Source organism: Comamonas testosteroni (assembly GCF_000761245.1).
Taxonomy (GTDB): domain Bacteria; phylum Pseudomonadota; class Gammaproteobacteria; order Burkholderiales; family Burkholderiaceae_C; genus Comamonas; species Comamonas testosteroni_C.
Genome location: NZ_AWOR01000002.1, coordinates 1 through 45185, shown reverse-complemented (window position 1 = coordinate 45185; position 45185 = coordinate 1). Strand labels below are relative to the sequence as shown.

The following is a 45185-nucleotide window of genomic DNA, read 5'->3' as shown; positions in this document are numbered from 1 at the left end:
AAATCTGGTGGAAGCGATTGGCGTGTTTCGATAGCCGACGAGTCGCAGAAGGCTGAGACGGCATCGCCGCTATCGCTGCAATGAGCGGCCGGCCGTCCTTCCTGGTGAGCGAGATGTGGGCAAGCCGATCATGGCCGGCGCCTCAGCCCCAGAGCGCTGGTTTGTTGACCATCAAATAGTAGGTGCCGGCCATGGCCACAAAAGCGGGGTAGCCCAGAGCTTCCCAGCGCAACTGATAATGCCGGAAAAGTGGTGGCAAGGCCTGGCTTTGGCTGTGGGCCTGAGTCGCGAGGGCCGCCATGCGCATCTGCAACCAGACTACAGGCAGCCAGCAGATGCCGGCCAGCGCATACAGCCCCAGAGAAAGTGCGAGCCAGGGCGTGGTGAGCGGCCAGCCTGCCAGATGGGCCATGGCAATGCCCGTGATCGGTTGAATGAAGACGCAGGGAGTAGTGAACCACCAGTCAGCCCGTACCACCAGGCGGCTGACCACGGCCTGGGCGGCGACCGAGCCGCTGCGGTTTGCGAAGAACATATAGAAGGCCGAGCCGAGGCCGGTGCCGACAAGCAGCACGCTGGAGAGGATATGCAGTGTCTTGAGCAACAGATAGGTATTCATGATTCAAGCCTGTTGGAGGAGCTGTCTGTTTGCAGCAAGAACCACAGCATGGCGGCGATGGGCAGGTTCTTGAGCAGCGGCCCCAGAGGGTGCAGCCACAGCGTGGGCTGAAGAGCCGTGCCGATCACGGTCATGGCCGTCATCAGCAGCAGGGCGCTCAGGTAGATGGCGCGGCCGGGGCGCAGCAGCAAGGCCAGACCCAGAGCCAAATCGGCCAGCAGGCCGGACCAGATGAGCAGTGCCTGCCAGCGTGCATCGTCAATGCCGCCCTGGTCCAGCAAGCGGGCACCTTCGTGGTTGAGGCCCGAGAGTCCGAGATAGTCCAGCGCGCTGACCACAGCCGTGCCCAGCCAGACGACGACCAGACTGGCGTGCATGAATCTGGCAGCTTGCTTGTGCGGGTTGGCTCTGCTGCCGTTTTGCAACTCAGGCATGGCGGCGGCCTTCCTTGGGCAAGGTGGCCAGCATGGCATCCGGAGCCACGGGCGCGCGCCCCAGCAGCGAGGCCAGGGTCTGGGGATCGGTGACGTTGTCGTTTTCCAGCAAGGCCATGGTTTCACTGCACCAGGGCAGGGCTGGTATCTGGTCGCCGACTCTGGCACTGCCCTTGCTCATCCAGTCTGGCAGGGCATGCACCGAAGCCGGGCCGTAACCCATCTGGGCGCGCAGGCTGGCGATAAAGGCCTCGGTCGAAAGCGGCTGGGGGCCGCCGATTTCGACGATACCCTCGCAGGTGTCCGAGGTCGCCATATGCGCGAGCACTTCGGCCAGATCGCGCACGGCCACGGGCTGAATCTGGCTGCTTCGCATGAGTTCGGGCAGCAGCAAAACGGGCAGTCTGGCCAGATTCAGAAACAACTGGCTGCTGGCACCGCCCGCGCCAAAGATGATGCTGGGGCGCACGACAACGGGCTTGAGCAGCGCTTGCCTGCCCAGCGCCAGCAGATGTTCGTCGGCCGCGCGCTTGGTGCTTGCGTACTGGGTGCCGCTCTGACCGGCCCCCAGCGCCGAGACCTGAACCACGCGGCGCACGCCGGCCTGGACGCAGGCATCAAACAGCGCGATGGGAGCCAGAGAGTGCAGGGTCTGCAGATCCTGGCCGGGCTTGTCGCGCAGAGCGCCGACGGCGTTGATGACGGCGTCGATGCCCTGCAGATGCTCAAGCCATGCCTCGGCCGTGGTGCAGGCGCCAAAGTCCAGAGGCGGCTGGCTGTGGCGGCTGCGCACCACGGGGTCGTGGTCCAGCAGGGCCAGCGCATTCACGATATGTCGGCCCAGAAAGCCTGTGCCGCCGCAGATCAGAACTCGCATACGCTACTCCTTTGCAATTTTCTGCCTTGGCAGAATTCAGTTCGGCTTCAATCGTTGCCACTCTCTCGGCCGCCATCCTTGCCTCGGACAAAGCGCTGGACGCTGGCGCCAAGGCGCAGGATCTTGTCCAGCGTGGCCGGCGACAGGCGCAGCATTTCGTCGGTCCAGATGCCCAGCGAATCCATGAGGCGCAGCGTCTCGTGCACGCGGTCCTGGGCATCGGGCGTTTCCTTCTCGAATTCGGGCTGGGCGATCAATTCGCGCAGCAGTGCACTGGTGGGGTCGAACTCGCGCTGCTTGCGCTCTCGCACAATGGTGCGCAGCAGCTCCCAGACATCGGCCGAGGTCTCGAAATACTCGCGTCGGTCACCGCTCTTGCGGCTGCTGCGAATCAGGTTCCAGTTCAGCAGCTCCTTGAGGCTGTTGCTGACGTTGGAGCGTGCTGCACCCAGGGTTTCGCAGATTTCGTCGGCATTGAGGGGGCGGCCATGAAAGAAGAGCAGTGCATGAATTTGCGCCACCGTGCGGTTGACGCCCCAGGCGTTGCCCATATCTCCCCAGTGGTGCACAAAGCGTTCAGCGATAGGACTCAGTTGCATGAAACGAAGTGTGGTCTTGCTTGAAATTTCTGTCAATACAGAAATTTCTATTCGTGTGAATGCCCGAGCGGGATCAGCAAGGTGTTTGTGTAGGCTTTGTCCATGGGAGCCGGGACGGTAAGCAATTTTCTTGAAATGAAGAAATTTCACATCGACCTGGTCGCTGCGTCGCTACTCGTAAAATAGCCGCATTACAGGGGCATGGAGCCCCGTCAGGGAAGGGAGAGTTCATGACCGCTGCATCCGTCTTGCGTGTCGCCTCGGTTCTGTCGGCCTGTGCTTGGGCCCAGGTCGCATCGGCTGCCTGCTATTTTGTCTATGCCCCCAATAACGAGCTGATCTATCGCTCCAATGTGGCGCCGGTCGATCTATCCCTGCCTCTGCATCAGACGGTGCCGCAACTCTCCTCCGGAGCGCGCATGTTTTTCTCGCTTGACGAGTACAACTGTGCCACCGAGGTCAACCTGATCGCCGAGCGCGCCCAGATTGCTGCGGCGCGCAACAACCGCGAGCGCCGCCTGCGCGAAGAACAACGCTTCTGATTGCATAGCTGTCAGACAAGCGCCAGCGGCACCTTGAGGCTTGATTTTGCCTTGCACAAGGCCGATCGGCCGGGCGCGTCGCATGGGCGCCCATGCAGTTTTTTGCCGTGGTCGGCTCTCGGGTATGGGGTGGCCTGAGACAATCGGGCACCATGAGTGAATCCCGCGACAACAAAATTCCCGAAAACCTGCCCGAAGTCCCGTCTGATGCCCCGGCGCTGCCCGAGGGCTGGCTGGAAGTGCTGTCCATGGACATGGATGCCCAGGGCGTAGCCCGCAAGCCCGACGGCAAGGTGGTCTTCATCGACGGCGCCTTGACCGGTGAAATCGTCAGCGCCAACACCCATCGCAAGAAGAACAACTGGGAAGCGGCCACGCTGACCGAAATCCACCGCGAGTCCTCGCAGCGCGTGACGCCCGGCTGCCCTAATTTCGGGCTGCACGCCGGCGCCTGCGGTGGCTGCAAGATGCAGCATCTGCATGTGGCGGCCCAGGTCGCCATCAAGCAGCGTGTGCTGGAGGACAACCTCTGGCATCTGGCCAAGGTCAAGCCTGAGACGCTGCTGCGCCCCATCGAAGGCCCGGCCTGGGGCTATCGCTTTCGCTCGCGCCTGTCGGTGCGCTATGTGGCCAAGAAGGGCAAGGTGCTGGTGGGCTTTCACGAGCGCAAGAGCCGCTACATCGCCGACATGGAGGTCTGCAAGATTTTGCCGCCCCATGTGGATGCCATGCTCATGCCCATGCGCGCACTGATCGCCAGCATGGATGCGCGCGAAACCTGCCCGCAGATCGAAGTGGCCTGCGGCGACCATGTCACCGCCCTGGTGCTGCGTCACCTGGAGCCTCTGTCGGAGGCCGACAAGCAGCGCCTGCGCGACTTTGCTGCCGAGCAGAACGTCCAGTGGTGGCTGCAGCCCAAGGGCCCGGATACCGTGCATCTGATGGAAGAAGGCGGCACACAGCTGTCCTACGGTCTGCCGGACTTTGGTATCACCATGCCGTTCAAGCCCACCGACTTCACCCAGGTCAATCCGCATATCAACCGCGTGCTGGTCACGCGCTCCTTGCGCCTGCTGGATGCAAAAAAGGACGAGCGCGTCATCGACTGGTTCTGCGGCCTGGGCAACTTCACGCTGCCCATTGCCACCATGGCGCGCGAGGTGCTGGGCATCGAAGGTTCGGAAACCCTGGTCAAGCGCTCGCACGAGAACTATGCGGGCAACAATGCCACGCGCAGCGAAGACGACAAGCTGGCTCCCACCAGCTTTGTGGCGCGCAATCTGTTCGAGATGACGCCCTCCATGCTGATTGCCGACGGCAACTCCGACAAGTGGCTGGTCGATCCTCCGCGTGAAGGTGCGTTTGCCTTGTCCAAGGCACTGGCCGATATTCACCAGATCCGCATCGGCGCCAAGCAGACCGGTGTGGCCAGCGAAGAGCAGCCCGATTTGCTGCCGCCGCTGCCCGAGGGGCAGGAAAACTGGCAGTTCCCCAAGCGCATTGTCTATGTGAGCTGCAACCCGGCCACGCTGGCGCGCGATGCAGGCTTGCTGGTGCATCAGGCCGGCTATCGCTGCGTGGCCGCCGGTGTGGTGAATATGTTCCCGCATACGGCGCATGTGGAATCCATGGCCGTTTTCGAGCGCGCATAAGCGAGCATGCCCTGAACTGCGCCTGCGCCTGCGCGGCGCAGTTCAGCCGCCAAGGGACGTATCCAGAATCATCATCACCACAAAGCCGAGCATGAGTCCTGTGGTGGCCCAGGCTTCATGGCCCTTGCGGTGGGATTCCGGAATGATTTCGTGGCTGATGACAAACAGCATGGCACCGGCTGCAAAACCCAGACCCCAGGGCAGCAGCACGCTGGAGCTGCTGACCACGATGGCGCCGATCACGGCGCCCAGGGGCTCGATCAAACCTGTCAGAGCACCCAGCACCACCGCAAAACCGCGGGTATAGCCGGCAGCCAGCAAAGAGGCTGCGACGACAAAACCCTCGGGGACATCCTGTATGGCAATGCCCAGCGTGAGAGAGCTGGCGCGCAGCCCTTCGTTGGCGGCGTAGCCCACGCCGATGGCCAGACCTTCCGGAAGATTGTGCAGGGTGATGGCAATGACAAACAGCCAGGTGCGCCGCAACTGCCTGGCATCGGCGCCTTCACGGCCTTTGATGAAGTGCTCGTGCGGCAGCAGGCGTTCCATGGCCAGCAGGGCTGCACCTCCGAGCAAGATGGCTGTGCCGATCAAGGCACCGCTCATCCATTCGCTGCTTGCGGGCGAGGTCGCTGCCTTGGCGGCTTCCAGTCCGGGCAGAATCAATGAAAAGGCACAGGCAGCCAGCATCACGCCTGCGCCAAAGCCAAACAGCGTGTCCTGTGTGCGCTCGGACGGATGTTGGCTCAGCAGCACGGGCAAGGCGCCCAGCGCGGTCGCCAGTGCCGCCATGCTGCCGCCCAGCAGCGCATTCAGTGCTGCGGGATTGGTCTGCAGCTGCTTCCAGACCATGGATGCCAGCACCAGAGCGCCGGCCGCAGAGATCAGCAGCCCGAGCCGGGTTCTGAGCGGCAGGGGCGTCTGGCTGGAAGAGGCGGTCTGCAGTCCGTCCGGGCCCATGGCTCAGCTCCTGACAGCCTGGGCGGCGGCAGCGAAGCGGCGCGCCACTTCATTCCAGTCCACCACGTTGTAGAAGGCGGCGATGTATTCGGGGCGGCGGTTCTGGTATTTCAGGTAATAGGCATGCTCCCAGACGTCCAGGCCCAGAATCGGCGTGTTGCCGCTGCCAATGCCCAGCATCAGAGGGTTGTCCTGATTGGCGCTGCTCTCCACATGCAGCTTGCCGCTGCGGTCCACGCTGAGCCAGGCCCAGCCGCTGCCAAAGCGGCTGATGGCCGCCTTGGTGAACTCGGTCTTGAAGTTCTCGAAGCCGCCCAGGTCCTTGTCAATGGCTGCTGCAAGAGCGCCCTGCGGCAGACCGCCCCCTTTGGGAGACATGACTTGCCAGAACAGGCTGTGATTGGCGTGACCGCCGCCGTTGTTGCGCACGGCCGGGCGCAATGCTTGCGGCAGTGATTCGACCTTGGCGAGCAGGTCGTCCAGCGGCCATTGCGCGTACTCGGTGCCTTCGAGTGCCGCATTGAGATTGTTGACATAGGTCTGATGGTGCCTGGAGTAGTGGATCTCCATGGTTTGTGCATCGATATGCGGCTCCAGCGCCGCGTAGTCGTAGGCCAGTGGGGGCAGGGTGTAGCTCATGAGTAAAAGCCTTGGCAGTGAGAGAGAAGGGAGTCAGTGCAGTAATGCATGCGCGGACTCGAAGCTGGCAAGGCGAGAGTGCCTGTTGCTGGCGGGGTGGGTGAGAAAGGGGGCGGATGTCGAGGCACAGACGCCCGCGACGGCATGGGGGTCTGCTGCACCATGCTCGGCCCGTGCGGCCAGAAGCTGCGGCAGATGGCGGTATATCGCCAGACTCAGGGACTGATTGGTGGAGTCCTGCTGCAGAAATGGCATCAGGGTCTGCTGCGCCTCATGCAGGCATTCAAATGCTGCTCCCGCCCGATCTGCTTCGACGAGAGCATCCGCCAGATTCAGGTGGGCAACGACAAAAGCGGCGATACGGTCATCGTCGGTAATGTCGCCGGACTCCGCGACCAGCAACTGCAAGCCAAGCTGTTGTGCATGTCTATAGTGTTCAAGTGCTGAGAGATGGCGATGCTCCAGCGTTGCGGCCAGCGCCGTGCGGGTTTGCTGCTTCCAGGCGGACAGCAAATCAGCTGCCGAGGTGTTTGTCGTGTTGACTCTCATGAGGCTCCTTCGATGCAGGCTTGGGCTGCCACGACTTTTCCATCCTCTCCCGATGGGTGAATGCGAACCACCCGCAAGGCGGTCGGCTGATCTACCAGCAGGCAGGTCTTGCCGGTGCGCTTGCAGTGATCCTTCACGCGCCAGTAGGCTCCGTCGCTGATGCAACCTGTCTGGCAAATCACCAGGTCGGCGGCGTGCAGACTGTCTTCCAGTAGTTGCTGCTCGGCCAAGGCCTGGCTGTCGGCATCCTCAACCAAAGGCCAGTCGACGCCGGACGCTGTCTGTTCGGCTGTAGGTTGAGGTGCTTCCTGCAGCAGATCCAGTGCCATCGCCTGGGCCAGGGCGTGGCGCTGCTCACGCTCCCAGGCCAGAGCGCTGTCGCGGACAATGACTTTGGCCCTGAGCTGCACAAGCTGCCGCTTGAGTGTTTCCACTTCGCGTGCCAGCGATTGCATCTGTGCCGTGCAGCGGGTCTGCACTTCCATATAGGTCAGCATGAGGGCCTCATGCTCAAGGCGTATTTGGTCGAAGTCATCATCTGGCACGGCAGTCTTGTCCCCATGGTTGAGAGCACAACAGAACTCGTCGCAGGGATGCGTGTATGTGCAGCTAAGAATGGAATCAATAATTCATGAATATAAATGAGAATTGTTTGTATTCAATACACACAAAGAAAATATGACATCCGGGCCCGCATCGGCAGTGCGGTTGCCGGGCATAAAAAAAGCCGCAGCAAAGTTGCTACGGCCTGTGCCTGTCGATGTTGACTGGCAGGGCAGGGAGCACATGCTCCGGGCCCTGCCATCAGCGATTTCAGCTGCGGTTGCGGCTGCTGCCGGCGTCGGGCTCCGCAGTGCCGCGTTTCTCGGCGGCACTCTGACCCAGTACGGAAGGCACGCCTTCGATCTTGTTGGAGCGCATGTATTCATCCATGTCCTTCCAGCCCGCAAACACCAGCGCCTTGGGTGCCTTGGGATTGAGGACGTAGCAATCCTCCAGGCCGCGCATGGCATGCCGGCAGGCGCCGCCAATGGCCTTGGCTTCGGACTCGCGCGCCACGGTGCGTGGGTCTGGACCCAGGCCCGGAATGTCTTCGATCTTGCAGCCTGCCAGTACCAGAGGCAGCAGGGCAATGGCAAGTGCGCGGGGAAGGTGGTTTGGCTTCATCTTGTCTGCTTATCGGCAGCGGCAGTCGGAAATTTAGGTCACGACAGAAATATCCATCGATGCGATGACCGCGCTTGACGTCAAGGTTACTGCAAACAAAAAGGAGTGCACAAGGCACTCCTTCTTGAGTGAGCTTTAGCGAGGCTTAGTCGCGATCGCCGCCCATGATGCCGAGCAGGGCCAGCAGGCTCTGGAACACGTTGAAGAGGTCCAGGTACAGGGCCAGGGTGGCGCTGATGTAGTTGGTCTCGCCGCCGTCGATGATCTGCTTGAGGTCATACAGCATGTAGGCGGAGAAGATGCCGATGGCCAGCATGGAGATGGCCATCATGCCTGCAGTGGAGCCCACGAAGACGTTGATGATGGCGCCGACCATCAGCACCAGGGCGCCCACGAACAGGAACTTGCCCATGCCCGACAGGTCGCGCTTGATCACGGTGGCCAGCATGGCCATCACGAAGAACACACCAGCGGTACCGGCAAAGGCGGTCATGATCAGCTGGGTGCCGTTGGAGAAGCCCAGGATCATGCCGATCAGGCGCGAGAGCATCAGGCCCATGAAGAAGGTGAAGGCCAGCAGCACGGGCACGCCGGCGGCGCTGTGCTTGGTCTTCTCAATCGCGAACATGAAGCCGAAGGCTCCGACCATGAACACGATCAGGCCCACGCCGCCCGTCAGCGCGCGAGTCATGCCAGTGGCTACGCCCAGCCAAGCGCCCAGCACGGTGGGGATCAGGCTGAGTGCCAGCAGCCAGTAGGTATTGCGCAAGACACGGTTGCGCTCTTGCTGCGAGACACCGTAGCCCGCAGAGCCCAGTGTGGTGACTTGTTCGTTCATGTAGCCATTCCTCCTTCAGGAATTGTGGGTTGAAACATTGTCATTCTAGGTGGGGGTCTTGAGAAGCCTTTGCAATACCCCGTTGCAATGCGGCAGTTTTAGGATGGAATGTTTTTCACATCGCATCTACTTTTGCCTGCAAAGTACAGAATATGCTTGCTGCATTGACAATCCAACGGAGCTTTTTATCTTATGAAGACCAAGCACGAACTCGAACTGGCCGATGTGAAAGCCATCGCTGCGGCTGCCGAAGCTGAAGCACTGAAGAACAACTGGCCCGTGACGATCTCCATCGTGGACGACGGCGGCCATCTGCTGCTGTTGCAGCGCATGGATGGTGCTGCTCCCATCTCTTCCCATATCGCCCCCGCCAAGGCACGCTCTGCCGCCGTGGGCCGCAAGGACACCAAGGCTTTCGAAGACATGATCAACAATGGCCGCACCGCTTTCCTGAGCGCTCCGTTTGTGGACGGCCTGCTCGAAGGTGGCGTGGCCATCGTCAAGGACGGCCAGGTGCTGGGCGCTGTGGGTGTCTCCGGTGTGAAGGCCAACGAAGATGCACAGGTTGCCAAGGCCGGCATTGCTGCCCTGGGTCTGTGATCGCTTGATTTCTGCCACTGCGGTGGCAGAGGCCAAAACAAAACCCCTGCCGCTTGATGCGCGCAGGGGTTTTGTTTTGGCGGGTTGGGAATGAGGAAAAAACGCGTGGCTATGTGAGGTGTGAGCACAAGAGAGGGCAGGTGCTCTACAACGACTATGGCTGGCGAATCGACACTTGCGGTGTCGCCCCACGATGAAACGGTTTATTTGGTCAGGATGAGTTTGCCCAGCTTGGTAGCCTGCAGGCGATAGGGGGTGCCGTTGTGCACGATGGTGACCGCCTTCTGGCCATTGAGCAGCAGAGCGCTGTCCAGGCCCAGGCTGGAGCCGGCAGCGGCTGAGGGGTTTGCAGCAGCCATGGAGGAAGAGCTGCGGTTGTTGGGCTGTGAGGTCGCAACAAGCGGTGCAGACATGCCGTGATTCCTTAAGTTCAAAACTGGTGTAATGATAACAATTCTCAATTAAAACGCAAGTGATACTTAGTCTCATTTGCGAAAAAACACTGTTTATTTTTCTGCTGGAATCCGTGCGTCCGTGCGCCAGCCCGGGATTTCTGCCTTGCGATGCTGCGCAAGAGCTGGCCCGGTTGGGCAAGCCAGATGCTGATGCCATTGCTCGTGCCATTCGCGTCATAAAAAAACGGCCCTGGAGGGCCGTTTTTTTATGGGACAAGCACGCGCTTATTGGGTGGGGTCGGTCACAAAACCGATTTTCTTGACGCCGGCACGCTGGGCGGCGGCCATGGCCTGGGCCACGCGTTCGTAGCGCACTTCCTTGTCGCCGCGGATATGCAGATCGGGCTGAGGCTCCTTGACGGCTTCGGCCTGGAGATTGGTCTCCAGCTGCTCGTCGCTGATGTCCTGGCCGTTCCACGAATACTTGCCGTCGGCCGTGATGCCCAGCTGGACGGTGGCAGGCTTGGTGTCCTCGGGCTGGTTGGTGGCGCGGGGCAGATCCACGTTGACCGAGTGTTTCATCACGGGCACGGTGATGATGAAGATGATGAGCAGAACCAGCATGACGTCCACCAGAGGCGTCATATTGATCTCGTTCATCACATCATCGCTGTCCCCATCGTCCATGGTTCCGAATGACATGGCTTAGGCGCCTTTCTTCAGGGGCAGCACATTGCCAGAGACCTGGCCGTCCACGGAAACGCGGGCACCGGTCACGAAGTAGGCGTGCACGTCGTGGGCGAAGCTGTTCAGTGCATTCAGGATGCCCTTGTTGCCGCGCACCAGAGCGTTGTAGCCCAGCACGGCGGGGATGGCGACAGCCAGACCCAGGGCGGTCATGATCAGTGCTTCGCCGATGGGGCCGGCAACCTTGTCGATGGATGACTGGCCGGACATGCCGATGGCCACCAGCGCGTGGTAGATGCCCCAGACGGTGCCGAACAGGCCGATGAAGGGGGCGGTGGAGCCCACGGAGGCCAGAATGGCCAGGCCGGATTGCAGGCGGGCCGTGAATTCGTTGATGCCGTTGCGCAGGCAGCGAGTCACCCAGTCGCTGATGTCCAGCGTGTCATGCAGGTGGACGCTGGTCTTGCGGTGGTGGGCGGAGGCTTCGCGGCCTTCGAGCACCATGAAGCGGAAGGGGTTCTGCTTGTCGTCACCGAGCTTTTCCAGGCCGGTGGCCAGATCGGGGCTGTGCCAGAAGTCCTGTGCCTGAGTGGCGAACTTCTTGAATTTCACAATATCCAGTGCCTTGAGAATGATGACCAGCCAAGAGGCCACCGACATGACCAGCAAGATGATGGCAACGCCTTTGGTCACGAAGTCGCCCTGTGTCCAGACGTGGGCAATGCCGAATTGGGATTCCATGGGTACTCCTGAGAACTGCAGATTTATTTGAGAACAAAGTTGATGGGCACGATGTGCCACATGGGTTCGGCCACGCCGTTGCGCTTGCCGGGGACAAATTTCCACTGGCGCACGGTGTTGACGGCCGCTTCATCCAGACGGTCAAAGCCGCTGGACTGCTTGATTTCGATTTTCTCGGGCTGGCCCTGCTCGTTGATATAGACGCGCAGCAGCACCTTGCCTTGTTCACCCATGCGCTTGCTGACCGAAGGATAAGCGGGAGCGGGGTTGTTCAGATAGGCCGCATTGCTCGATGGCTGCTCGATCTTGGGCGGGGCAGGTGGCGCCGGAGGTGCGGGCGGAGCGGGAGGTGCCGGGGGCGCGGGTGGCGCTGGCGGCGTCTTGTCCGGTTTGCTGTCGTTGCTCTCCAGTGCTCCTTGAGGCGCGGCCGGTGCCGGCGTTGGATCCTTGATTGCCTTGGGCAGCGGAGCCTTCTTGATCTCGGGCTTGGGCTGCTGTTTGGTTTCGGGCTTGGGCGCTGGTGCTGGAGGCTTGGGAGGCGGCGGCGGGGCCGGCGGTGCGGGTTCGGCAGCAGGCGGCGCCACGAACTGTGCAATCACGCTGGCGGGAATCACTATCTCTGGCGGCTTTTGCTGGGCCAGGCCATGCTGCATGGCCCACAGGGCGGCAGCATGCACAACAACCACAGCACCAGCAACTGCCATATTGCGGCTTGGGCCGCTGGCAGGTGCAAATCGATCAGACTGGGACATAAGAGCGAGAAGAGCAACCAGCGCAGGCTGGAATCAGAAAGGAAAAGCGCTGGTCAACCGGCAATAGCTGGCAGAGGAAACAGGGCACGCAGACGGGACCGCATCATTCACGCAGGATCCACCAGGTGCATACCATCACAAGAATCAGGCTGCCGAAGACGGCTGAGAGGACGGAGAGGTGGGCCATGCTTTGCTTTCCAGAATATTGGTGGCAAGCTGAACCGTCTGTACCGACACGCAGGATTGCGCTTCGTTGTGGATGGCCGCGATCGGATGGCTTGCACTGCACTGGGCGACGACATCGCGTGCGCAGCCTTCGCAGCGCCCGCATTGTGTGGCAACACCCAATTCAAACTGGATTTCGTCAAAGCTCATCCCCGCATGCGCGTGGCGTGCTATTTCTCGGTCAGAAACCCGGCGGCATACACAGACGATCATGGCTACAGGCAGTTGTTGCTGGCTATTGATGCAATAGGCGGAGTATAAATGAGAATCCATCGCATTTGCAATGCATGCCACCAAATTACGCACAATCAGCAAGTGGTTAAGAGCCCGGGCCCGATCTGATCGAGGCTGGCGCAGCCTGTCTGGGCCATGGCCAGCTCCAGCTCGGCGCGCAGCAGATACAGCATATGGGCCACGCCCAGCATGCCGGCCACTGCCAGGGCATGCATCTGGGGCCGTCCCAGCAGCACGGCGCTGGCGCCCAGTGCGATGGCTTTGAGCACATCGGTGCCCTGGCGCACGCCGCCATCCATCAGCAGCGGGATATGGGCAGGTGTGACCGTGCGTATGGCTGCGAGCACTTCCAGGGCGCAGACGGCTGTGTCCAGCACGCGCCCGCCATGGTTGGAGACCACGATGGCATCGGCCCCCAGTTCCACGGCTTGCGCGGCGGCGCGGGCCGAGAGCAGACCTTTGACGATCAGCGGCAGCCGGGTTTGCTGACGCAGCCAGATCAGGTCGTCCCAGGTGGGGGCGCTTCGGGCCAGCTCGGAGCCGAACAGAATGTGCTCGCTCATCAGGTCGCCCGTCTGGCGCTGCTGGGGCATGCCGCGCAGATTGACGGCCTCCACGCCTGGCGGCAGCGGGTAGCTGGAGCGTTTGATATGGGCGTCCACCGTCCAGACCAGCGCCTGATAACCGGCGTCTTCGGCGCGTCGGATCAGCTGCAGCGTGTGCTCGCGTGCCGCCTGCTGGTAGAGCTGGAACCAGAGCGGGCCGCTGCGTCCCAGCTCCTGGGCTGCGGCTTGTGCGGCCTGGGCAATGGCCTCCAGGGTGCAGCTGGACAGGGTGCTGACCATCATGCCGGTGCGCATGGCCATGGCCGCGCGTGCCGTGGCGAGCTCGCCTTCGGGATGCGCCAGCTGTTGATAGGCAACAGGTGCCAGCAGCAACGGCCAGTCCAGACTCTGGCCCAGCAGGCTTTGCCGCGTATGGGCACCGGACAGATCGGCCAGCGGCTGCGGGCAGAGCCGAATGCGGTCAAACGCCTGGCGGTTATGAGTCAGCGTCAGCCCCTGATCGGCGCCGCTTTCAATATGCGCCCAGGCGTGGGCTTCCATATGCTCGCGCGCCAGCCGGGCGTAATCCGCCAGGGAGCCCGTCTGCGCGGAAATCTGCGTCAGTGGCGGTTTGACGGGCTGGCCTGCGGCATTCAAACGTTCAACAGTCATAAATCAAGCCGGTTAGATGGGGACGAGGCAGCAGCGCAGGGACGGCGCAGGGGAGTCAGCCAGCAAGGGCCGCTCCTGAAAAGGCTGCCGTCCCCTTCGGGGGGGAGCGGCAAAACCGCTCTCAAGCCGTTCAAGGCCGCTTTTAAGCCGCTCAAGATCCGCTCAGGAGTCTAGCTTTCAGACCACATGCGCAAGAGATTGTGATAGGTGCCCGAGAGGGTGGCGACGCGCGGGTGTTCGGGCTGCTCCTGGGTGAGTTGCTGAATGCTCTGGTCCAGATCGAACAGCAGACGGCGCTGCTCCGCCGACTTGACCAGGCTGTGCGTCCAGAAGAACGAGGCATAGCGAGTGCCGCGCGTGACGGGGTTGACGCGGTGCAGGCTGGTGCCGGGGTAGACGATGGCATCGCCCGCCGCCAGCTTCACGCTTTGCTGGCCGAAGGTGTCTTCCACCATCAGCTCGCCGCCTTCGTATTCGTCGGGATCGCTGAAGAAGACCGTGGTGGAGACATCGGTTCTGACCTTGATGGCGGTACCCGGAATGGTGAAGAACGCATTGTCGATATGGTTGCCATAGGTGCCTCCGCCCTCGTAGCGATTGAAGCGCGGCGGCAGGACCTTGAGCGGCAGGGCCGCCGACATGAACAGCGGGTTGCGGCCCAGCCGATCCAGGATCAGATCACCTATCTGCTGGCCGGTCTTGCTCTCCAGTGGCAGCTGCAGATTGCTCTTGACCTGAGCTGCCACATGGCCGGCCGTGGCCTTGCCGTCCTGCCAACTGGCAGCTTCCAGCGCCTGACGGCAGTGGCGTACTTCATCGGGAGTGAGCAGGGCGGGTATGCGTAGCAGCATGGGTGGGTATCTGGCAGTTGGTGATTCTGGCCTCTCATTAACCATAGCTGCTTGCGCTTTCTGCATATGGATTTCAATATCTTTTCATATTGAAATCATTGAAGGGTAAGCGTAACCAGCTATGGTTTTCAGAACCAAAATCCGACATTCTGAAAAAGTATGCGGGCAGTGTGCACGTAAAAAGCCCCGCTGGCATCCGGGGCCTGCGGGGCTTGGGGTGATGGTTTGCAGCAAGCCTGCGCCAGATCAAGCGCAGGCAGGGCTTGCATCAGTACGTGAACTTGAGCGACGCCACGGCAGAGCGGCCAGCACCGATATTGGCGTAGTGGGGCGAGCGCACGCCGGTGTAGTAAGCCTTGTTGCCCAGGTTGTAGACGTTCAGCTGAAAGCTCAGGTTCTTGTCGATCTGGTAGGCCATCATCGCGTCGTAGCGGGCATAGCCGGAGGCGCCCTTGGTTACGATGCCGCCATCCACGGTGGACACTGCATAAGCTGCATTGACGCTGCTTTGCGCATAGATGCCCAGACCCAGCGTCAGCTTGGACATGGGCTTGTAGCTGGTCCACAGGCTGAAGCTGTGCTTGGGGGTGTTGGTGAAGGGGCGGCCATTGGCCACGTTGCCGACGCCCATGTTCTTTTGCTCGCTATCCATGAAGGTATAGCCGCCGAACACGCTCAGGTTGGACAGGATCTGGCCGGTGAAGCCCAGCTCCAGACCATTGACTTCCTTGTTGCCGCCCATGTAGGTGATGCCGTTTTCCGTAATGCGGACGTTTGTCACCTCATTGCGGAAGATGGCAGCGCTCAGGTTCAGCTTCTTGTCCAGCAGATCCCACTTGGTGCCCAACTCGATGGACTTGGTCTTCTCGGGCTTGAGGTCGGCCAGTGCAACGGTGTTGGCAGCCAGATCTTCATTGCCGTTGCCCAGGGTCGAGCCGCCGGGACGCGAAGAGGTGCCAATGTTGGCGTAGATGCTGCCATTGGCCGCAGGCTTGTAGACCACACCCAACTGGTAGTTGAACAGCGTGTCGCTGCGGCTCAGGTCGTATGCGGGTGCAGGGTTGCGGCCCGTGCTTGCGGGGCCGGATGCGTTGAGCTTGTAGTGGTCTACGCGCAAACCAGCGTTCACCAGCCATTGCTCGTTGAGCTTCAAAGTGTCAAAACCGTACACCGCAATGGTGTCGATCTTGTTGACAGTGGATTGAGTGGGTAGTGCCCAGGCGAAGTTCCAGGGGGCATTTGCGCCGCTGGGGTTGCTCAGGGTGGTGCACCAGGGATCGGAGACCGATGTGCAGGTGCCGCCGCTTTGGATGGCGGCGGAGCGCACATCTGCCTTTTCCTTGGACAGTTCCAGACCGAAGGCATAGGTGTGGCCGATGGAGCCGGTCTGTTCCTTGCCTGTGAACTCGGTCACGTTCTGCAGCGTGGTGGTGTCGGATACGCGTGCGTTACCGCGGCGCCAGACATAGCCATTGAGCACATTGCCCTTGGAGTCGTCAGGCTGAGTCCAGACATAGTCCTGCTTGGTCTTGCTGTAGCGCAGGCTGTTGCGGATCTTGTTGGTGTCGGTGAACTTGTGGGTGACCGAGGCGGTGAACAGATCGCTCTTTTCCTTCTCGAAGTCACGGTTGTTCAGGCCGTACCAGTTGGCGCGGTCATTGCCGTAAGTGGGGCGCACAGTGCTGCCGCCGGGCAGGCCAGCCATGGCAGCATTGCTGTACAGATAAGGCACGCCGCCATCGGGTGTGTTGTCGGTTTGCAGATGCTGCCAGGACAGGGTCACTTCGGTGGGCGTGCCCAGACCGAAAGTCACGGTGGGGGCAATGCCCCAGCGCTTGTTGTCGGGACCGTTGCGGCCAGGAACGTCGGCGCTGTGGCCCATGGCGTTCAGACGGAAAGCCGTGGTGTCGTTGATCTTGCGGTTGATGTCCAGAGTGCCGCGCAGATAGTTGTCGGTGCCCAGACCCACGTCGCCCGAGATGAAGTTCTCGTTCTTGGCTTTCTTGGTGGTGATGTTGATGGAGCCACCTGCGCCGCCGCGACCAGCGTAGGCGGAGTCTGCACCCTTGATGACTTCCACGGCTTCGACGTTGAACACTTCGCGGGTGCCGGCGGCGATGTCGCGCATGCCGTCCACAAAGGTGCTGGACTGGGCGTCCATGCCGCGGATGAAGGGCTGGTCGCCGCTGGGGTTGCCGCCTTCGCCGTTGCCGAAGGTGATGCCGGGGGTGGAGCGCAGAGCATCCTGCAGGCTGGTGGCACCCGTTTGCTTGATGATCTCTTCATTGATCACCTGAACGGTCTTGGGCGTGTCCAGCAGGGGGGCGGTGAACTTGCCCTGAGGGCTGGCTTCGGTCTTGAAGCTGGCCTCGGCAGCGGCTTCCACATTCACGGTGGACAAGGTGGTTTCCTGCTGAGCCATCGCGCTGGCGCCAATCAGGCACAGGCCTGCGGCAATCACGATTTGCTTGAGCTCGCAGCGCAAGCCGTTGGAGTCGGTCGGAGTCAGATAGTTGTTGGACATGCTTTTGATGAAGAGTCGATTTTTGAAAAAGCGTGCGAATTCTAGGTGATATTGATAATAATTCTCGATACCATTCAATAATGGTTGCGGATACCCTACGTTTTGTTGCAGTACGGCAACAGACTGGCTGTCTGGATGGGCGGTGCGGATCCTGCCCATCTATGCAGCCACGAGTTTTCGGGATGGCGTAGGCGCCCTTGCCTTGGGTGGGCGCTTTGTTTACGTCAAGTAAAGTAAATAAAAGTGAGATGCATTTAGAATTTGCGCAACTAGAATGCCGCCTTGCTGTGCAAGCAAGGCCGGGCCTTGTGGCGCGATGTCGCGCAGGCCGGTTCGGCCCGGCGGCGATGCAATCCCAGAAAGTTCTGAATGACCGCGGCTTCCCCCAACGCTCCGCAGCGGGCGTACTGGCTCAAAAAATTACATGAGTGGCACTGGATCAGCTCCGCCATCTGCCTGATCGGCATGCTGCTGTTCGCCGTGACGGGATTTACCTTGAATCACGCCGGGCAGATCGAGTCCAAGCCCAAGGTCGAATCGCGTGATGCGCAACTGCCACCGGATCTGCTCGAAAAACTGCAGCAAGCCCAGAAGCAGGGTGTGGAAGCGGCGGACAAGAATGCCGTGGGCTTGCCTGCCGAGGTGGATGGCTGGCTGGCTCAGCAGATCAAGGTCAGCGCCAAGGGTTTTGCCGTGGAGTGGAGCGAAGACGAGGCCTATGTGGCCATGCCGCGCCCGGGGGGCGACGCCTGGCTGCGCGTGGACTTGAAGGAAGGCTCGGTCGAGTATGAGAAGACCGACCGGGGCTGGATCTCCTACCTCAACGACTTGCACAAGGGGCGCAATACGGGCGGAGCCTGGAGCCTGTTCATAGATGTCTTTGCGATTGGCTGTCTGGTGTTCTGCATCACGGGTCTTCTGATCCTGAAGATGCATGCGCAGCGCCGGCCAATGACCTGGCCGATGGTGGGCCTGGGTCTGGTGCTGCCTGCGCTGCTGGTATTGCTGCTCGTGCACTGAGCCCAAGAATTTTGTGAAGGAAGAGAAAATGGCGAAGCGGATTTTCAAGACCACGGTGGCGCTGAGCGCCGTGGTGGGCCTGCCGGCAATCGCGGGCGGCATGAATGTGGCTGTGACCGTGCCCCAGTTGCAGGTGGCCGAATACCACAAGCCTTATGTTGCCGTTTGGCTGGAAAAGGCCGATGGCGGCGTGGCAGCCAATCTGTCCGTCTGGTACGACGCAAAGATGAAGAATGCCGAGGGCACCAAGTGGCTCAAGGATATGCGCCAGTGGTGGCGTCGTACCGGTCGCGAGCTGAGCTTTCCCATCGACGGCGTGACCCAGCCGACCAAGCCCGTGGGCACCCATGCGCTGTCTTTTGCCGAAGGCAAGAACCCGCTGCCCCAACTGGCTCCCGGTCAATACAAGCTGATGGTGGAAGCTGCGCGTGAAGTCGGCGGCCGCGAGCTGGTGTCCATTCCCTTCGAGTGGCCCGTCAAGCAGGCCACCAGCCTGAGCGCCAATGGCAGCACCGAGCTGGGCGCGATCAAGCTGGAATTGAAGCCTTGATTTTGATTCTCACCCCCTGAGCGGCTTTGCCTAGGTGGCCCCGCCGCTTCCCCCTCTCTCGCTTCGCGGGAGGGGGACGACACCCTCGGTGCGGGGCGGCCCTTCCTTGGTGTCTCTTGCCTGCGTAGCGCCAGTTTAAGGTGTTGCTTAGCCGTCACACCTCTCTCTTTTGATTTGTCACCCTTTCTGTTTTCAAGGACCTGATATGAAGTTCAAAACACGTGCTCTTGCTGCTGCCGCTTTGGCGCTGACCGTACTGGGCGCCCAGGCGCATGATCTGTGGTTCAAGCCCTCCAGCACCGTGCTGTCCAAGTCCGACTGGGTGACGGTGGATGCGGCCGTGTCCAACGATGTGTTCTTCTTCAATCACCGTCCGCTGGGCCTGGAAGCCGTCAAGGTGACCGCGCCCGATGGCTCGGCGGTGGAAATGAAGAATGTCGCCAAGGGCGAGTTGCGCAGCATGTTCGACTTCAAGCCCGAGAAGACCGGTACCTACCGCGTCACCATGCTGATGACCGGCGTGATGGGTGGTTACAAGGATGCCAACGGCCAGCCCAAGCGCCTTCGCGGTTCGGTGGAAGAAGTGCTCAAGCAGATTCCTGCCGATGCCAAGGAAGTGCGCGTGACCGAGAATCTGCGCCGCATGGAAACCTTTGTGTCCCTGGGCAAGCCTTCGGCGCTGGCGCTGACCGGCAAGGGCCTGGAGCTCAAGCCCGTGACCCACCCCAATGATCTGGTGGCCAGCGAAGAGGCGACGTTCGAATTCCATCTTGACGGCAAGCCCGCCGCCGATCTGGAGCTGGAGCTGGTGGCCGACGGCATTCGCTACCGCGACGGTGTGGACGCCATGAAGCTCAAGACCGATGCCAAGGGCCAGGTCAAGATCAAGTTCCCCCGCGCAGGTCTGTTCTGGCTGAACGCCGATGCCACGGACAAGAAGACCAGCATTGCCAAGGCCACGGAGCGTCGCCTGGGCTATATCGCGACTCTGGAAGTCCTGCCTTAAGCGTTAGCGCTTGATGGACTGAATACGCGCCCGATCCGGGCGCGTCGTTGTTTTCGCTGCTGTTTTCGCCTTTGTCTGGATGCCCATGCCCACACCCCCCCGCGTACGCTTTGACGCCAGTCTCTGGCAACTGCCCTCGTCGGCGGCGCAGAGTCAGGCTCGCGCTCGGATGCCGGCGCCGGACTTTGGCGTGCAGCGCTGGAAACCTGCAAGCTTGCAGCACCAGCAGGACGGGCGTATTCATCGCCTCTGCGGCCAGACCATGGGCACGCATTGGTCGCTGTGTCTGGCCAACCCGGATTACCTGCCCATGGAGTCGGTGCAGGCTCTGCTGGAGCAGGTGTTTGACGATGTCATCGCTCAGATGAGCAACTGGGAGGCGGATTCGCTGATCACCCGGTTCAATCGTTCAAGACCCGGTCAAACGCATATAGTGCCGCCGGAGTTCGCCCATGTTCTGGAAGCGGCCTTGCACTGGAGCCGGCTATCCGGCGCGGCCCTGGATCCCGCCATGGGGGCGCTGGTCTCGCTGTGGGGGTTCGGGCCGCGTCAGAATCCGCTGCAGCCGCATTCAGGGCAGGCACCGGCCGGCGATGAGATCGAGCGCTTGCTGAAGACCAGCGGCCATGGCCATCTGCGCTGGAATGCGCAAACCCGGCAGTTGCAGCAGTCCGGAGGTCTGGAGCTGGATTTTTGCGGCATTGCCAAGGGCTTTGCCGTGGATTGGGCTGTGCGCAAGCTGCAGGCCGCAGGCTGGGCTGCGGGCATGTTCGAAATTGGCGGTGAGCTGCGCAGCTGGGGGGCGCGCCCTGATGGGCGGCCCTGGCGGGTGCAGCTGGGCACGGGCGGCTGTGCCGAGGCCGAGTCGCTGGTCGTGGCCTGCAGGGAGGGCGCTTTTGCCACCTCGGGCGATTTCTGGCATCAGTTCACGCAGGCCGGCAGGCGCTATTCGCACACGCTGGATCCGCGCACGGGCTGGCCGGTGACGCATGATCTGGCCAGCGTGACCGTGTTCCATGAGGAATGCATGCACGCCGATGCGCTGGCCACCGTGCTCACGGTGCTGGGTCCGCAGCAAGGCATGGACTTTGCCCGTGAACATGAGATTGCAGCCGTGCTCACGTCGCATCTCGCATCCGATGGCAACGAGGCCCGCAGACAGGTGCTCAAGACACCGGCCTGGATCAACCTATTTGAGGCATGACAGTGGAATGGATTTTGACGCCCGAGCGCATTTATGGGGCTATGGGTTTGGTCGCAGCCTATGCAGGCATGTGCTGGGGTATCGGCACCAAGGTACGAAAGCAGCGCCTGGCCGATGAGGCCGAGAGCAATGTCTCGCAAGGCGATGCTGCTGCGCCTGCCGTCCTGGTCGCCTATGCCAGCCAGACGGGGCAGGCCGAGGCTCTGGCCCGTGCCACGGTCAAGATGCTGGTCGATGGCGGTCTGCAGGTGCGCCTGTTGCCCGTCGAGAAGCTGACGACCGAGCTGCTGCAGCAATATGCACACAGCCTGTGGCTGCTGTCCACCACAGGCGAGGGCGATGCGCCCGACCATGCGCTGGGCTTTGTCCAGCAGCTCATGGCCACGCAGCCTGCGCTGAGCCGGCACCAAAGCCTGGTGCTCGCGCTGGGTGATCGTGAATACCAGGAGTTCTGTGCGTTTGGTGTGCAAGTGCACGAGTGGTTGCAGACCGGCGGCGCGCACAGCGATCTCATCTGTGTCGACAATATGGATGGGCCGAGCTTGCAGAGCTGGCAGGCTCAGGTCGGGCAGATAAGGCAGAGCCTGCTGGGCGAGTCTGCGCCAGCCCAGGAGCTGGATTCGGACTGGTTGCAGGCGCCGGCCAGCATACCTTTTGTGCTCAGTCGGCGCCGTTTGCTCAATCCCGGCAGCCAGGGCGGGGCACTGTACTTGCTGGAGTGGACGCCGCAGTCCGGCGAGCTGCCGCGGTGGGAGTCGGGCGATCTGGTGTCTGTGTGCGTGCCTGCCGACCCTGAGCGTGCGCGCGACTATTCGATCGCCTCGATCACGGCCGACAGCAGTCTGCAGCTGCTGGTGCGCGAGAGCACGCGTGCCGATGGTTCACCGGGCCTTGCGTCGCACTGGCTGTGCTGCGGCATGGCCGAGGGGGATGTACTGCCGCTGACCTTGCGCGAGCACCGAGGCTTCCGGCTCGGTGACAACGCCGGGCGACCGCTGATTCTGATCGGCAATGGCTCGGGCCTTGCGGGTCTGCTCAGCCATATCAAGGCGCGTGTGCAGCAAGAGCTTGGTGATCAATGGCTGTTGTTCGGAGAGCGCAGCCCACAGCATGACGCACTATTTGCTGAACAATTGGACGCATGGCTCAGGCAAGGTCGACTGGTACGGCTGGATCAGGCCTGGTCGCGCAACGGCAAGGATTCGCGCTATGTGCAGGATTTGCTGCGCAGCCATGCACAGGAAGTCCGGCAATGGGTGGAGCGTGGCGCGGCCATCTATGTCTGCGGCAGCCTGAACGGCATGGGTCAAGGCGTGCATCTGACGCTGCAGGCCATTTTGGGCGAGGCCAAGGTGGCCGAGTTGTTGGGCTCGGGCCGCTACCGGCGCGATGTGTATTGACTAAGCCCGAGGCTACCTTTGCCTGTTGCTGTGCAAGGTGGCTTCACGCCGGACTCAATCGCAAGCACTCGGCTTGTCTGGCGGTATCAGCCGCTCGGCCACGAGGTGCTTGTCTCAGAAACGCAAAAAGCTGGCTCAGGCCAGCTTTTTTGTGGTCAGCGCAAGCGCAGTGCTTACTTGACGTGCTTGCCGATCAGGCCGGCCATCTCGAACATGGAGACTTGGGGCTTGCCGAAGACTTCCTTGAGCTTGGCATCAGCGTTGATCATGCGCTTGTTGGCAGCATCTTGCAGGTTGTTGGCCTTGATGTAGACCCACAGCTTGCTGATGATTTCAGTGCGGGGCAGGGGATCCTTGCCAACCACGGCAGCCAGAGCGGCGCTGGGGGTCAGAGGTTTCATGAAGGCAGCGTTGGGAGTGCGCTTCTTAGCGGCGGGTGCTGCTGCCGGTGCTGCAGCGGGTGCCTTCTTTGCAGTTGCCATGTTGCTTATTCCTAATTGGTAGTGGACTTATCACCAGCGAAATACAGCTGCAATCCACTGGCTGAGTCTGATGCTAATGGCAAAAAATCGCTCTTCCAAGCTAGTGGGCTGTTTTTTTGCCTCGATTTGTTGCTCTCAGGCCCTTTAGTGTCCGTTTTCATGGGTTTTTCCTCGAGAGTGTTGTGAAAAAGTTGCTCTCTGGGTGTGTCCGCTGGTGCTTGTGCTATGTCAGGTGCTCAGGGCAAGATGCGGGAGACTTGGTTCTGTGGAGATTTTCATGAGCGATTCCTCGGCTTCTCTTGGCTTCAGCACCTGCGATTTGTGCGATGCGCATATCAGCGACGACAGCAGCGATTTCCGCGTGCTGCCGCCCGTGTTCCACAGCTATGGCGGGCATGTCGGCTTTATGGGGGAGGTCAGCACCGTGCAGTGTCTGGACGACAACAGCCTGGTGCGAGCGGCGCTGGCCGAGCCGGGAGGTGGCCGTGTGCTGGTGGTCGATGGCGGCGGCTCGCTGCGCCGGGCTCTGGTGGGAGGTAATGTGGCGACTTCGGCGGCCCAGAACGGCTGGGCCGGGGTGCTTGTCTATGGCTGCGTACGCGACGTGGCCGAGCTGAAATCCACGCCCGTGGGTCTGTATGCGCTGGCGCTCAACCCCATGCCTACCGTCAAGCAAGGCCAGGGACTGCGCGATGCCTATGTGCAGATCGCCGGCCTGTGGATTCGCCCGGGCGACTGGCTGTATGCCGACTCCGACGGCATTGTGCTGAGCCGCCGCAACCTGCTTTCCTGATTGAAATCGATGGCGCCTAGCGCCTGATCTGCAATGAGCCGGGCCAGGTTGCAATCACAACGCTGGTCAGGGCTATGCCGAAGGCCAGCAATTGCATGCTGCCGATGCGCTCGCCCAGGGCCAGCGTACCCACCACGGCGGCGCTGATGGGCAGCAGCACGGTAAAAATGCCGGCTCGCGATGCAGGCACGGCGCGCAGCCCAGTCATCCACAGCCACACCGTCCAGACGCAGGCGGCCAGCGCGTAGAACAGCAGCAGACCCCATGCGGGCACCGAGACCTGGGAAAAATCAAATTGCCAGGCCAGATAGAGCCCGGCAGGCGTGGAAAGCACAAACCCCCAGAGATTGATCAGCGCCGTAATGCGCTTGGGGCTTACGCTTGCGGTGAGCTTTTTGCCGATCACGGCATATGCGGCCTCGCACAGTACGGCGGCAATGAGCAGCAACTGACCCAGGCCTTGCTGAGAATGTGCGGCAAGGCTGCTGCTTTCAGTCTTGCTCAAGGCATTCAGCCCTATGCCGGCCACTGCGAAAACAATGGCTGTCCATGTACGCGCGCCAACGGCTTCGCGCAGAAAAAGCCAGCTCATGATGGCGACTGCGGCAGGAATTGCGGCCATGGTCACGCCCGCCGTGACCGCACTGGTCAAGGCCACGCCGCTGATCATGCAGAGCGTGAAAAGGAAATTGCCGAAGAAGGACTCAAAAAACAGCAGCCACTTGGTCTGCCTGGTCAGAGTCGCCTCGTGTACTGGTGGCCTGAGCCAGCCCAGCATGGCCACGGCACCGATTCCAAAGCGCAGCCAAGCCAGCAGCATGACCGGAAAGATGGCAGCCAGAGGCTTGGACAAGGCCACATAGCTTCCTACCAAAGACATGCTGAGCGCCAGACAGAGATAGGCGATGGGGCGACTGGGCGTGTGCATGGCGTGGCGAAATGGATGTCAATGACAAGAGAAGGTGAGGCAAAGCAGTGTGGCAGGGCATGTTGCATGCATTTGACTCAGAGCAGGGAGCTGTTGTTTTTTTGTTCTCGCCGCCTTGGGCACTGTGTCTTTGTCGTGTCACCTGGTTTTGTTCAAGTGGCTTGGTCTGTCTCGTTCCGGGTAAATGGGCAGATCAAGGCAGGCGCCAGGACTTTTTTCGTACTGCGTTCAAAGGATGCCGACTTCGGAGGCCGTGCTTACGCCAATTTTTCATGAAGCAAGAATTCAATTTCGTATTATGAAAAATTGAAATGTTGCGCTGCCGCAAAATTTCTCAATACGAGAAATTCGTTTTCTTATTGTGAAAAATAAAAATAAGTCATTGATTTTATTGAATATAAATTTCAGTCTTTTATAAGACATAAGACTTTGTGGAAGAGCATCGCAGACATAGAGTAGATCCCAAGGACGAACACCCATTCATCTTGTTTTAACCGCTAAGGAGTGCACCATGCCCCAATCCCTGACTCAGCAACTGAGCCGTGAACAGCAAATCGCAGCCCTCGAAAAAGACTGGGCACAGAACCCCCGCTGGAAGAGCGTAAAGCGCGGTTACAGCGCTGCCGATGTGGTGCGTCTGCGTGGCAGCCTGCAGCCTGAGTACACGCTGGCCCAGCGCGGCGCCGAAGTGCTGTGGGACAAGATCAACGGCAGCTCGAAGAAGGGCTATGTGAATGCCTTCGGCGCCATCTCTGCAGGCCAGGCCATGCAGCAGGCCAAGGCCGGTCTGGAAGCCGTGTACCTGTCGGGCTGGCAAGTCGCTGCCGACGGCAACACCTCCGAGACCATGTACCCTGACCAGTCGCTGTACGCCTATGACTCCGTGCCCACCATGGTGCGCCGCATCAACAATACCTTCAAGCGCGCCGATGAAATCCAGTGGGGCAAGGGCATCAACCCCGGCGACAAGGGGTTCATCGACTACTTCCTGCCCATCGTGGCTGATGCGGAAGCCGGCTTTGGCGGCGTGCTCAACGCGTTCGAGCTGATGAAGAACATGATTCAGGCAGGTGCTGCCGGCGTGCACTTTGAAGACCAGTTGGCTGCTGTCAAGAAGTGCGGCCACATGGGCGGCAAGGTGCTGGTGCCTACCCGCGAAGCGGTCGAGAAGCTGATTGCCGCCCGCTTTGCAGCCGATGTGATGGGCGTGCCCACCATTGTGCTGGCCCGTACCGATGCCGAAGCGGCCAACCTGATCACCAGCAACCATGACGAGAACGACATCCCGTTCCTGACTGGCGAGCGTACTCAGGAGGGCTTCTACCGTGTCAAGAACGGTCTGGAGCAATCCATCAGCCGCGGCGTGGCCTACGCTCCCTATGCGGATCTGGTGTGGTGCGAAACCGGTGTGCCCGATATCGGCTTTGCCCGCGAATTCGCCCAGGCCGTGCACGCAGCCTGCCCAGGCAAGCTGCTGAGCTACAACTGCTCGCCTTCGTTCAACTGGAAGAAGAACCTCAACGACAGCCAGATCGCTTCCTTCCAGGAAGACCTGTCCGCACTGGGTTACAAGTTCCAGTTCATCACGCTGGCCGGTATTCACAGCAACTGGTACAACACCTTCAAGTTCGCCCACGAGTACGCTCGCGGCGAGGGCATGAAGCACTACGTGGAAATGATCCAGGAGCCCGAATTTGCGGCACGTGACAAGGGCTACACCTTTGTCTCGCACCAGCAGGAAGTGGGCGCAGGTTACTTCGACGATGTGACCACCGTGATCCAGGGCGGCTCTTCCAGCGTCAAGGCGCTGACCGGCTCCACCGAGGAGGAGCAGTTCCATTGAGCCACGATGAATCGTGATTCTGTCTAGGTAGAAAAGTGGGGTTACGCGTCCGGGGCGAAAGTCTCGGGCGCTTTTTTGTTTGCCGGGTTAAAATGGCGCGACTTCAATTCACAAGGGCGAGAAAGGCATCAACGGTTATGACACCGCGAACTACATCGGAGATGTACTTCAGCTGCTGATGGCAGCTGGCGGTTCGCGCCTGCCCGGGATTTCTCGACACCCTCATCAAAGCGCGGACTGGTTCCGCGCTTTTTGCTTTCAGGCAACTCCAAAGCTCTGGCGCTGGCCCTCACCCACACAAATTTGGTTTGACAAGGAATTTCATGATCAACATCACGCTCCCCGATGGCTCCAAGCGCGAATATCCGGGCCCGGTTTCGGTCGCTGAAGTCGCTGCTTCGATCGGCTCCGGCCTGGCCAAGGCGGCACTTGCCGGCAAGATCAACGGCAAGGTCGTGGACACCAGCTTTGTGATCGAGCAGGATTCGCCCCTGTCCATCATCACCGCCAAGGATGCCGACGGTCTGGATGTGATCCGCCACTCCACCGCTCACTTGCTGGCCTATGCCGTCAAGGAGCTGTTTCCCGATGCGCAGGTCACCATCGGTCCCGTTATCGAAAACGGTTTCTACTACGACTTCTCGTACAAGCGTCCCTTCACGCCCGAAGATCTGGCTGCCATTGAAAAGAAGATGACCGAGCTGGCCAACAAGGACGAGCAGGTGGTGCGCCGCGTGCTGCCGCGCGACGAGGCCGTGCAGTACTTCAAGGGCATCGGCGAAGCCTACAAGGCCGAAATCATTGCCTCTATCCCCAGCAACGAGGATGTGAGCCTGTACCGCGAAGGCGCTTTTGAAGATCTGTGCCGCGGCCCTCACGTGCCCAGCACCGGCAAGCTCAAGCACTTCAAGCTGATGAAGGTGGCCGGTGCCTACTGGCGCGGTGACCATCGCAACGAGATGCTGCAGCGCATCTACGGCACCGCCTGGGCGACCAAGGATGAGCTCAAGGACTATCTGTTCCGCCTGGAAGAAGCCGAAAAGCGCGACCACCGCAAGCTGGGCCGCGAGCTGGATCTGTTTCACATCGACGAACACTCGCCAGGCACCGTGTTCTGGCACCCCAAGGGTTGGGCGGTCTGGCAGCAGGTCGAGCAGTACATGCGCCGCGTCTATCAGGACAACGGCTACCAGGAAGTCAAGGCTCCGCAGATTCTGGACAAGGGCCTGTGGGAGAAGACCGGCCACTGGGACAAGTACCGCGAAAACATGTTCACCACCGATTCGGAAAAGCGTGAATATGCCTTGAAGCCCATGAACTGCCCGGGCCACATCATCATCTTCAAGCAAGGCATCAAGAGCTATCGCGATCTGCCGCTGCGTTTTGGCGAGTTCGGCAACTGCCACCGCAACGAGCCCACCGGCTCGCTGCACGGCATCATGCGTGTACGTGCCTTCACGCAAGATGACGGCCATATCTTCTGTACCGAAGACCAGATCCAGGCCGAGGTGACGGCTTTCACCTCGCTGCTGCAGAAGGTGTATGCGGACTTTGGCTTCACCAACATCCTGTACCGTCTGTCCACCCGTCCCGAAAAGCGCATCGGCACCGATGAAGCCTGGGACAAGGCCGAGAACGCGCTGGCTGAAGGTCTGCGTGCATCGGGTTGCGAGTTCGAGTATCTGCCTGGCGAGGGTGCGTTCTACGGCCCGAAGATCGAGTACACCCTGAAGGATGCGCTGGGTCGCGAATGGCAGTGCGGAACGATCCAGGTGGACCCGAACATGCCCGAGCGTCTCGATGCGGAATTCGTGGGCGAGGATGGCGAGCGCCATCGTCCCATCATGCTGCACCGCGCGATTCTGGGTTCGCTCGAGCGTTTCATCGGCATTTTGGTCGAACATCACTCGGGCGCGCTGCCTGCCTGGCTGGCTCCTGTGCAGGCTGCCGTGCTCAATATTACGGACGCTCAGGCCGACTATGCGCAGGAAGTTGCGCAGAAGCTGCAAAAAGCATTGCCGAATCAAAGCCTTAGAGTGGTGACAGATCTGCGCAATGAAAAGATTACGTATAAAATACGCGAGCATTCCATGCAGAAGCTGCCCTACATCCTTGTCGCGGGCGACAAGGAGAAGGCCGCTGGTGCGGTTGCAGTGCGCGCCCGGGGTAATAAAGACCTCGGAGTGATGTCGGTTGATGCATTCATTGAATTGCTCGCCAAGGACATCGCGGCCAAGGCCTGAAGCAGATTAATTTTTGTGGCGGGTCGGTCAGCGTGCAAGGCACGCTAGCCGGCTACGCTGTTGTAGCCATTTCAATCCAAGGGTGAAAACCATAGCTACTGAATTTCGCGATCGGCGCCACCGTGAAGAGCGCAAGCATCGACTGAACCGAGAAATCATGGCGCCTGAAGTGCGTCTGTCTGGTCCTGAGAACGAGCCTCTGGGCATCGTGCCGCTGCAAGAAGCGCTGCGCATGGCCGGCGAGCTGGATGTCGACCTGGTGGAAATCGCGGCCAACGCATCTCCTCCGGTCTGCCGTTTGATGGATTACGGCAAGTTCAAGTACCAGGAACAGAAGAAGGCTGCTGAAGCCAAGGCCAAGCAGACCGTCATCGAAATCAAGGAAGTGAAATTCCGCCCTGGTACGGATGATGGCGACTACAACATCAAGCTGCGCAATATCCGCCGTTTTCTGGCGGAAGGCGACAAGTGCAAGATCACGCTGCGTTTCCGCGGCCGTGAAATTACGCACCAGCAGCTGGGTCTGAATCTGCTCAACCGTCTGCGTGACGATCTGGCCGATTCCATCCAGGTGGAGCAGTTCCCCAAGCTGGAAGGCCGTCAGATGATCATGATGGTTGCGCCGGCTCGTGCGGGCGGCAAGAAGCCTGCCGGTGGTGCAAAACCACAAGGCGATGGCGTCGCTGCTGCACCTGAAGCTGCAGATAAGGCATAATCGCGGTTTTGCCTTTCAGGCAAGAGTGGGCTTGGCCCACTTTTGTTTTGTGCGGCGATAGAGAATTTGCAGGCTTGCCTGCAAGACGTCAGCCCGGCCTGGCCGGACTGACAAACAAGTGCCTCGGAGGCCAGCGAAGTGTGTGCGGGTTGCACACCGCCTTGCGAGCACAAATTCAATAGGAGCATTCACATGCCCAAAATGAAGACCAAGAGCAGCGCGAAGAAGCGTTTTCGCGTTCGTCCCGGTGGTACCGTCAAGCGCGGTCAAGCCTTCAAGCGTCACATCTTGACCAAGAAGACCACGAAGAACAAGCGTCACCTGCGTGGCATTGTCAACGTGCATGAAGGCGATATGGGCTCCATCGCAAAGATGTTGCCTGGCGCTGGTCTGTAATTCACTGACGAACTAGGAGAAAACACATGCCTCGCGTCAAACGTGGTGTAACGGCTCGTGCCCGTCACAAAAAAGTTCTGAATCTGGCCAAGGGTTTCCGCGGTCGCCGTGGTAACGTCTTCCGCGTTGCCAAGCAAGCGGTCATGAAGGCTGGTCAATACGCCTACCGTGACCGTCGTACCAAGAAGCGCGTGTTCCGTCAGCTGTGGATCGCTCGTATCAACGCTGCTGCACGTGAACTGGGTCTGACTTACAGCCAATTCGCCAACGGCCTGAAGAAGGCTGCCATCGAAATCGACCGCAAGATGCTGGCCGATATCGCCGTGCACGACAAGGCTGCTTTTGCAGCTATCGTCGACCAAGTCAAGGCCAAGCTGGCTGCCTGAGGTCACGATCGGTAGTTACTCTTGTAGGTCTTTTGCAGACAAGAATCCTCAAAGGCATTTGCCGATGGGCGAGCATCTTGCTTGAACCTGATTGCAAAAGTCGTGTCTTGTTCAGTAGCTGCTGATGCACAAACAGCAAGGGCTAGGGCTTGAAAAGGCACTAGCCCTTGTTTATTTTTACAAGTCGATAAAGAGTCGATATGAACGAGTTGGATTCTCTGGTCGAAAGCGCACAGCAACTGTTTGCGCAAGCCCACACCCCCGCTGATCTGGAAAATGCCAAGGCGCAGTTTCTGGGCAAGTCGGGCAAGATGACCGAGCTCATGAAGGGCATGGCGCAGCTTTCCGTCGAAGAGAAAAAGTCGCGCGGCGCCGCCATCAACGTGGCCAAGCAGGCGATCGAAGCGGCCTTGACCGCCCGTCGCAAGGCTTTGGCAGACGCCGAGCTGCAGGCCCATCTGAAGGCCGAGGTGCTGGATGTGACTCTGCCTGGTCGCCGTCGTGGCGCGGGAGGGCTGCACCCCGTCTCCATCACCATGGAGCGTATCGAGGGCATTTTCGGCTCCATGGGCTTTGACGTGGCCCAGGGCCCCGAGATCGAATCCGACTGGTTCAACTTCACGGCGCTGAACACGCCCGAAGACCATCCCGCGCGTTCCATGCACGACACCTTCTATGTTGAAGGCGGCACCCAGCACGCGCCCAATCTGCTGCGCACGCACACCAGCCCCATGCAGGTGCGCCATGCCGTGCAGCATGTGAAGAATTACCGCAATGCGCTCGATGCCGGCCAGACCATGCCCGAGATCCGCGTGATTGCCCCCGGCCGCACCTACCGTGTGGACTCGGATGCCACCCACTCGCCCATGTTCCACCAGTGCGAAGGCCTGTGGATCGGCGAGAACGTGAGCTTCAAGGATCTGAAGGTGGTGTTCACCGACTTCTGCAAGACCTTCTTCGAGCAGGATGATCTGGTGCTGCGCTTTCGTCCCAGCTTCTTCCCGTTCACCGAGCCTTCGGCGGAGATCGACATCCAGTTCCAGAGCGGCCCGCTGGCCGGCAAGTGGCTGGAAGTGGCGGGCTCCGGCCAGGTGCACCCCAATGTGGTGCGCAACATGGGGCTGGACCCCGAAAAATACATCGGCTTTGCCTTTGGCATGGGCCCCGACCGCCTGACCATGCTGCGTTATGGCGTGAACGACCTGCGCCTGTTCTTCGACGGCGACATCCGTTTTCTGTCGCAGTTTCAGTAATTAAAAAGTGAGCTGCTAGCGTATGTTTTAAAACGATTTCAGATAGTTTTAATGCTGAAATCTTTGTATACCGAGCGCTAATAGCTCATCTTTTTGAGATACGCATGCCCAGCCAGTGGCAGACCGCTTGCGGTGCGACTGGCATGAACGCCAAAGAGTCTGACTATGCAATTTCCTGAATCCTGGTTGCGCGAATACTGCAACCCCAATCTGACCACCCAGCAACTGGCCGATACCCTGACCATGGCCGGTCTGGAAGTGGAAGAGCTGGATCCTGTGGCGCCTCCCTTCACCGGCATCGTGGTCGGCGAAATCAAGGAAGCCGTGCAACACCCCGACGCCGACCGTCTGCGCGTATGTAAGGTCGACGTGGGCGGCCCCGAGCTGCTGGACATCGTCTGCGGCGCGCCCAATGCGCGCGTGGGCATCCGCATTCCCTGCGCCACCGTGGGCGCCGAGTTGCCGCCCGGTGCCGATGGCAAGCCCTTCAAGATCAAGATCGGCAAGCTGCGCGGCGTGCAGAGCTTTGGCATGCTGTGCTCGGCCAAGGAGCTGGGCATCGACGAAGATGCCAGCGGCTTGCTGGAGTTTGCCGCCGATGCGCCTCTAGGCCAGAACGTACGCGAGTACCTGAATCTGGACGACACGCTGTTCACGCTCAAGCTCACGCCCAATCTGGCGCACTGCCTGAGCGTCTACGGTGTGGCGCGCGAACTGTCGGCGCTGACCGGCACGCCGCTCAAAGCCCTGTCCTTCCCCGCTGCGGCCGTGGCCTTGCAAGACAAGCTGCCCGTCAAGATTGAAGCCACCGATCTGTGCGGCCGCTTCTCGGGCCGTATCGTGCGCAATGTCAACACGCGGGTGAAGACGCCTCAGTGGATGGTGGATCGTCTGGCGCGCTGCGGCCAGCGCTCGGTCAGCCCCCTGGTGGACATCTCCAACTATGTGATGTTCGAGCTGGGCCGTCCCAGCCATATCTTCGATCTGGACAAGATCAGCGGCGGCCTGAATGTGCGCTGGGGCAAGGAGGGCGAAACGCTCAAGCTGCTCAACGGCAACACCATCAAGATCGACGACTTCCTCAAGGTCGGCGTGATTGCCGACGACAAGCAGGTTGAATCCCTGGCCGGCATCATGGGCGGCGACGCCACTGCCGTGTCCGACGACACCAGGAACATCTACATCGAAGCCGCGTTCTGGTTCCCCAAGGCCGTGGCCGGCCGTTCGCGCCACTTCAACTTCTCGACCGACGCCGGTCACCGTTTCGAGCGCGGCGTGGACCCCGAGTTCACCACCGAGCACATCGAGCGCATCACCGCGCTGGTGCTGGAGATCTGCGGCACGTCCGAGACACAGGTCGGCGCCATGGACGACCACCAGCCCAATATGCCTGTCTCCAAGGCCGTGCAACTGCGCGTGGCGCGTGCGGCCAAGGTCATCGGCATGGCCGTGACGCAGCAGCAATGCCTGGATGCCTTGAACGGCCTGGGTCTGCCCGCCACCGTGGCCGCTGAAGGTGCGGCAGGCGAGCCTGTGATCTCGGTGACGGCACCGACCTTCCGCTTCGACATCAATCTGGAAGAAGACTTGATCGAGGAAGTGGCGCGCATGATCGGCTACGAGAACCTGCCGACCACCAAGCCGCTGGCCCCGATCTCGCCCAAGCTGCGCGCCGAGAACGAGCGCAGCCCCTATGCCGTGCGCCACGAGCTGGCGGGCCTGGGTTACCAGGAAACCATCAACTTCAGCTTTGTCGAAGAAAAGTGGGAGCAGGAGCTGGCTGGCAACAACAACGCCATCAAGCTGCTCAACCCCATCGCCAGCCATCTGAGCGTGATGCGCTCGTCGCTGCTGGGCTCGCTGCTGCAGGTGCTCAAGTTCAACGTGGACCGCAAGGCTCAGCGCGTGCGTGTGTTCGAGTTGGGTCGCGTGTTCTTCAAGGACGACTCCGTCGTCGACTCCGACACCACCGTCAAGGGCTTTTACCAGCCCATGCGCGCGGCGGGACTTGCCTACGGCGCTGCCGACCAGCTGCAGTGGGGCAGGGCAGAGGCCAAGGTCGACTTCTACGATGTCAAGGGTGATGTGGAGGCCTTGCTGGCTCCGGCCAAGCCCGTGTTCGAACCTGCCGAGCACCCCGCCATGCACCCCGGCCGCTGCGCGCGCGTGCTGCTGGACGGCAAGGCCATCGGTTTTGTCGGCGAGCTGCACCCCCAATGGCGCCAGGAATGGGATCTGGCCCAGGCTCCCGTGATGTTCGAGCTGGAGCTCGATGCCGTGCAGGCCCGCCAGGTGCCCGTCTTCAAGTCCGTGGCCAAGCACCAGGCCGTGGAGCGCGACATTGCCGTGGTCGTCAAGGAAGCCGTGACCCACGCCCAGGTGATGGAAGCCGTGCAGCAAGGTGTGCAGGGCGGCATTCTGCGCTCGGCCGTGCTGTTCGACGTCTTCCGTCCCAAGAAGCTCAAGGCTGGCGAGGAAGCGGCGCCGGGCAGTCTGGCCCAGGACGAGAAGAGCCTGGCCGTGCGCCTGACGCTGGGCAGCGACACCGCGTCGCTGACCGATGCGGAAATCGATGCCGCCATGCAGGGCACAATTGCGGCTCTGGTTGAACGCGTTGCGGCTCGCCTGCGCTGATATGTTCAATCCACAAGGAGATCGACCCATGGAGCTTGCCGTAGAGAGCATCGACAGCCCCGCGCTGACCAAGGCGCAGCTGGCCGATCTGCTGTTTGACGAAATCGGTCTGAACAAGCGCGAAGCCAAGGACATGGTGGATGCGTTTTTCGACCTGATCTCGCAAAAGCTGGTGGAGGGGGAAGATGTCAAGCTTTCGGGCTTTGGCAACTTCCAGATCCGCACCAAGGCGCCGCGACCCGGTCGCAACCCACGCACCGGTGAGCTGATTCCCATCGCTGCACGCCGCGTGGTGACCTTTCATGCCAGCAGCAAGCTCAAGGAGCTGATCCAGGGCGAGAGTTCGGGCTCTTAAGGCGATTGGCACACGGCTGATGCACTGTCAAGCGGGGCATCGGTCACTGAAGAGCTGACAGTCTTGCGTCGCGCGCGGTGCAAGGTCCTGTCAGCTCTTCGCGCTATATTGCTAGGACTTGCGCAGGCAGGAGTGCACATCGTGCCGGATCCGGATTTGCGCAGGTCGTGATTGCCTATCTTTCACCCATTCCTTCACTGACCGCTTGCAACCAGCCATGGCTTCATCTTTGCCAGCAATTCCCGCCAAGCGCTATTTCACCATCGGTGAAGTCGCGGATCTTTGCGACGTCAAGCCTCATGTGCTGCGTTACTGGGAGCAGGAGTTTGTGCAGCTCAAGCCCATGAAGCGGCGCGGCAACCGACGCTACTACCAGCATCATGAGGTGTTGATGGTGCGTCGCATCCGCGAGCTGCTCTACGAGCAGGGCTTCACCATCAGCGGCGCACGAAATCGTCTGCGTGAACTGGTGACGGGTCACGGCAGGGCAGTCGAGCAGCAGCCGGTGCTTGTGCATCCGGCCCTGCCCCAGCGGGGGCAAGAGCTGGAGCAAAGCCATCTGCTCGCTGCAATGCTGGAGCAGGGCTGCTCGGAGCCTGCCGGTGCCATGGACATGGAGGAGGTCAAAGAGGAGCTTTTGCAGATCAGGGCGCTGCTTTCTCTTTGACATCGAATTTCTGTGTATAATTCAAGTCTTCGGAATGTAGCGCAGCCTGGTAGCGCACTTGCATGGGGTGCAAGGGGTCGCGAGTTCGAATCCCGCCATTCCGACCAATTAGACAAGGGCCTCTGACTATCAAGTCAGAGGCCCTTTTTCTATTTCTGCGGTGATCCGGCGTGAAGTATTTGATGACGACTTCACTGTAGGAGTGGGGCTGATTTCGCCCGATTGCGTTAGCTCCAACGGGAATAGCGAGGATGGAAACGGTATTGATTCTTGGTTTCTTTGATATAAGAAAGGAATGAAAAGAATTGCCAATTCCAGGCGGAAAATCCGAACTCTGGCTGTTTGAGTGATTTTTGAAACAAATTCTTGCATGCGTTGTGCTAGATTTGCAATCGAATCCAATTGTTTGATGGTGTTGCCAGGAGATCAACCATCAACGCACGGCTTCGCATGCAAGGTTATGCGTCAAGAACACCGGCCGGAAACCGGAGGCTCCGCCTTGCTATCGTGGAAAGGAAAATCTCCAAATGCGCTGTGTCTAGCCTATAGCCGCTTCACGGCCTTTCTGCGCGATTTGTCTGGCCCAGGGGCTGACCTGTTCACCCCTTCACCACGGTTTTGTGGTGCTGCGCCAGGCAAAAGTCATGGGTTTTGTCGATCAGGCAACAAGCGTGGCCTGAGCTTCAGTCTCCCGTGCGGCGCTGGCATGACGCCAAAGGCTGTGATCAAGAGAGTTACAGAACTCCGTATGTCGAGTTCTGAGGCCGTATGCGATGCCTTGCCGGGCAGCAGCGAGCCTGTCCACATCAACAACCAGCTTCCGCGGGAACGACTTTCAAGGTTGCACCGATTGCGCTCGCCAGTGCTCTGGCGGGTCAGCTGTCGCATTGCCCGGTCGGAGCCCAACAAGAGGGATATCAATGAAATTCAATCAGATTGCACAAGTGGTCGCCACCCTGGGCGTTGCATCGTGGGCCATGGCCGGCATGGCCCAGACGACCATGAATGCGCAACAGGCCAACGAACAAGGCGTCGCACTGCAAAAAGTGGTGGAGCAGGCGCTGATGACCCACCCCGAAGTGCAGGCGCGCTTCCAGGATTTCACGTCGTCGGTTGAAGGCCAGAACGTGGCCCGCGGCGGCTGGCGTCCCCAGGTCACTGCCCAGGGCTGGGTCGGCCGCGAGTGGCGCAGCCATATCCAGGATTCTCCATCGCAGAACTGGAGCCGCCCGGGCTGGAATCTGCAGCTGCGTCAGCTGATCTTTGATGGTTTCACCACCAGCAGCAATATCCGCCAGCTGGGCTTCGAGAAGCTGGCCAAGTTCTACGATCTGCGCGCGACCACCGAAAACCTGGCCAACGATGTCGTGGCGGCCTATCTGGATGTGCAGCGTTATCGCGAAATGGAAAAGCTGGCGCGCGAAAACTTCGGCACCCACCAGGTGACGCTGGGGCAGTTGCGCGAGCGCCAGCAGTCTGGTGTGGGGCGTGGCGTGGACCTGGAGCAGGCCAGCGGTCGTCTGTCGCTGGCACAGACCAATCTGATGACCGAGAGCAACAACCTCAACGATGTGATGCAGCGCTACCGCCGCGTGGTGGGCGAGTATCCTGCGGCCACGCTGGATCCCGTGCCCGAGGTGACCGGCAAGCTGCCTGTCTCCGGGGTTGCCAAGGATTTCGGCGATTCCCTGCGCGCCAGCCCGCTGCTGCTGTCCAAGCAGGCTCTGGTGCAAGCGGCCGAGGCCGGTCAGAAGGCGGCCAAGGGCGCGCACATGCCCAAGCTCGAACTGCTCGCTTCCACCGGACGGGATCGTGACCAGAACTCGCCCGCCTACTGGGATGTGCAGAGCTCGCGGGTGCAGCTGATGCTGACCTACAACCTGTATCGCGGCGGTGCCGACGAGGCGCGCCTGCGCCAGACCATCGCCCAAGGTTATGCGGCACAGGATGTGCGCGATTACACCTGCCGCAACCTCCAGCAGGAGTTGTCGATCACCTGGAACAATATGGCCCGTCTGCGTCAGCAAACGCCCTTCCTGCGTGAACATGTGCTCTCCACTGCCAAGGTTCGCGTCGCCTACCAGCAGCAGTTCAAGATCGGTCAGCGCTCGCTGCTGGATCTGCTGAACACCGAAAACGAGCTGTTCGATGCCCAGCGTGCCTTGGTCAATGCGCAATACGATCTGAAGAAGGCCGAGTACCAGTGGCTGACACTGTCCAGCCAGATCCTGCCGATGCTGGGACTTGCGCAGCCGCATGACGATAGCCGCCCGGATGAGCAGCAAGCACTGACCTTGCCCGATGATCTGCTGCGCAGCTGCAAATCCTCGGTGCCGGACACCGCCAATCTGACGCCGGTGCCTTTCAGCGTGGGGGCCGAACAGGGCGCTCCTGCGCAAGCCCCGGCGGTAGCGCCGGTACCTGCCGCGGCTGTGCGCCAGTGATGATTGCCGGCGTCTGGTGCATCTTTTGTGGGAGTTGATGAACAAGATGGATAAAAGCGATTCACCACCTTCGGAGCAGTCCTCCCGGCAGGAGTTGTCGGCGCTGGATGCGGATTTCATCCGCGTTCTAGAGGACTTGATTGACGCCTTGCTTGCCAATGGAACCTTGCGCTTGACGGATCTTCCGCCACAGGCGCTCGACAAGCTGAACCAACGCAAGCAGGCGCGCCGGCGCATGCGTAATTCGCTGGACCTGATTGATGACGACGAAGAGCTTTTATAGGTTGATTGTTGAAGATGACCAAACCAGACGTTGAACCTACATTGGCATCGGTCAGCGGTACGGATGCGACCCAGAAGCAAGGGCATGGTGCTTCGCCCGAAGCCGCGGCAGCGGCAGCGGCAGCGGCAGCGGAGCATGCCGGCCCGGCTTTTCTGGGTGCGCGCAGCGCGGGGCCTGCGCCGGCCGAGGGCTGGCGCATGCCGGCTCATGAGACCCATGCCGATCCCTTGCTCGATTGCCTGGTGCAGCTCACCCACCTGCATGGCAAACCCTACACGGCTCAGGCTCTGAGCAATGGCCTGCCGCTGGTGGATCAGCGCCTGACGCCTTCGCTGCTGGCCCGGGCTGCGGCTCGCGCGCAGTTCAGCACGCGTATCGTGCAGCGCACTCTGGACGATGTCCCCCAGGGCTTGCTGCCGGCGATACTGCTGCTTCACGGCGGCCGTGCCTGCCTGTTGCTCAGGGCGCAGGAGGGCGGTCGCGTCCTGCTGCAGTATCCGGAGTCGGATAGTCCTGTCGAGGTGGGGGTGCAGGCCTTGCTGCAGGACTACACAGGACTGATGTGCTTTGTACGTCCGCAGTTCCGCTTCGAGCAGCGCTCCGTGCAGCAAGGCATGGAGCCTCGTAGCAGCCACTGGTTCTGGGCCGTGATTCTGGAGAACCGGCGCCTGTACCGCGATGCCTTGCTGGCCGCCGTGCTCATCAATGTCTTTGCGTTGGCCATGCCCTTGTTCAGCATGAATGTGTATGACCGGGTAGTGCCCAACAATGCGGTGGAAACATTGTGGGTGCTGGCCATAGGCATCTCTCTTGTGCTGATCTTCAACTTCGTGCTGACGACGACGCGTGCCTATGTCGTGGATGCCGCGAGCAAGCGTGTGGACGTGCAGCTGTCCGCGCAGATCATGGAGCGGGTTCTGGACTTGCGCATGGAAAGCCGGCCCGCATCCGTCGGTTCGTTTGCGGCCAATCTGCGCTCGTTCGAGTCGGTCCGCGACTTCATTGCATCTGCCAGTCTCACGACGCTGGTGGATCTGCCCTTTGTGCTGCTGTTTCTGGTGGCGATTGCCTGGGTCTCGCCCTGGATGCTGATTCCTCCCGTGGTGGCGATTGCCGCGATCTTGCTGGTTTCCTTCTGGGCCCAGGCGCGCATGGAGAGCCTGACGCTCAAGACCTTTCAGGCCTCGTCGCAGCGCAACGCGCTGCTCGTGGAGTCGCTGACCAATCTGGAGGCCGTCAAGACGCTCAATGCCCAGGGCGGAGTGCAGCGTCTGTGGGAGAGCTCCACTCAGTACATCGCCTATATGGGCGGCAAGATCAAGTTCATTTCCTCGGGCACGGTGAACTTTGTTCAGACCTTGCAGCAGCTGGTCACCATTGCTGTGGTCGTCATCGGCGTGTACCAGGTGCAGGATTCGGCACTGTCCATGGGCGGCATCATTGCCGCCTCCATGATTGCGGGACGCTGCCTGGCGCCTTTCGGTCAGGTCGCGGGGCTGATGATGCAGTTTCACAATGCACGCACCTCGCTCAATTCCATCGATAACTATATGAAGATGCCGGTCGAGCACGAAGCCGACCGGGAGTTCGTCTCGCGTCCGGATCTGCGTGGCGCTATCGAGTTTCGCAATGTCAGCTTCAGCTACCCAGGAAGCGAGCAGGCCAGTCTTTCGGGCGTGAGTTTTTCGCTGCGGCCCGGTGAGCGGGTCGGCATCATCGGGCGCATAGGCTCGGGCAAGACCACGCTTGAAAAGCTGGTTCTGGGCCTGTATCAGCCCAGCGAGGGTTCGGTGCTGATCGACGGAGTGGATGCGCGACAGATAGACCCTGTGGACCTGCGCCGGGCCATCGGGCATGTGCCTCAGGACCCCATGCTCTTCTATGGCAGCCTGAAGCACAACCTGCTGGTGGGGGCTCCGTTTGCCGATGAGTCCGATATGGTGCATGCGGCGCGCATTGCCGGTGTGGATGAGTTTGTGGCCCGCAATCCCAAGGGCTACGACATGCTGGTGGGCGAACGCGGCGAGTCGCTGTCCGGCGGCCAGCGTCAATCCATTGCGGTTGCCCGTGCCCTGATCAACGATCCGGCCATCTTGTTGCTCGATGAGCCCAGCAGCAATCTGGACAATCAAAGCGAGGCCCAACTCAAGCGGCGGCTCGAAGAGGCCGCCCGGGACAAGACCATTTTGCTGGTCACGCATCGCACGGCCCTGTTGACCCTGGTCGACCGGCTGATCGTGATCGATGGCGGCAAGATTGTTGCCGATGGTGCCAAGGATCAGGTCATCGAGGCGTTGAAACAAGGACGGATCGGTGGAGTAGGAGCGCGAGCATGAGCGAGTCCCAATTGAAAAAAAAGCCGTCGCGCTTCATGGGTGCTCTCAAGGCGCGCTGGTCGCGGCTGGAGCGATGGCTGCTCGACGGCAGCGAGGTGGTGGGAACGCATCGGCCGGATGACCTCAAGGCCGACGCGCAGTGGGCAGCGGGGCAGCAGCAGGCGCGTGGCTCGCGCCTGTTGATATGGGTATCTCTGGTCACCGTGCTGGTTCTGCTGCTCTGGGCTTGCCTGGGGCGCATTGATGAAGTGGTGCGAGGCCAGGGCAAGGTGGTTCCTTCGCGCCAGGTTCAGGTGGTCCAGAGTCTGGACGGCGGCATCGTCAAGGAGATTCTGGTGCATCCCGGCGAGCATGTGGAGCAGGGCCAGGTCATCTTGCGCATCGATCCAACGCGCTACAGCTCGTCCCTGGGGGAAAACAAGGCCGAGCTGCTGGCATTGAAGGCCAAGGCGGCGCGTCTTCAGGCCCTGGCATCGGGCGAGCCATTCAAGGCTCCCGAAGATGTGCAGGCCATGGCGCCTCAGCTCGTGGAGATGGAGCGGCGCATGTGGGAGAGCCGTTCCCAGGAGCTCAACACCAATGTCAATATTGCACGCGACCAGTTGCGCCAACGCCAGCAGGAGCTGCGCGAAACCCAGGCCAACCGCGACCAGGCATCGTCCAGCTGCAGCCTGACTTCCGAAGAGCTGTCGGTGACTCGCCCCTTGCTCAAGAGTGGTGCGGTGTCCGAGGTGGATTTGCTGCGCTTGCAACGGGATGTGGCTCGCTTCTGTGGCGAGGCAAAGGCGGCAGGTGCGCAGATCGGGCGCATTCAGGCGGCGATTCAGGAGGCGGAGCGCAAGATTCAGGAGTCCGAGCTGAATATGCGCAACCAGTCTCGCTCCGAGCTCTCGGATACCCAGGCCAAGCTGGGGACCCTGGAGCAAGGCAAGGTGGCGCTGGAGGATCGCGTCAAGCTGGCCGAGGTACGCTCGCCCGTGCGCGGCACGGTCAATACCTTGATGGCCAACACCATTGGTGGTGTCGTGCAGCCGGGCAAGGACATTCTGGACATCGTGCCCTTGGATGACACCTTGCTCATGGAAGTGCAGATCAATCCGCGCGACATCGGCTTCCTGCACTTCGGTCAGCAGGCCGAAGTGAAGTTCACGGCCTATGACTTTGCCATCTACGGGGGCTTGCAGGGCAAGCTCGAGCAGATCGGAGCCAACACGGTCACGGACGAAAAAGGGAACTCCTTCTATGTCGTGAAGGTGCGCACGGAAAAAGCCCATGTGGGGGATGACTCGCGTCCCATCATTCCGGGCATGCAGGCCGAGGTGCATATCCTCACCGGCAAGCGCACCCTGATGCAGTATCTGCTCAAGCCGATTCTGCGTGCCAAGTCCAATGCATTGATCGAACGCTAGTTCATGGATCACCAACAATTAAAAAGGAACTCTATGAATGCCTTGCCTGTATTGATGCTGACCCAGGATGCCACGTTGTGGCAGGAATGGCAGCAGATCGCAGGCCCTCAGTGGATGCCTGCGCGCGGCCAGAGCCTGGCCGATTTGCAACGCTGGAAGCAGCAAGGCCGTACCGTGGTGGTGCTGGATGCAGCCCTGCCATCCTTGCCGGAGTCGACTGCTTCACGCTGGAATGAGCTGCTGAAGGATCTTCAGGTTCTGGTTCTGAGCAACCGTCCAAGCGATGAGGAGGGCCGAAACTTGCTGTCCCGCGGGGCATGCGGCTATGCCCATGCGCAATCGAGCCCGGAGGTGCTGTCGCGGATGCTGCAAAGCATGGCTGGCGGCAACATCTGGCTTGGACGTTCTTTGCTGCAGCGCTTGCTGCGCGATGTGGACGCCCGCCTGCCTGAGCAGGAGTCAGACTGGGCCGAGCCATTGTCGGCACGCGAGCAGGAGGTGGCCCGCTATGCATCGCTGGGCGACAGCAATGCCGAGATCGCCGAGCGCATGTCCATCAGCGAGCGTACCGTGCGCGCCCATCTGTCTGCGGTTTTTGAGAAACTGCAGGTACAGGATCGATTGATGCTGACATTGAAGGTTCACGGTATCGGGCGCAAGCAGCTGGCCTGAACCAGACCTTGGCGTTGCCGATGCAGACCTGATCATCTCCGGTGCTTGCCGCTGGCGTGCCGGTTGTTGAAAAGCCTGAAGCCTGCATATTGCAGGCTTCAGGCTTTTTTTGATCTGGAGCAGCAGAGATTGAATAAAACTGGGCCGGATTGGCTTTGACGCCAATAGTGCCCCGGGGCCTTGGCTCCTACCATGTCAGCTGAAATATTGGAGAGGTGCCCCTGTGCACCTTCGCTTTTTACTCTGACTGGATAGGCAGACCCTCATGGCAGCTCAAACCGTTCTCGTTACCAAACTCACTGGCCAGGCTTGGATGCGTGGTCCTGATGGCAATCTGACGGTGCTCCATGAAGGCATGCGTATCCCCGCCGATGCCGAGATCGTCACGGCGTCCGGCAGCACCGTGCAGTTGCAGGCGGATGGACAGCCACCGCTGATCGTGGGCGAGAACCAGGACGTGCATCTCACTGCGGACCTGATCCAGCCGCCCACCGTGGAAGAGGCTGCTGTGGCGAGCCCCGCGAATGCGCAGATTGACCAGATCATTGCAGCCATCAATGCGGGCCAGGATCCGTTCGATGAGCTCGATCCCACGGCGGCCACATTGTCCGGCGGCAGCGAGGGTGGCAGCACTTTTGTGCGCCTTTCCAGCATTATTGAGGCCGTGTCGCCGCTGGCGCTGGAATACGGACGCTCTGCTCCAGTGACTACCGTGCTTCCGCTTTTCAGTGGGGTGGGCGCTTTGGCGGACAACACGGATCAAGTTACGCCGCCTCAGCCTGTCACAAGCATTCCCCAGGCAAGTGCTGATTCGGGTGTGATCTTCGAAGATGCGGTATCCGCCTTGCAAGGCAATGTGCTCGCCAACGACAAATTGGGCGAAGGGGTCCTCGCAGAGCATCGAGTTGTTCTGGTCGGCGCAGATCAAGGGCTGTACGGCAAGATTACCCTCAACTCCGATGGCAGCTACAGCTATCAGCTTGATAGCAGCTTGAATGCTGTGCAGGCATTGGGTGTGGGTGAGACCCTGGTCGAGACCTTTACCTACACCCTGGTCGATAAAGACGGTGCCAGCTCTACTGCGACATTGACTGTCACCATCGTCGGCACCAACGACGATCCCGTCCTCACCGGCAAGGCCGATGGGGCTTTGGCCGAAGACGGCGTGTCGGTGGTCACCGGCAAGCTCAACGTGGCCGATGTCGACATCACCGATACCCACAGCTGGAGCGTCAGCAACGAAGGTAAGGGCCAGTACGGCAGCTTCTCGGTTGACCAGAACGGCGAGTGGACCTATGTGCTGAACAACGACGATCCCAAGGTCCAGGCCCTGGCCGAAGGTCAGAAGGTCACCGACACCATCACTGTGACCGTCGACGACGGTCACGGCGGTACAGCGACTCAGGCCATCACCGTCACCATCACCGGCACCAATGATCTGCCCGTGGCGCCCAACTATCAGCACACCACGCCGGAAGACCAGCCCGTCAGCGGCAAGGTCACCGGCACCGATCCCGATGGCGACACGCTGACCTACACGGTCGACAAGCAGCCCGAGCACGGCAAGCTGGAATTCAATCCGACCACCGGCGAGTACACCTACACGCCGAACGAAAACTACAACGGCCCCGATCAGTTCACGGTCATCGTCGATGACGGTCACGGCGGCAAGACCACTTCCGTTATCGAGATCGGCGTCACCCCGGTCAATGACGCACCGCTGGTTCCCAATTATGAGCATACGACGCCCGAGGAACAGCCCGTTAGCGGCAAGGTCGTCGGCACCGACGTCGATGGCGACAACCTGACCTACACGGTCAACAAGCAACCGGAGAATGGCACGCTGGTGTTCAACCCGACCACGGGTGAATATACCTACACGCCGAACGAGAATTACAACGGTCCTGACCAGTTCACGGTCATCGTCGACGACGGCAAAGGTGGCAAAGCCACTTCGACCATCAATATCGGTGTCACGCCGGTCCTCGACGTACCCACGATTACCGTCTCCGACGCTGGTGACGTGAACGAAGGTTCCTCGGCCACGTTCAATATCAGCCTGCAGAACACGGTTGACCTTGACAAGGACGCCACGGTCACGCTCAAGCTGGACGGCCAGATCGAAACGGCCGACCACGGCGCACCGACGGTCACCATCGGGGGCCAGACCGTCCAGGTCACCGCGAATGCCGACGGCACCTACAGCTTCACGCTTCCCGCCGGCACCACGGGAGGCATCGTGGTCACGGTTCCGACCAACGATGACGTAGTCTTCGAAGGCCGTGAGCAGATGACGCTCACGGCCACCTTGACCGGGGAAACGTCCAGCGGCACGCTGCCGTCCGGCATCTCCGATTCGGGTAATGCCGTAATCGTCGACACCGAAAGCACGGATCCGGGCAACCCCAATCCGGGCGCTGACGTCCCGACCCTGGACGTCTCCGATCCAGGCAATGTCCACGAAGGCACCGACGCCAAGTTCGACATCACGCTGGGCAAGGCCGTCGACGCAGAAACCACCATCACCTTCAAGCTGGGCGGTGACATCGAGGGCGACGACATCGGCACGCCCGTGGTCACCATCGGTGGCGCCACGGTCACCCTGGTGAACAACGGCAACGGCACCTACAGCTTCCAGGTCCCGGCCGGCACCACCGGCGGCATTGTGGTCACCGTTCCGACCACCGACGACGCCGTCTTCGAAGGCAGCGAGAAGCTGACCCTCGAAGCCACGCTGAGCGGCAAGACCGCCAGCGGCGTGGATCTGCCCGCCGGCATCACCGACACCGGCAACGCCGCCATCGTCGACACCCAAGGTCCGGGCGCTGACGTCCCGACCCTGGACGTCTCCGATCCAGGTAATGTCAACGAAGGCTCCGACGCGGTCTTCAATGTCACGCTCGGCAAGGCGGTTGACGCCAACACCACGCTGACCTTCAAGCTCGGCGGCGAGATCGAGGCCAACGACATCGGTACCGTCAAGGTCACCATCGGCGGCAATCCGGTTACCGTCACTGCCAACGCTGACGGCACCTTCAGCATCACCGTGCCGGCCGGCACCACC

Annotated in this window: 45 protein-coding genes and 1 tRNA gene; 25 read left to right on the top strand and 21 right to left on the bottom strand. The window is 60.7% G+C overall.

What is annotated here, in order from left to right; translation table 11 throughout:
• Positions 1-142: 142 nt before the first annotated feature.
• Genes P353_RS04085 through P353_RS04070 form a run of 4 tightly spaced genes read right to left on the bottom strand, consistent with a single transcriptional unit; the run spans position 143 to position 2529 of the window.
• Positions 143-619, bottom strand: coding sequence for a DUF2269 family protein (locus P353_RS04085; RefSeq protein WP_034365693.1), 477 nt, complete (start codon positions 617-619; stop codon positions 143-145).
• Positions 616-1053, bottom strand: a complete 438-nt coding sequence (locus P353_RS04080; protein WP_034365690.1) for a DoxX-like family protein — start codon at positions 1051-1053, stop codon at positions 616-618. Before P353_RS04080 ends, P353_RS04085 begins: the two co-directional genes overlap by 4 nt.
• Positions 1046-1930, bottom strand: coding sequence for an NAD-dependent epimerase/dehydratase family protein (locus tag P353_RS04075; RefSeq protein WP_034365687.1), 885 nt, complete (start codon positions 1928-1930; stop codon positions 1046-1048). The genes P353_RS04080 and P353_RS04075 overlap by 8 nt, the downstream gene beginning before the upstream one ends.
• Positions 1931-1977: 47 nt before the next feature.
• Entirely contained in the window at positions 1978-2529 is a 552-nt protein-coding gene (locus P353_RS04070) for a GbsR/MarR family transcriptional regulator (RefSeq protein ID WP_034365683.1), read from the bottom strand.
• A 230-nt stretch (positions 2530-2759) separates the two neighbouring features.
• Between P353_RS04070 and P353_RS04065 the strand changes: the two genes are divergently transcribed.
• Positions 2760-3071 (top strand): hypothetical protein, encoded by a 312-nt coding sequence (locus P353_RS04065; RefSeq protein WP_034365680.1) that lies wholly within the window; start codon positions 2760-2762, stop codon positions 3069-3071.
• Positions 3072-3223: 152 nt separating this feature from the next.
• Complete coding sequence (rlmD, locus tag P353_RS04060) at positions 3224-4723, top strand: 23S rRNA (uracil(1939)-C(5))-methyltransferase RlmD (RefSeq protein WP_034365677.1); 1500 nt, start codon at positions 3224-3226, stop codon at positions 4721-4723.
• 42 nt (positions 4724-4765) lie between these two features.
• Here rlmD and P353_RS04055 read toward each other — a convergent pair whose 3' ends face one another.
• The 6 genes from P353_RS04055 to P353_RS04030 all read right to left on the bottom strand — a co-directional run bounded on the left by P353_RS04055 (position 4766) and on the right by P353_RS04030 (position 8876).
• Positions 4766-5683, bottom strand: a complete 918-nt coding sequence (locus P353_RS04055; RefSeq protein ID WP_034365674.1) for a ZIP family metal transporter — start codon at positions 5681-5683, stop codon at positions 4766-4768.
• Positions 5684-5686: 3 nt separating this feature from the next.
• Positions 5687-6322 carry a superoxide dismutase gene (locus P353_RS04050; RefSeq protein ID WP_034365671.1) on the bottom strand — a complete coding sequence of 212 codons (636 nt, stop codon included), beginning with the start codon at positions 6320-6322 and terminating at the stop codon, positions 5687-5689.
• A 33-nt stretch (positions 6323-6355) separates the two neighbouring features.
• A complete protein-coding gene (locus tag P353_RS04045) occupies positions 6356-6871 on the bottom strand; it encodes a hypothetical protein (RefSeq protein WP_034365668.1) in 516 nt (171 codons plus the stop codon).
• Positions 6868-7368: a DUF2325 domain-containing protein gene (locus P353_RS04040; protein ID WP_034365664.1), complete on the bottom strand. Its 501-nt coding sequence runs from the start codon at positions 7366-7368 to the stop codon at positions 6868-6870. The genes P353_RS04045 and P353_RS04040 overlap by 4 nt, the downstream gene beginning before the upstream one ends.
• Before the next feature lie 316 nt (positions 7369-7684).
• Complete coding sequence (locus P353_RS04035; RefSeq protein WP_034365661.1) at positions 7685-8038, bottom strand: hypothetical protein; 354 nt, start codon at positions 8036-8038, stop codon at positions 7685-7687.
• A gap of 145 nt (positions 8039-8183) precedes the next feature.
• Entirely contained in the window at positions 8184-8876 is a 693-nt protein-coding gene (locus P353_RS04030) for a Bax inhibitor-1/YccA family protein (RefSeq protein ID WP_003053535.1), read from the bottom strand.
• A gap of 192 nt (positions 8877-9068) precedes the next feature.
• On the opposite strand from P353_RS04030, the gene P353_RS04025 reads away from it, so the two are divergent.
• Positions 9069-9476 carry a GlcG/HbpS family heme-binding protein gene (locus P353_RS04025; RefSeq protein WP_003053536.1) on the top strand — a complete coding sequence of 136 codons (408 nt, stop codon included), beginning with the start codon at positions 9069-9071 and terminating at the stop codon, positions 9474-9476.
• A 203-nt stretch (positions 9477-9679) separates the two neighbouring features.
• On the opposite strand, the gene P353_RS04020 is transcribed toward P353_RS04025, so the two are convergent.
• The 8 genes from P353_RS04020 to P353_RS03985 all read right to left on the bottom strand — a co-directional run bounded on the left by P353_RS04020 (position 9680) and on the right by P353_RS03985 (position 17102).
• Complete coding sequence (locus P353_RS04020) at positions 9680-9889, bottom strand: hemin uptake protein HemP (protein WP_034365657.1); 210 nt, start codon at positions 9887-9889, stop codon at positions 9680-9682.
• A gap of 267 nt (positions 9890-10156) precedes the next feature.
• Positions 10157-10573, bottom strand: a complete 417-nt coding sequence (locus P353_RS04015; protein WP_034365655.1) for an ExbD/TolR family protein — start codon at positions 10571-10573, stop codon at positions 10157-10159.
• 3 nt (positions 10574-10576) lie between these two features.
• On the bottom strand, positions 10577-11299 hold the full coding sequence (locus tag P353_RS04010) for a MotA/TolQ/ExbB proton channel family protein (RefSeq protein ID WP_003069935.1): 723 nt from the start codon (positions 11297-11299) through the stop codon (positions 10577-10579).
• Positions 11300-11322: 23 nt separating this feature from the next.
• Complete coding sequence (locus P353_RS04005) at positions 11323-12051, bottom strand: energy transducer TonB (RefSeq protein ID WP_034365653.1); 729 nt, start codon at positions 12049-12051, stop codon at positions 11323-11325.
• A gap of 144 nt (positions 12052-12195) precedes the next feature.
• On the bottom strand, positions 12196-12489 hold the full coding sequence (locus P353_RS04000; RefSeq protein ID WP_034365650.1) for a (2Fe-2S)-binding protein: 294 nt from the start codon (positions 12487-12489) through the stop codon (positions 12196-12198).
• A gap of 95 nt (positions 12490-12584) precedes the next feature.
• Positions 12585-13712, bottom strand: a complete 1128-nt coding sequence (locus P353_RS03995) for an alpha-hydroxy acid oxidase (RefSeq protein WP_034365647.1) — start codon at positions 13710-13712, stop codon at positions 12585-12587.
• Between the two features lie 185 nt (positions 13713-13897).
• Positions 13898-14578: a Fe2+-dependent dioxygenase gene (locus P353_RS03990; protein WP_034365644.1), complete on the bottom strand. Its 681-nt coding sequence runs from the start codon at positions 14576-14578 to the stop codon at positions 13898-13900.
• Positions 14579-14846: 268 nt separating this feature from the next.
• Positions 14847-17102 carry a TonB-dependent receptor gene (locus P353_RS03985; protein WP_052084685.1) on the bottom strand — a complete coding sequence of 752 codons (2256 nt, stop codon included), beginning with the start codon at positions 17100-17102 and terminating at the stop codon, positions 14847-14849.
• A 369-nt stretch (positions 17103-17471) separates the two neighbouring features.
• On the opposite strand from P353_RS03985, the gene P353_RS03980 reads away from it, so the two are divergent.
• The 5 genes from P353_RS03980 (at position 17472) to P353_RS03960 (ending at position 22282) form a co-directional block, all read left to right on the top strand.
• The gene (locus P353_RS03980) at positions 17472-18122 is read left to right on the top strand and encodes a PepSY-associated TM helix domain-containing protein (protein WP_034365642.1); all 651 of its coding nucleotides are present in this window, start codon (positions 17472-17474) and stop codon (positions 18120-18122) included.
• A 28-nt stretch (positions 18123-18150) separates the two neighbouring features.
• Positions 18151-18672, top strand: a complete 522-nt coding sequence (locus P353_RS03975; RefSeq protein ID WP_003075163.1) for a DUF2271 domain-containing protein — start codon at positions 18151-18153, stop codon at positions 18670-18672.
• Positions 18673-18877: 205 nt separating this feature from the next.
• On the top strand, positions 18878-19678 hold the full coding sequence (locus P353_RS03970) for a DUF4198 domain-containing protein (protein ID WP_034365640.1): 801 nt from the start codon (positions 18878-18880) through the stop codon (positions 19676-19678).
• 85 nt (positions 19679-19763) lie between these two features.
• A complete protein-coding gene (locus tag P353_RS03965) occupies positions 19764-20882 on the top strand; it encodes an FAD:protein FMN transferase (RefSeq protein ID WP_232776237.1) in 1119 nt (372 codons plus the stop codon).
• Positions 20879-22282: a sulfite reductase subunit alpha gene (locus P353_RS03960; protein ID WP_034365636.1), complete on the top strand. Its 1404-nt coding sequence runs from the start codon at positions 20879-20881 to the stop codon at positions 22280-22282. Before P353_RS03965 ends, P353_RS03960 begins: the two co-directional genes overlap by 4 nt.
• Before the next feature lie 173 nt (positions 22283-22455).
• Here the strand turns inward: P353_RS03960 and P353_RS03955 are convergent, their stop codons facing one another.
• Entirely contained in the window at positions 22456-22764 is a 309-nt protein-coding gene (locus P353_RS03955) for an SWIB/MDM2 domain-containing protein (protein WP_003053560.1), read from the bottom strand.
• A gap of 277 nt (positions 22765-23041) precedes the next feature.
• Between P353_RS03955 and rraA the strand changes: the two genes are divergently transcribed.
• Positions 23042-23557 (top strand): ribonuclease E activity regulator RraA, encoded by a 516-nt coding sequence (gene rraA / locus P353_RS03950; RefSeq protein ID WP_034365634.1) that lies wholly within the window; start codon positions 23042-23044, stop codon positions 23555-23557.
• Positions 23558-23573: 16 nt separating this feature from the next.
• Here rraA and P353_RS03945 read toward each other — a convergent pair whose 3' ends face one another.
• Positions 23574-24485, bottom strand: coding sequence for a DMT family transporter (locus P353_RS03945; RefSeq protein ID WP_034365631.1), 912 nt, complete (start codon positions 24483-24485; stop codon positions 23574-23576).
• 511 nt (positions 24486-24996) lie between these two features.
• Here P353_RS03945 and aceA point away from each other — a divergent pair.
• From aceA to P353_RS03895, 10 genes are all read left to right on the top strand, one after another.
• Complete coding sequence (gene aceA, locus P353_RS03940; protein WP_034365629.1) at positions 24997-26328, top strand: isocitrate lyase; 1332 nt, start codon at positions 24997-24999, stop codon at positions 26326-26328.
• 323 nt (positions 26329-26651) lie between these two features.
• Positions 26652-28571: a threonine--tRNA ligase gene (thrS, locus tag P353_RS03935; protein WP_034365626.1), complete on the top strand. Its 1920-nt coding sequence runs from the start codon at positions 26652-26654 to the stop codon at positions 28569-28571.
• 82 nt (positions 28572-28653) lie between these two features.
• Complete coding sequence (gene infC, locus P353_RS03930; RefSeq protein ID WP_019044015.1) at positions 28654-29286, top strand: translation initiation factor IF-3; 633 nt, start codon at positions 28654-28656, stop codon at positions 29284-29286.
• Between the two features lie 192 nt (positions 29287-29478).
• Positions 29479-29682, top strand: a complete 204-nt coding sequence (gene rpmI, locus P353_RS03925; protein WP_034365623.1) for a 50S ribosomal protein L35 — start codon at positions 29479-29481, stop codon at positions 29680-29682.
• Positions 29683-29708: 26 nt separating this feature from the next.
• Positions 29709-30068, top strand: coding sequence for a 50S ribosomal protein L20 (rplT, locus tag P353_RS03920; protein WP_003053572.1), 360 nt, complete (start codon positions 29709-29711; stop codon positions 30066-30068).
• A 200-nt stretch (positions 30069-30268) separates the two neighbouring features.
• On the top strand, positions 30269-31321 hold the full coding sequence (gene pheS, locus P353_RS03915) for a phenylalanine--tRNA ligase subunit alpha (protein ID WP_003069975.1): 1053 nt from the start codon (positions 30269-30271) through the stop codon (positions 31319-31321).
• Positions 31322-31486: 165 nt separating this feature from the next.
• Positions 31487-33955 carry a phenylalanine--tRNA ligase subunit beta gene (pheT, locus tag P353_RS03910; protein WP_034365620.1) on the top strand — a complete coding sequence of 823 codons (2469 nt, stop codon included), beginning with the start codon at positions 31487-31489 and terminating at the stop codon, positions 33953-33955.
• 28 nt (positions 33956-33983) lie between these two features.
• On the top strand, positions 33984-34310 hold the full coding sequence (locus tag P353_RS03905) for an integration host factor subunit alpha (protein WP_003053575.1): 327 nt from the start codon (positions 33984-33986) through the stop codon (positions 34308-34310).
• Positions 34311-34527: 217 nt separating this feature from the next.
• Positions 34528-34977, top strand: coding sequence for a MerR family transcriptional regulator (locus P353_RS03900; protein WP_034365617.1), 450 nt, complete (start codon positions 34528-34530; stop codon positions 34975-34977).
• 30 nt (positions 34978-35007) lie between these two features.
• Positions 35008-35084 (top strand) — tRNA-Pro (locus P353_RS03895).
• A 22-nt stretch (positions 35085-35106) separates the two neighbouring features.
• Here P353_RS03895 and P353_RS28975 read toward each other — a convergent pair.
• On the bottom strand, positions 35107-35349 hold the full coding sequence (locus P353_RS28975; RefSeq protein WP_157839503.1) for a hypothetical protein: 243 nt from the start codon (positions 35347-35349) through the stop codon (positions 35107-35109).
• A 548-nt stretch (positions 35350-35897) separates the two neighbouring features.
• Between P353_RS28975 and P353_RS03890 the strand changes: the two genes are divergently transcribed.
• From P353_RS03890 to P353_RS03865, 6 genes are all read left to right on the top strand, one after another.
• A complete protein-coding gene (locus P353_RS03890; protein ID WP_034365614.1) occupies positions 35898-37421 on the top strand; it encodes a TolC family outer membrane protein in 1524 nt (507 codons plus the stop codon).
• A gap of 37 nt (positions 37422-37458) precedes the next feature.
• Positions 37459-37704 (top strand): hypothetical protein, encoded by a 246-nt coding sequence (locus P353_RS03885; RefSeq protein ID WP_034365611.1) that lies wholly within the window; start codon positions 37459-37461, stop codon positions 37702-37704.
• A gap of 197 nt (positions 37705-37901) precedes the next feature.
• On the top strand, positions 37902-40040 hold the full coding sequence (locus tag P353_RS03880; protein ID WP_052084687.1) for a type I secretion system permease/ATPase: 2139 nt from the start codon (positions 37902-37904) through the stop codon (positions 40038-40040).
• Positions 40037-41449, top strand: a complete 1413-nt coding sequence (locus P353_RS03875) for an HlyD family type I secretion periplasmic adaptor subunit (RefSeq protein WP_034365608.1) — start codon at positions 40037-40039, stop codon at positions 41447-41449. Before P353_RS03880 ends, P353_RS03875 begins: the two co-directional genes overlap by 4 nt.
• Before the next feature lie 33 nt (positions 41450-41482).
• Complete coding sequence (locus P353_RS03870; RefSeq protein WP_034365605.1) at positions 41483-42121, top strand: response regulator transcription factor; 639 nt, start codon at positions 41483-41485, stop codon at positions 42119-42121.
• Positions 42122-42386: 265 nt separating this feature from the next.
• The coding region (locus P353_RS03865) for a retention module-containing protein (protein ID WP_034365603.1) at positions 42387-45185 on the top strand (2799 nt) is incomplete at its 3' end.

Coding starts and splice junctions, on each gene's coding strand:
- P353_RS04040 (WP_034365664.1), bottom strand. CDS start 7,368: ATGCTGACCTATATGGAAGTGCAGACCCGCTGCACGGCACAGATGCAA.
- P353_RS04080 (WP_034365690.1), bottom strand. CDS start 1,053: ATGCCTGAGTTGCAAAACGGCAGCAGAGCCAACCCGCACAAGCAAGCT.
- rpmI (WP_034365623.1), top strand. CDS start 29,479: ATGCCCAAAATGAAGACCAAGAGCAGCGCGAAGAAGCGTTTTCGCGTT.
- P353_RS04075 (WP_034365687.1), bottom strand. CDS start 1,930: ATGCGAGTTCTGATCTGCGGCGGCACAGGCTTTCTGGGCCGACATATC.
- P353_RS03880 (WP_052084687.1), top strand. CDS start 37,902: ATGCCGGCTCATGAGACCCATGCCGATCCCTTGCTCGATTGCCTGGTG.
- P353_RS04045 (WP_034365668.1), bottom strand. CDS start 6,871: ATGAGAGTCAACACGACAAACACCTCGGCAGCTGATTTGCTGTCCGCC.
- pheS (WP_003069975.1), top strand. CDS start 30,269: ATGAACGAGTTGGATTCTCTGGTCGAAAGCGCACAGCAACTGTTTGCG.
- P353_RS03990 (WP_034365644.1), bottom strand. CDS start 14,578: ATGCTGCTACGCATACCCGCCCTGCTCACTCCCGATGAAGTACGCCAC.
- P353_RS03985 (WP_052084685.1), bottom strand. CDS start 17,102: ATGTCCAACAACTATCTGACTCCGACCGACTCCAACGGCTTGCGCTGC.
- thrS (WP_034365626.1), top strand. CDS start 26,652: ATGATCAACATCACGCTCCCCGATGGCTCCAAGCGCGAATATCCGGGC.
- aceA (WP_034365629.1), top strand. CDS start 24,997: ATGCCCCAATCCCTGACTCAGCAACTGAGCCGTGAACAGCAAATCGCA.
- P353_RS04030 (WP_003053535.1), bottom strand. CDS start 8,876: ATGAACGAACAAGTCACCACACTGGGCTCTGCGGGCTACGGTGTCTCG.
- rlmD (WP_034365677.1), top strand. CDS start 3,224: ATGAGTGAATCCCGCGACAACAAAATTCCCGAAAACCTGCCCGAAGTC.
- P353_RS03945 (WP_034365631.1), bottom strand. CDS start 24,485: ATGCACACGCCCAGTCGCCCCATCGCCTATCTCTGTCTGGCGCTCAGC.
- pheT (WP_034365620.1), top strand. CDS start 31,487: ATGCAATTTCCTGAATCCTGGTTGCGCGAATACTGCAACCCCAATCTG.
- P353_RS03960 (WP_034365636.1), top strand. CDS start 20,879: ATGACAGTGGAATGGATTTTGACGCCCGAGCGCATTTATGGGGCTATG.
- P353_RS03955 (WP_003053560.1), bottom strand. CDS start 22,764: ATGGCAACTGCAAAGAAGGCACCCGCTGCAGCACCGGCAGCAGCACCC.
- P353_RS04020 (WP_034365657.1), bottom strand. CDS start 9,889: ATGTCTGCACCGCTTGTTGCGACCTCACAGCCCAACAACCGCAGCTCT.
- P353_RS03870 (WP_034365605.1), top strand. CDS start 41,483: ATGAATGCCTTGCCTGTATTGATGCTGACCCAGGATGCCACGTTGTGG.
- P353_RS04000 (WP_034365650.1), bottom strand. CDS start 12,489: ATGATCGTCTGTGTATGCCGCCGGGTTTCTGACCGAGAAATAGCACGC.
- P353_RS04025 (WP_003053536.1), top strand. CDS start 9,069: ATGAAGACCAAGCACGAACTCGAACTGGCCGATGTGAAAGCCATCGCT.
- P353_RS03875 (WP_034365608.1), top strand. CDS start 40,037: ATGAGCGAGTCCCAATTGAAAAAAAAGCCGTCGCGCTTCATGGGTGCT.
- P353_RS03890 (WP_034365614.1), top strand. CDS start 35,898: ATGAAATTCAATCAGATTGCACAAGTGGTCGCCACCCTGGGCGTTGCA.
- rplT (WP_003053572.1), top strand. CDS start 29,709: ATGCCTCGCGTCAAACGTGGTGTAACGGCTCGTGCCCGTCACAAAAAA.
- rraA (WP_034365634.1), top strand. CDS start 23,042: ATGAGCGATTCCTCGGCTTCTCTTGGCTTCAGCACCTGCGATTTGTGC.
- P353_RS03975 (WP_003075163.1), top strand. CDS start 18,151: ATGGCGAAGCGGATTTTCAAGACCACGGTGGCGCTGAGCGCCGTGGTG.
- P353_RS04085 (WP_034365693.1), bottom strand. CDS start 619: ATGAATACCTATCTGTTGCTCAAGACACTGCATATCCTCTCCAGCGTG.
- P353_RS04055 (WP_034365674.1), bottom strand. CDS start 5,683: ATGGGCCCGGACGGACTGCAGACCGCCTCTTCCAGCCAGACGCCCCTG.
- P353_RS03965 (WP_232776237.1), top strand. CDS start 19,764: ATGCCCACACCCCCCCGCGTACGCTTTGACGCCAGTCTCTGGCAACTG.
- P353_RS04005 (WP_034365653.1), bottom strand. CDS start 12,051: ATGTCCCAGTCTGATCGATTTGCACCTGCCAGCGGCCCAAGCCGCAAT.
- P353_RS04035 (WP_034365661.1), bottom strand. CDS start 8,038: ATGAAGCCAAACCACCTTCCCCGCGCACTTGCCATTGCCCTGCTGCCT.
- P353_RS04010 (WP_003069935.1), bottom strand. CDS start 11,299: ATGGAATCCCAATTCGGCATTGCCCACGTCTGGACACAGGGCGACTTC.
- P353_RS28975 (WP_157839503.1), bottom strand. CDS start 35,349: ATGCAAGAATTTGTTTCAAAAATCACTCAAACAGCCAGAGTTCGGATT.
- P353_RS04070 (WP_034365683.1), bottom strand. CDS start 2,529: ATGCAACTGAGTCCTATCGCTGAACGCTTTGTGCACCACTGGGGAGAT.
- P353_RS04065 (WP_034365680.1), top strand. CDS start 2,760: ATGACCGCTGCATCCGTCTTGCGTGTCGCCTCGGTTCTGTCGGCCTGT.
- P353_RS03905 (WP_003053575.1), top strand. CDS start 33,984: ATGGAGCTTGCCGTAGAGAGCATCGACAGCCCCGCGCTGACCAAGGCG.
- P353_RS03900 (WP_034365617.1), top strand. CDS start 34,528: ATGGCTTCATCTTTGCCAGCAATTCCCGCCAAGCGCTATTTCACCATC.
- P353_RS04015 (WP_034365655.1), bottom strand. CDS start 10,573: ATGTCATTCGGAACCATGGACGATGGGGACAGCGATGATGTGATGAAC.
- P353_RS03885 (WP_034365611.1), top strand. CDS start 37,459: ATGAACAAGATGGATAAAAGCGATTCACCACCTTCGGAGCAGTCCTCC.
- P353_RS03980 (WP_034365642.1), top strand. CDS start 17,472: ATGACCGCGGCTTCCCCCAACGCTCCGCAGCGGGCGTACTGGCTCAAA.
- P353_RS04050 (WP_034365671.1), bottom strand. CDS start 6,322: ATGAGCTACACCCTGCCCCCACTGGCCTACGACTACGCGGCGCTGGAG.
- P353_RS03970 (WP_034365640.1), top strand. CDS start 18,878: ATGAAGTTCAAAACACGTGCTCTTGCTGCTGCCGCTTTGGCGCTGACC.